Genomic DNA, 54,580 nt, shown 5'->3' with positions numbered 1-54,580 from the left:
GCACGGTCGCCCGGCGCGCCGAGCGCGCGGTGGTGGCCCTGGGCGCGCAGACCGAGATCAACGCCGCGCTGCGCCACTACCTGAACCGCCTGAGCGACCTGCTGTTCGTGCTGGCGCGCGTGCTCAACCGTGTCGATGGCGGCGACGACGTCTACTGGAAGAGCGAGCGCATGGCCCGGGCCGCAGGCGAGGGCGGTCCCGCCGCCTGAAACGACAACAAGGAGATTCGACGAATGCCCCCGATCCGGACACGAACCACCCGCCTTGGCGCCGCCTGCGCCGTTCTGGGAGCGGCCGCCTTTTTGCTGCCCTTGGCCGCGCACGGCGCGCAGAGCCCCCCGGCGAAGCAGCAACCGGTCAGGGCGCCCGCCCACGACAGCAAGGTGCTGGGCGGCATCGAACGCGGCGCCGACGCCACAGGTCGCGGGATCGCGCGCGGTGCCGATGCGACCCGGCGCGGCGTGGACCACACGGCCGAGCGCGCCAGCGCGCCGGTGCGTCGCTGGGGCGAGGCCCTGGGCCGCAAGATCACGCCGCACGGCGGCAGCAGGCCGGCCGCCCCGGCGGTCGGCCCGCAAGGCAACTCGCCCTGACCGGCGCCGGGCCGGCTTTACCTTGCTTCACATCGCCTCAACATGGGCGGGGGGTGCGCGACACACGCGCCTTCCACACTGGACTCCTCATCAACGCAGAAGGAGTTCCGACAATGATCAAGTCAAAGCGCATGGCCGTTGCCGCCGCAGCGCTCGCAATGGGCATGGTGGGAAGCGCCTTCGCGCAGGACACCCGTTTCGATCGCGGATCCGACCGCAATGACCGCTTCGGGCCGCAGCAACAGCAGCAGCGCCATGACGGCCCGGGCTACGACCGTGGTCGCCCCGATGACCGCTCCGACGACCGCTCCGGCGACGGCGCGGGTCGCCGGTTCGACCACCGGGGCCATCCCCACCCGTATGCCGAATGGCGCCGCGGCGGCCGCGTGCCGAGCGAATACCGGGGCCGCCAGTACGTCGTGGACGACTGGCGCGGGCGCCGCCTGCAGCAGCCGCCGCGCGGCTACCAGTGGGTCGGCGTGGGAGGGGACTTCGTGCTGGCCGCGGCGGCCACCGGCCTGATCGCGCAGATCATCATCGGCCGATAGACAGGCTCAGGCGGCGGAGGGTGCGAGCTGCGCGCAGACGTTGCGGCCGGTGATCGTGAGCCGCAGCCCGCCACCGTGCCATTCGAGCCAGTTCAGTCTCACGTAGGCCTCGATGTCGCTGTCGTCGATCCGGCCGGCCTGGTGCTGCTGGAGGTGGTCGACCGTGGCGGGCAGTGCCTGCCGCAGCCGTTCGCGGGCCGCAGCTTCGCTGGCCTCCCTGGCTGAAATGCGCGTCTGAGAATTCGATGCCATGGCTGATTCGATCCAATCGCTGAGGAAACCGTACCAATGTACGCTTCCTGTCGATCGAGTCACGGACCTTTTTCTCGTTATCGCGCAGGACAAACACCGATCCCGCCCGGCGGCGTCTTTGTCCTACTTGCGCGGCTGCAGCAGCTTGCTGACCTCGTCCACGTTGTCCCGGATCCGCTGGCGCACCACGTCGAAGGCATCGGCCTGCGACTTCGCCGCCATCTCCGACAGTTCGCGGATATCGTCCAGCGCCTGCTTGAAGGCGGCCTTGCCCATGGCATCGAGCTTGGCGAGGCCTTCGCGCGGATCGGTGCCGGGCAGACCCTTGACGGTACCCTGCCACTCCTCGATCGACGTCTTGAGCATCTCGGTCTGGCGCTGCACCACGGCCTGCAGCCCCTGGTAGGACTTCTCGTTGGCCTTCACCAGCGCCTGCAGGTCCTTGCGTCCGCTCTCGACGATCGCGCCTGCGGCGCCCGCCAGCGGCAGGTTCTGCAGCCGCTCGGCCATGCCCTTGAGCGGCTTGACGAAAGCCTCCTGGACGTCGGCCGGCGTGGGGATGCCCCCCGAGCGCGTCTTCTTGGCGGCGGTGGTGCTCGACTTGCTGGTGGCCATGTGCGGTATCTCCAGATTTGAGGTTGGGGTTGCCACGATACGCCCAGTGGGGCGTTTCATGAAAGCCCTTCGCTTACTTGACGAGTGTGAGCGTGCCCTTCATGAGCGACGAATGCCCGGGGAAGGAGCAGAAGTAGGTGTAGCTGCCGCCGGCGGCGAGCTTCGCCGGCGAGAAGGTCACGCTGCCGCTTTCGCCGCCGCCGATGATCTTCGTGTGGGCCACGACGCGCGCATCGCCGGCCTTGACGTAGTCCTGCGGCAGGCCGGCGGCGATGCCGTCGGTGGCGACGGCCTGCACGTCGGCGGTCTTGGTCAGCACCCAGTTGTGCCCCATGGCCTGCTTGGGCATCTTGCCGCTGTGCTTGAGCTTGACCGTGAACTCCTTGCAGCTCTGGCTCACCTCGATCGCGGGCTTGTTGAATTGCATGGCGTCGTTGCCTTCGATCTCGACCGTGCATTCGGCGGCAAGCACGGGGGCGGAAGCGAAGGCCAGAACGGCGATGGCGGCGAGACGGTGACGAAGCATGGAAAGAACCTCAAGGAAAGAAACACACACACGCCGCGCACCTTGCGCAGCGCCGGCCTCATTGTCGAGCGTGGTCGGCAGCGTTTGTTGACCAGGGTCAATCTCGCCGCGATGGGCCTGCACTTCGGCGCCGCGCCGCGGCGCGCGTGTTGCCCTGGGTCAAGGACACGGGGAGCGAGGCCCGCCCACACTGCCTCCAGTGCCGACGCCCATGCGTCGGCCATCACAGGAGAAGCAGAAAAAACATGGTTAGCAGCAGAAATCTCACGCGCACACTGATCGGTGCCATCCTCGGCACCTTGTGCGTCTTGCCCGTGGCGGCGCAGGAGGCGCAGGGCAACTGGCTCGTGCGAGCCCGCGCGGTGCGCATCGACACGGCCAACAAGTCCGATCCGATTCCTTCGCTGGCCGTGCCGGCCGATGCGATCACGGTGAGCGACAAGACCATTCCCGAAGTCGACATCACCTACTTCTTCACGCCGAACATCGCCGCCGAGCTGGTGCTGACGGTGCCGCAAAAGCACACCGTGACCGTGCAGCAGAGCGCGCTGGGCGGGCCGGTCGACATCGGCACCTTCAAGCAACTGCCGCCGACGTTGATGGTCCAGTACCACTTCAGGCCGAACGCGACGATTCGCCCCTATGTCGGCGCCGGCCTGAACTACACGCGCATCAGCTCGGTGCGGCTGGCCGTGCCCACCGTGGGCCGCCTGGACCTCGAGAACGACAGCTTCGGCCTCGCCGTGGGCGCCGGCTTCGACATCGCGCTGGCGGAGAACGTGTTCCTGAACTTCGACGTCAAGAAGCTGCAGATCCGCTCCGACGTGAGCCATCTGGGCCAGACGCTGTCGACGGTGCAGGTCGATCCGTGGTTGTTCGGCGTGGGCGTGGGGTACCGTTTCTGACCCCCAGGCTGTCTCACTTCGTGTAGCCGCCCAGCCCCTTGAAAGGGGGCGTTGCCAGCGGACCGGCGCAGCCGGATCCGCGGCAACCCACGAAGAGACCGGGCCTCCTCTTGATCTGGGTCAACTCTTGCCCGGCTGCGCTCGCTAGGCTCGGGGCATGGAAGCTGCGCTCTCTTTCGCTCCCGGCTTGCCCGCCGCGCCGCAGTCGGCCTGGTCGCTGCTGGACGATCCGGTCGAATGGCCGGCCTTCGGGCGGCGCTTGGGCGAGGGCGACGCGGCGCGCTGGGAGTCCCAGGTCGTGGTCGAGGGCATGCATTGCGCGGCCTGCGCGTTCACGGTGGAGGCGGCGCTGATGCAGGTGCCGGGCGTCGTCTCGGCCGAGGTCAATGCGGCCAGCCGCCGCGCGCGCGTGGTCTGGTCGTCGGCGGCCGTGAAACCGTCGCGCTGGTTCGAGGCCTCCGAAGCCGCGGGCTACCGTCTGGTGCCGGCCGGCGACATGCTGGCGAGCGCGCGGCGCAAGCGCGAGTCGCGCCTGGCGCTCTGGCGCTGGCTGGTGGCGGGCTTCTGCATGATGCAGGTCATGATGTACGCCTACCCGGCGTACATTGCACAGCCCGGCGACATGACGCCCGATGCCGCGCAGTTGCTGCGCTGGGCCTCGTGGGTGCTGACGCTGCCGGTGATGCTGTTTTCCTGCGGCCCCTTCTTTCGCAGCGCCTGGCGCGACCTGCGGCAGCGCCGCATCGGCATGGACCTGCCGGTCGCGCTCGGCATGGCGATCACCTTCGTGGTCAGCAGCGCGGCCACCTTCGATCCGGAGGGGCCGCTCGGCCACGAGCTGTACTTCGACTCCCTCACCATGTTCGTGTTCTTCCTGCTGACCGGCCGCTGGCTGGAGGCACGGCTGCGCGACCGCACCGCCGGCGCCCTCGATGCCCTGATGAACCGCCTGCCCGACAGCGTGCTGCGGCGCAACGCCGGCGGCTCGTTCGAGCGCGTCGCGGTCCGGCGGCTGGCGGTCGGCGACCTGCTCCGCGTGCTGCCCGGCGAGGCCTTTCTGGCCGATGGCACGGTGGCGGCGGGCGACACCTCGGCCGACGAGGCGCTGATCACGGGCGAGTCCCGGCCGGTGCCGCGCCCGTGCGGCGCGCGGGTGCTGGCGGGCAGCCACAACGTCGGCGCGGTGGTGGAGGTGCGGGTCGAGGCGCTGGGGCCGGACACGCGCTTCGCCCAGATCGTGGCGCTGATGGAAAGCGCCTCGCTGCAGAAGCCCCGGCTCGCGCAGCTGGCCGATCGCGCGGCCCGGCCGTTCCTGCTCGCGGTGCTGGTCGCGGCGGCCGCGGCGGCGGCCTACTGGTGGCCGGTGGATTCGGGCAAGGCGCTGATGGTCGCGGTGGCGGTGCTGATCGTGACCTGTCCCTGCGCGCTGTCGCTGGCGACGCCGGCCGCGATGCTCGCGAGCGCCGGCACGCTGGCGCGCGGCGGGGTGCTGGTGCGCAACCTGCAGGCCCTGGAGGCGCTGGCCGCGGTCGACACCGTGGTGTTCGACAAGACCGGCACGCTGACGCGCGACACGCCGCGGCTCGACCGGGTCTACAGCCGAAAGGGCGTGCGGCCGGGCGATGCGGTGGAGCTGGCGGCCGCGCTCGCCGCACAGTCGCTGCATCCGGCGTCGCGGGCGCTCGTGAAGGCCTGGCGCGAGCAGCACCGCGTGGCGCCGGACTGGCGGGTGTCGAGCCTGGCCGAACGCGCGGGGCAGGGGCTCGAAGGCCGGGTCGGTCGCGGCGCTGGTGCACCCGAGCGTGGCCTGCGCCTGGGCTCGGCCGCGTTCTGCGGCGTCCAGCCCCTGCCGGTCGAGGCGGCCCAGGTGCATCTCAGCGACGACCAGGGGTGGATCGCGAGTTTCGTGCTGGCGGAGGATCTGCGCGAGGATGCCGCCGCCGCCGTCTCCGCGCTGGGTGCGCAGGGCGTGGCGGTGTGGCTGCTGTCGGGCGACAGTGCCGGCGCCGCGCGCGAGGTCGCGGCACGCGCCGGCATTGCCATGGCCTTGGGCGACTGCACGCCCGAAGACAAGCTGCGGCGGCTGAAGGATCTGCAGGCCCAGGGCCAGGCGGTCGCGATGGTGGGCGACGGCCTCAACGACGGGCCCGTGCTCGCCTATGCCCATGCCTCCTTCGCCTTCGGCCGCGCGGTGCCGCTGGCGCAGGCCCGGGCCGACTTCGTGGTGCTCGGCGATGCGCTCGGCGTCGTGCCGCGCGCCATCGCGCAGGCCCGGCGCACGCTGCGGGTGGTGCGGCAGAACCTCTGGTGGGCGGCCGGCTACAACGCGGTCTGTGTTCCGCTCGCGATCGCCGGCTGGCTGCCGCCGTGGCTCGCGGGGCTGGGCATGGCGGCGAGCTCGCTGGCGGTGGTGCTCAATGCCGCGCGGCTGGCCCGCCAGCCACTGCACCTCGAGGCGGCCTGATGGACATCCTCTTCCTGCTGATCCCGTTCTCGGTGGTGCTGGTCCTGTTCATCCTCGCCGGCCTCTGGTGGGCCGTCGACCGTGGGCAATTCGACGACATCGACAACGAGGGCGAGCGCATTCTTAAGAACGATTGATCTGAATCAACCTCGATCGCACGCCGCGCCGGGACACTGGGCCAGTTTCATAAATGAAGGCTCTGCGATGCATGCTCCGAATTCTCCTGCGCCGGTCTACAGCGACACGGTGGTGCGGCAATTCGCTCTCATGTCGGTGGTCTGGGGCGTGGTCGGCATGTTGGTGGGGGTCATCATCGCCTCGCAGCTGGCCTGGCCCGAGCTCAACCTCGGCATCCCGTGGCTCAGCTACGGACGGTTGCGGCCGCTGCACACCAATGCGGTGATCTTCGCCTTCGGCGGCTGTGCGCTGATGGCGACCAGCTTCCACGTGGTGCAGCGCACCTGCCAGGTCCGGCTGTTCGCGCCGGCGCTGGCTTCGTTCGTGTTCTGGGGCTGGCAGGCCGTGATCGTGGCCGCCGCCATCAGCCTGCCGATGGGCTACACCAGCGGCAAGGAATACGCCGAACTCGAATGGCCGATCGACATCCTGATCGCGCTGGTCTGGGTGGCCTACGCGATCGTGTTCTTCGGCACCATCGGCATGCGCAAGGTTCGCCACATCTACGTCGCCAACTGGTTCTACGGCGCCTTCATCATCGCGGTGGCGCTGCTGCACATCGTCAACAGCGCGGCCATCCCCGCGGGCTGGATGAAGAGCTATTCGGCCTACGCCGGCGTGCAGGACGCGATGGTGCAGTGGTGGTACGGCCACAACGCGGTCGGCTTCTTCCTCACGGCCGGCTTCCTCGGGATGATGTACTACTACGTGCCCAAGCAGGCGGGCCGGCCGGTGTACTCGTACCGGCTGTCGATCGTGCACTTCTGGGCCCTGATCTTCACCTACATGTGGGCCGGCCCGCACCACCTGCACTACACGGCGCTGCCCGACTGGACCCAGTCGATCGGCATGGTGTTCTCGCTGATCCTGCTGGCGCCCAGCTGGGGCGGCATGATCAACGGCGTGATGACGCTGTCGGGCGCCTGGCACAAGCTGCGCACCGACCCGATCCTGCGCTTCCTGATCGTCTCGCTGTCCTTCTACGGCATGTCGACCTTCGAGGGTCCGATGATGTCGATCAAGACCGTCAACGCGCTGTCGCACTACACCGACTGGACCGTCGGCCACGTGCACGCGGGCGCGCTCGGCTGGGTCGGGCTGATCTCGATGGGCTCGCTCTACTACCTGATCCCGCGCGTGTACGGGCGCACCGAGATGTTCAGCGTGAAGGCGATCGAGCTGCACTTCTGGATGTCGACCATCGGCATCGTGCTGTACATCGCCGCGATGTGGATCGCCGGCGTGATGCAGGGTCTCATGTGGCGCGCGGTCAATCCCGACGGCACGCTGACCTACACCTTCGTCGAGAGCGTGAAGGCCACCTATCCCTACTACGTGGTGCGCATGATCGGCGGCCTGCTGTACCTGGGCGGCATGCTGGTGATGGCCTGGAACGTCTGGATGACGGTGATCTCGGGCTTCAGCAAGCCGTCGCCGATCCCGCAGACCGCCATTGCCCACGCCTGAGGAAACGCCATGAGTTCGAATACCCCCGAATCCGGCTTCTCGCACCAGAAGATCGAGACCAACAACTTCCTGATGATCGTGCTGATCCTGCTGGTGATCGCGGTCGGCGGCCTGGTCGAGATCGTGCCGCTGTTCTTCCAGAAGTCGACCACCGAGGCGGTCAAGGGCGTGGAGCCGCTGACGCCGCTGCAGCTCGCGGGCCGCGACATCTACGTGCGCGAGGGCTGCTACAACTGCCACTCGCAGATGATCCGCCCGTTCCGCGCCGAGACGCTGCGCTACGGCCACTACTCGGTGGCCGGCGAATTCGTCTACGACCATCCATTCCAGTGGGGCAGCAAGCGCACCGGGCCCGACCTGCACCGCGTGGGCGGCAAGTACAGCGACGAGTGGCATCGCATCCACCTGAACAATCCGCGCGACGTGGTGCCCGAGTCGAACATGCCGGCCTACGGCTGGCTCGAGAAGGCGCCGCTCGATGGCGCGGAGGCATCCGCCCACATGACGGCCCTGCGCCGAGTGGGCGTGCCCTACACCGACGCCCAGATCGCGGCCGCACCGGCCGAGGTCAAGGGCAAGACCGAGATGGACGCGATGGTCGCGTACCTGCAGTCGCTCGGCCTGGCACTCAAGTAAGGAGCGCAGCGATGGACACCGTCACCACCCTGCGGATCGCCGCCACGCTGGCATCGTTCGCCACTTTCATCGGCATCCTGGTTTGGGCCTTTTCGCGCCGCAACGCGACGGCCTTCGAAGAGGCCGCAAGACTCCCCTTCGAAGAGGACCCCTCATGAGCGACTTCACCACCAACTTCTGGTCGCACTTCGTGACCGCCATCGCGCTGGGCGGCATCCTGGCCTGCGCGCTGCTGCTGTGGTGGACCGCGCGCTTCCGCGGTCCGGCCGGCGACGACAACACCACCGGCCACGTCTGGGACGAGGACCTGCGCGAGATGAACAACCCGCTGCCGCGCTGGTGGATGGGCCTGTTCGTGCTGACCATCGTGTTCGGGATCGGCTACCTGGTCGTCTTCCCGGGCCTGGGCAGCTACCGCGGCACGCTGGCCTGGACCACCGAGGGCGAGTACGCGAAGGAGGTCGACAAGGCCAACGCCGAACTGGCCCCGGTCTATGCCGCCTATTCGGCCCAGCCGGTCGAGCGGCTGGCGGGCGACGCGGGCGCCATGGCGATCGGCGAGCGCCTGTTCCTCAACAACTGCGCGCAGTGCCACGGCTCGGACGCGCGCGGCAGCAAGGGATTCCCGAACCTGGTCGACGGCGACTGGCTGCATGGCGGCACGCCCGACAAGATCCACGAGACCATCGCGCTCGGCCGCATCGGCACGATGCCGCCGATGGCCGAGGCGGTCGGCTCGGCCGAGGACGTCAAGAATCTCGCCAACTATGTGCTGAGCCTGTCGGGCAGCCCGCACGACTCGGTCCGCGCCGGCCTCGGCAAGAGCAAGTTCACGACCTGCGCGGCCTGCCACGGCATCGGCGGCGTGGGCAATACCGCGGTCGGCGCGCCGAACCTGTCCGACAGGATCTGGCTGCACGGCTACGGGCAGGAATCGATCATCGCGATGATCAACGGCGGCAAGGTCAACCAGATGCCGGCGCAGCAGGGCCGCCTGACCGAGGCCCAGATCCACGTGCTCACGGCCTACGTCTGGGGACTGTCGAACAAGCCCGCCACAGGGGCCCAGTGAGCCCGACGCCATGACCGATCGCATGCCCGCGCCGAAGCCGGCCCCTCGCACGGTGATTCCGATCGTGGCGGCCGAGAAGAGCGTCGGCCTCTACGCGGCACACGAGAAGATCTATGCGCGCAGCGTCAGCGGCTACTTCGCGCGCTGGCGCTGGGCGCTGGTGTTCGCGACGCAGCTCGTGTTCTACGGACTGCCCTGGCTCGAGTGGGGCCAGCGCCAGGCGGTGCTGTTCGACCTCGGCGCGCGGCGCTTCTTCATCTTCGGCCTGGTGCTCTATCCGCAGGACCTGATCTACCTCACGGGCCTGCTGGTGATCTCGGCCCTGTCGCTGTTCCTGTTCACCGCGGTGGCGGGCCGGCTGTGGTGCGGCTATGCCTGCCCGCAGACGGTCTACACCGAGATCTTCATGTGGGTCGAAGAGAAGATCGAAGGCAGCCGCATCGCGCGCATGCGCCTGGATCGCGGCGGCATGTCGGCCGAGAAGCTGGTCAAGAAGTGGTTCAAGCACGTGGTCTGGATCTCCATCGGCCTGTGGACCGGCTTTACCTTCGTGGGCTACTTCACGCCGATCCGCGAGCTGGGGATGTCGTTCCTGCACACGACGATGGGTTCCTGGGAAATCTTCTGGGTGCTGTTCTACGGCTTCGCGACCTACGGCAACGCCGGCTTCATGCGCGAGCAGGTGTGCAAGTACATGTGCCCCTATGCGCGCTTCCAGAGCGCGATGTTCGATCGCGACACGCTGATCGTGAGCTATGACGCCGCGCGCGGCGAGCCTCGCGGCGTGCCGGCGAAAGGGCGCGCATCGACCGCGGCGCCGCTGGGCCACTGCATCGACTGCCATCTGTGCGTGCAGGTCTGTCCGACCGGCATCGACATCCGCGAAGGCCTCCAGTACGAGTGCATCGGTTGCGGCCTCTGCGTGGATGCCTGCAACATCGTGATGGACAAGATGGACACGCCGCGCGGCCTGATCCGCTACGCCACGCAGAACGGCATGGCCGGCCGCTGGACGCCGCGGCAGGTGCTGCGGCGCGTGCTGCGGCCGCGGGTGCTGATCTACACCGGGGTGCTGGCGGCGCTGTGCATCGGCCTGCTCGCCAGCCTGGTGACGCGCACGCCGCTGAAGGTCGACGTGGTGCGCGACCGCGCGTCGCTGGCCCGCATCGTCGAAGGCGGCCAGCTCGAGAACGTCTACCGCCTGCAGATCATGAATGCCACCGAACAGGTGCAGCGCTACCGGATCGCTGCGGGCGGCCTCGAGGGGCTGAAGGTGTCCTCGGAGCCCGTGGTCGAGGTCGCGCCGGCGGAGTCGCGCTGGGTCGCGGTCCGGTTGCAGCTACCCTATGGGGCGGCAGCGGCGGGTTCGCACAAGGTGCATTTCGACGTCCGCGCCGAAAGCGGCAATGCCAGTGTCTCGGAGCCCGCGGTGTTCCTGGTACCGCGCTGATCAACCCAAGGACCAAGAGATGACGCACGACAACGACGCGATGAAACCCTGCCCTCCGTGGTACCGCTTCCCACTGGTGTGGATGGTGATCGGCGGGCCGGGCGTGGTGGTGGTCGCGAGCTTCGTCACCCTGTGGCTGGCGATCGCCACGCCCGACCCGGTGGTGGACCAGGACTACTACCGCAAGGGCGTGGAGATCAACCGCACCCTGGCCGACAAGAAGCTGATGCCGGCCGTGGCCGGGCGCAACCACGCGGCGACACCGGGCAGCGCCGTGCCGCTGCCGAAGGAGTGAGTGCATGCAGACGCGCCGCTGGATGTGGATTCTCTGGCCGGCCTTCCTGCTGGCCTGCGCGCTCGAGGTGCTGGTGTTCGCCCTGGTCGACCCGGGCGACCTGAACTGGCGCGGCGAGGCGCTCGGTGCTTCGCGCCAGGCCGTCTACACGGTCGGCTTTTTCGTCTTCTGGCTGCTGGCCATGGGGGCGGGCGCGCTGACCCTGCTGCTGACCCTGTCGGCGCGCGAGATCAACAGCCCGGCGGATTGACGATGCGGCGCAGCGCCTCGGGATCGACGATGCGCACGTTGCGCTGCTCGACCTCGACCATGCCCTCGGCCGCGAACTTCGACAGGGTCCGGCTCACGGTCTCGAGCTTGAGCCCGAGGTAGCTGCCGATTTCCTCGCGGGTCATGCGAAGCACCAGCTCGGAACGCGAGAAGCCGCGCGCGTGCAGGCGCTGGACCAGGTTCAGCAGGAAGGCGGCGAGCCGCTCTTCGGCCCGCATGCTGCCCAGCAGCAGCATCACGCCGTGTTCGCGCACGATCTCGCGGCTCATGATCTGGTGCACGTGGCGCTGCAGCGCGGTGATCTCGCGCGACAGCTCCTCGATGCGTTCGAAGGGCATCACGCAGACCTCGGAGTCCTCCAGCGCCACGGCGTCGCAGGTGTGCTGGTCGTTGACGATGCCGTCGAGCCCGATGATCTCTCCCGCCATCTGGAAGCCCGTGACCTGGTCGCGGCCGTCCTCGCTGGTGACGCGGGTCTTGAACACCCCGGTGCGGATCGCATAGAGCGAGGTGAAGGCCTCGCCGTTGCGAAACAGCGTCTCGCGCCGCTTGATCTTGCGCCGCGTCGCGACGATGTCGTCGATGCGCTGCAGCTCGCCCGGATTCAGGCCCACCGGCATGCAGAGCTCGCGCAGATTGCAGTTGGAACAGGCGACCTTGATATTTTCGGGTTTCATTGATGCAGTCGAGGTCATGGAGGGATTGTCCGACGGGGAGCGGGGTGGATGCTTGATGCAGGTCAATGATTGCAGATCGTGACGGCGGCATAGTGACACACCACAGCCCTTGCCGCCGCCCGCGATGCTCCCCCCCTCCGCTCCCGCCCTCACGCCGGCCCTGGCGCCGCCGTCCACCGTGCTGCGCCGCTTCGACTGCGCCGGCCCGCGCTACACGTCCTATCCCACGGCCGATCGCTTCGTCGACGCCTTCACGGCGGACGACTACGCGCAGGCCCTCGAGCAGCGCGGCGGGGCCGGCGCGAGCGCGCGGGCGCTGTCGCTGTACGTGCACATTCCGTTCTGCGAATCGCTCTGCTACTACTGCGCCTGCAACAAGATCGTGACCCGGCACAAGAGCAAGGGGCGCGAGTACCTGGACTACCTGTCTCGCGAGATTTCGCTGCAGGTGGAGAAGCTCGGCCGCGGCGCGGTCGTCCGCCAGCTGCACCTGGGCGGCGGCACGCCGACCTTCCTCGACGATGCCGGCCTGCGGGAACTCATGGCCATGCTTCGCGGCGCCTTCACGCTGTCGCCGGACGGGGAGCATTCGATCGAGATCGACCCTCGCACCGTCGACCGCGAGCGCCTCGTGACGCTGGCCGAGCTGGGCTTCAACCGGCTGAGCTTCGGCGTCCAGGACTTCGACCCGGAAGTGCAGAAGGCGGTGCACCGGATCCAGCCCGCCCGGCAGGTGTTCGACCTGATGGCGGTGGCCCGCGGGCTGGGCTTCGATTCGGTCAACGTCGACCTGATCTACGGACTGCCGCGCCAGAGCCCCGCGTCCTTCGACCGCACGCTGGAGCAGGTCTGCGCGCTCCGGCCGGACCGGATCGCGCTCTATGCCTACGCCCACCTGCCCGAGCGCTTCAAGGCCCAGCGCCGCATCGCGACCGAAGCCCTGCCCGATGCCGGCGCCAAGGTCGAGATGCTGTCGCGCTCGATCGCCGCGCTCACCGCCGCGGGCTATGTCTACATCGGGATGGACCATTTCGCGCTGCCCGGCGATGCACTGGCGGTCGCCCGGCGGCAGGGCCGGCTGCATCGCAACTTCCAGGGCTACAGCACGCAGCCGGACTGCGACCTGGTGGCCCTGGGCGTGTCGGCGATCGGCCGCATCGGCGCCACCTACAGCCAGAACGCGAAGACGCTCGAGGAATACTACGACCTCCTCGACCAGGGCCGCCTGCCGGTGGTGCGCGGCCTGGCGCTGACGCGCGACGACGTGCTGCGGCGCGCCGTGATCATGGCGATCATGTGCCAGGGACGGGTGGATTTCGAGGCCGTCGGCGCGGCCCACCTGATCGACTTCGAGCACCTCTTCGCAGCCGAACTGACCGCGCTCGAACCGCTCGCGGCGCAGGGCCTGGTGACCCTGGGCGATCGCTCCATCGAGGTCACGCCCCTGGGCTGGTTCTTCGTGCGCGCGATCGCCATGGTGTTCGACCGCTACCTGCAGGCCGACCGCAATCGCACGCGCTTCTCGCGCATCGTCTGAAGTGAAGCCCACCCCCGATAGCGCCTGCGGCGCCCCCCTCGAGGGGGCGATACCAGCGGCCCGGCAAAGCCGGTTCCGCGGTATCCCTGGCATTGGGCTGCGCCGGTTTCATGCGCTGTGGGTGGCGCGCAGCGCCATGGACAACTGAGCCATGCAGGCGGCGCTGCTGGCCTCCGCGCTGGTGATGGGGCTGGTGGGCGGGCCGCACTGCGTCGCGATGTGCGGCGCCGCGTGTGCGGGGGTGATCCGCATCGTGCGCGCGCCCGCCGGCGGCGTCGCCGCGCTGGCGCCGGCGGGCCGCTCGCTGCCGGCCGGCGCGCTGTTCCACGCCGGGCGCGTGGCGGGCTACGCGGCGGCCGGGGCCGTGGCGGCCGCCACGGTGCAAGGCCTGGCGCTGGCGAGCGAACAGGTGGCCGCACTGCGCCCCGCATGGATCCTGCTGCACGTGGTCGTGCTCGCCTGGGGCGTGCTGCTCGCGGCCTCGGGCCGGCAGCCGCTGTGGGCCCACCGCATAGGACGCTGGGCTTCGGCACGACTGCAGCCCATGACCCGCAGCGCCTTCGGGGTGCTGGCCACCGGGGCGCTCTGGGTCGCGATGCCCTGCGGCCTGCTGTATTCGGCGTTGATGCTGGCGGCCTTGAGCAACGGCGTGCTCGAGGGCGCGGCCGTCATGGCGCTGTTCGCCTCGGGCAGCGCGCTGTCGCTGCTGCTGGCGCCGTGGCTGTGGCGCCGCCTGCGCTCGGGTGCGGGCGTGGTGTCGCAGCAATGGGGCACGCGCCTGGCCGGCGCGCTGCTGGCCGCGGTCGCGTTGCAGGCGCTTTGGATGGATCTTGCGCACCAGATCGAGATCTGGTGTGCATGAATGTGGCCCCCACGCTCCCCACTTCGTGTGGTCGCTGCCCCCCGAGGGGGCCGCAGGCCGCCTTGGGGCGGCCCGGCGCCGGCCTGGATGGCCCCCACGCTCCCCCACTGCGTGTGGGTCGCTGCCCCCCGAGGGGGAAGTCGCAGGCCGCCCGTCTGCGCGAAGCGCGGACTTCGCCGCGCCAGCGGCCCGGCGCCGGCCTGGGCCCGCACGCCGGACATCCGACGCAAGCTTGATCCCAGTCAATCCGCGCCGCGCGGGTCTGGCCGAGACTGGAGGCCTTCCCATCTGGAGACCTCATCATGTTCAAGCGAATCCTGGTCGCGACCGACGGCTCGCCCCTTTCGGAGAAGGCGGTCGAGACCGCCATCGGCCTGGCCCGGCAGCATGGCGCCGAGCTGGTCGCCTTCACCGTGGCCCGCAGGCAACCCAAGAGCTACATGGACGGCACGATGCTCCATGAGGGGGCCGAGAGCGAAAGCATCGAGAAGAAGCGCTTCGAACATGCCCAGGCCATGGTCGACGCGATCGGCGAGCGCGCGGGCGCGAGCGGCGTGCGCTGCGAAGCGCTCGTGGCCCATTCCAGCCAGGTTGCCGAATCGATCATCGCGGCCGCGCAGAAGCATGCGAGCGACCTGATCGTCATGGCCTCGCATGGCCGCCGGGGCATCGGACGCCTGCTGCTGGGCAGCGAGACCCAGCATGTGCTCACGCATTCCGCCTTGCCGGTGCTGGTGCTCCGATAGCGCCGCATGAGGGAAGAAGTCAACCAGGCGGATGCGGCCGCCATGGCCGATGCGCTGCGGGCGCTTGCCGCCGGATCGGGCCTGAGAAGCTGGCAACTGGCCGGCCGTGAGCTGTTGCCGGTGGTGCAGGGCGGGATGGGGGTCGGCGTCTCGGCCGGCGGCCTGGCCGGCACGGTCGCCGGCCTCGGCGGCATCGGCACCGTGTCGTCGGTCGACCTGCGGCGCCTGCACCCGGACTTGTGGGCGCAGACCTCGCACCTCGAGGCCGAGCCCGACGCCGGCCAGCGTATCGACGCCGCCAACCTCGAGGCGCTGGGCCGCGAGATCGCGCGGGCGCGCCGGCTCGCCGGCGGACGCGGCCTGATCGCCGTGAACGTCATGAAAGCCCTGACGGCCTATGAGTCGCAGGTGCGGCACGCGCTGGCTTGCGGGGCCGATGCGCTGGTGGTCGGCGCCGGCCTCCCGCTGGACCTGCCGGACCTGGCGCGAGAGCACCCGCAGGTCGCGCTGATCCCGATCCTGTCGGACGCGCGCGGCGTGCAGCTGATCGTGCGCAAGTGGGAGAAGAAGGGGCGCCTGCCCGATGCCATCGTGATCGAGCATCCGCGCCTTGCGGGCGGCCATCTCGGCGCCGCCAAGGTGGGCGACCTGAACGACCCGCGCTTCGAATTCGATGTCGTGCTGCCGCAGGTGCAGGCCTTCTTCAAGACCGCGGGCATCGAAGGCCGCATCCCTCTCATCGCCGCCGGCGGCGTCGAGAGCCTCGACGACATCCGCCGGCTGCAGTCGCTGGGCGCCTCGGCGGTCCAGCTCGGCACCGCCTTCGCGGTCACCGCCGAATGCGATGCCGACCTGGCCTTCAAGCGCGTGCTCGCCGATGCCAGGCCCGAGGACCTGGTCGAATTCACCAGCGTGGCGGGCCTGCCTGCGCGCGCCGTGCGCACGCCCTGGCTGGCCAAGTACCTGCGGCTCGAGCCGCGGCTGATGGCCAAGGCGCACCGCGAGACCGAGTGCACCATGCGCTTCGACTGTCTGGCCCATTGCGGCCTGCGCGACGCCACGCCGGGCTGGGGCAAGTTCTGCATCGACAAGATGCTGGGCCATGCGCTCGCGGGACACACCGAGCAGGGGCTGTTCTTCCGCGGTGCGGGCCGGTTGCCCTTCGGCAACCAGATCCGGCCGGTGCGGGACTTGATGCGATGGCTTCTGGGCGGGCTGCTGCCCGCCGCCGAGCCCGGCACGCCTTGCGCCGCCTGATTCCGGTCTGGCGCGGGGCCCTCAACGGCCTGCGCCTCGGCCTCAACACGCTGATGGGCGTCGCCCTCATGGTGCCGCTCGCCGCCGTCAAGCTGGCCGTGCCGGCAGCCCCGGTGCGCACGGCGTGCGACCGGGCGCTGAACGCGCTGGCCACGGGCTGGGTCGCGCTCAACAACCGCTGGATCGCGACGGCCTGCCCGGCACCGTGGACCTTGCACGGCCTCGACGGGCTGAAGCCGCGTGGCTGGTACCTGGTGTCCTGCAACCACCAGAGCTGGGTCGATATCCTGGTGCTGCAGCGGGTCTTCCACGGCCGCATTCCCTTCCTCAAGTTCTTCCTGAAGCGCGAGCTCATCTGGGTGCCGGTGATCGGCCTGGCCTGGTGGGCGCTCGATTTCCCGTTCATGAAGCGCGGCCGAGGCCGGGGCGCGCGGCGTGGCGACCTTGCGGCCACCCGCAAGGCCTGCGAGAAATTCAGGCGCATTCCCACGGCGGTCATCAATTTCATCGAGGGCACGCGCTTCACGGCGGCCAAGCATGCCGGCCAGAACAGCCGCTACCTGCATCTGCTCGAACCGAAGATCGGCGGCCTCGGCGTGGCGCTGGAGACCATGGGCGAGCAGTTCGAATCGATGCTCGACGTCACCATCGTCTACCCCCAGGGGCCGCCCGATTTCTGGACGCTGCTGTCCGGCCGGCTGGAGGCGGTGACCGTCGACGTGCGGCGGCGCGAGATTCCGCCGGCGCTGCTCGAAGCCGATGCCCTGGGCGACAAGGCGCATCGTCAGCGCCTGCGCGAATGGACCGAAGGGCAGTGGGCGGAGAAGGATCGGCTCATCGCCGCATTGTTGAAAAAGGAGCAGATGCATGTCGCTGGACCCTGAAGTCCTGATCGTCGGCGCGGGCCCGACCGGCCTGGCCATGGCCATCGCGCTGGCCGATGCCGGCTTCGCTGCGACCGTGCTCGACCAGCAGTCGCGCGACGCGCTGGCCGCACCCGCGGAGGACGGCCGCGAGATCGCGCTGACGCATTCCAGCGTCGAGACCTTGCGCGCGCTGGGCCTCTGGCAGCGGCTGCGGCCCGAGGAGATCGGGCGCATCCGCGAGGCCCGGGTGACCGATGGCGGCGGGCATGACGCCGCCCTGCATTTCAAGGCCCGCGACCCGCTCGGCTGGATCGTCCCCAACCATGCGCTGCGACGCGTCAGCTTCGAGGCCGCGACCGAACGGCCCGGGCTGAATCTGCGCACCCGGTCGCGGCTGCTGCGCGTCACCACCTCGGCCGCGCAGGTCGAGCTGGAGGTCGAGCACGGCGAGGAGGCGCTGCCGGAGTCATTGCACGGGCGCCTCCTCATCGCTGCCGACAGCCGCTTCTCGTGGGCCCGCCGCCAGCTCGGCATCGCTGCCGACATGCAGGACCTCGGCCGCACCATGATCGTCTGCCGGATGCGCCACACGCTGCCGCACCGCGACGTGGCCCATGAGTGCTTCGGCTACGAGCGCACGCTGGCCATCCTGCCGCTGGCCGGCGACATCTGCTCCGCCGTGCTGACCACCGACACCGCGGCCGCGGCGTGGCTGATGGACTTGCCCGGCGGCGAATTCGCGGCGCTGGTCGAGGCGCAGTTCGGTGGCCGGCTGGGCTCCATGAGCCTGCTCGGCGATCGCTATCCCTATCCGCTGGTCACGGCCTTCGCGCGCCGATTCAGTGCCACGCGCAGCGCGCTGATCGGCGACGCCGCGGTCGGCATGCATCCGGTCACGGCGCATGGCTACAACCTCGGGTTGCAGAGCGTCGCAACGCTGGCCCACGCGCTGTGCGATGCGCGTGCGGCCGGGCTGGACATCGGCGACGCCGGCGTGCTGGCCGGCTACGGCCGCAAGCACCGTCGCGATGCCGCCGTGATGTACCACGGCACCAACGCCGTGGCGAAGCTCTATGCGAACGACGGCGCGCCGCAGCGGCTGGCGCGCCAGCTGATCCTGCGTGGCGCACAGCACCTGCCGCCGCTGAAGGCCGCGATCACGGCACGGCTCACCGGACGCGGCGGGCTCCGGCTGCCGACACTCAGCGGCGCAGCAGTTCGTCGCTGATGATGATCTTGCGGACCTCCGTGGTGCCGGCGCCGATTTCGAGCAGCTTGATGGCGCGATAGAGCCGGTTGACTTCGGATTCCCAGATGTAGCCCGTGCCGCCGTGGATCTGCATCGCCTCGTTGAGCACCTTGTTCATGGTCTCCGAGGCGAACATCACCGAGGCGGCGGTGATCATGTGGATGTCGCCGCGCCCGCCGCCGCCGATCTCGAGATCGTTGGCCGCGCGCAGTGCCTGGTAGGTGAAGACGCGCATCGATTCGATCCACACGTACATGTCGGCCAGCTTGGCCCGGATCATCTGGAAGTTCGAGATCGGCTGGCCGAACTGCTGCCGGGTGCGCGCATAGTCCAGCGCCAGTTCGAGCGCGCGCTCGCAGATGCCCAGGCAGATCGGCGCGATCATGGCGCGCTCCAGGTCGAGCCCGCTCATCACCACCTGCACGCCGCGGTCCTCCTCGCCGACCCGGTTGCGCGCCGGCACGCGGCAATTCTCGAACACCAGCTCGGCCGTCTGGCTGCCGCGAAATCCCATCTTGGTGAGCTTCTGGGCGACCTTGAAGCCCGGGCTGCCGGTCTCGACGATGAAGGCCGAGATGCCCTTGGCGCCGCGCTCCCTGTTGGTCTTGGCGTAGACCAGCACCACATCGGCCACCGTGCCGTTGGTGATGAAGATCTTGCTGCCGTTGAGCAGGTAGTCGTCGCCGTCGCGCGTGGCCGTGGTGCGCATCGAGCCCAGCGCATCGGAGCCCGCGCCGGGCTCGGTCAGGCCCAGTGCGCCGATGCTCTTGCCGCTGCACAGGCCCGGCAGGTAGGCCTTGCGCTGCGCCTCGTCGGCGTTGCGGTAGATGTTGTAGAGGCACAGGTTCTCGTGCGCCACCCAGCTGAGCGCAAGCGCGTGGTTCCAGCGCGAGAACGCCTGCACCACCAGCCCGCTGGCGAAGAGATCGAGGCCGGCGCCGCCATAGGCCTCGGGCACCGGAATGCCGAAGTAGCCCGTGGCGCCGATCTGCGCGAAGGCCTCGGGCGGCCACCACTCCTCGTTGTCCATGCGGCTGGACAGGGGGTAGAGCTCGTTGCGCGCGAAGCGATCGGCCTGGTCGAGGACCTGCTGCTCGTCGTCGGACAGGCCCGAGAAGCGCTGGGCGGCGCCTGGAGCGGAAGCGGTGGTGTTCATGGGTCTCCGGGGGATGGAAGAAAAAAGGAGGGGAGGCGGTTCAGGCGGCATGGCCGCCACGCTCGGCGAATGCGGCGACACGCGCGGCGAAATCGGCGCTGGCGGCGCAGCGCAGGAAGGCGGCCTTCTCGCACGCCAGCTGCGCCTGCAGGCCTTCACGCGACTGGACGGCGGTCAGTTCCGTCAGCTCGCGCACCGATTGGGCAGGCAGGGCCGCGAGCTCGCGCGCGTAGCGCTGCGCCTGGGCGTCGGCACGCTCGGCGTCGACGATGCGGCTGATCAGCCCGAGCGCCAGCGCTTCTTCCGCATCCATCGTGCTGCGCAGCGTGAGCAGATCGAAGGCGCGCGCGGCGCCCAGGCGCTGCGTCAGGCGGAAGCTCAGGCCGCCATCGGCGGGCGCGCCGAGCTGCGCGTAGGCCGTGACGAAGCGAGTGCCGCGCGCCGCCAGCACCATGTCGCAGGCCAGCGCCAGCGAGATGCCGCCGCCGGCCACCGCGCCATGGACGCTGGCGATCACCGGGACCGCGATGCGATTCAATGCCATCACGCTGGCGTGGAAGCTGTCGATCATGCGGGCGATGAACGCAGGCAGCTCGGACCGGTGCGCATGCATCGCGGCCACGTCGCCGCCACCGCAGAACGACCGGCCTTCGCCACGCAGCACCAGCGCCCGCACGCCCGGCGCGGCAGCCACCGTCTCGATCGCGCGATGCAGCGCCTCGGCGGCTGGAAAGTCCAGCGCATTGAGCGCATCGGCGCGGTTCAGCGCGATCGTCGCGACTTCGCCATGGAAGTCGATGCAGACGGGATCTTGCGTGTCCATGTGTCTCCGGAGGTGTTCCGCATCAAGTTGACCTTGACTCAATAATGTCCGTTGATGCGGTGCCAATGAGACACCGGTTGGCTTCGTTTGAGAAGGGAGGAAATGCTAGGTTTAACCCTAAGACAGTGAAGAGAGGCGGAAGATGTTCCGGCGGAGGAATTCGAAGAACAAAAATTGAGTCAGGGTCAGAAAACTGTTGACAGGTGGAAATCGACGCCGCAATATCCGCCCCACAACCAGACGCCACGACCGGCACGGAGACAAGTCTTGGAATCTCACCAACCCTCGTTCGGCCGGGGCCGTTGCCCATGTTGAGCATCACCAACCTGCAGGTGTTCTACGACCGTGCGGTCGAGGCCGTGCGCGACGTCTCGCTCGAACTCGACCAGGGCCGCATCGTCGCCTTGCTGGGCAGCAACGGTGCGGGCAAGTCGACCGTGCTCAAGGCGATCAGCGGCGTGCTCTATCCGGAAGACGGCGAGATCACGGGCGGTGCGATCCGCTACGACAACGCCTCGCTCGAACGCTGCGCGCCGCACGAGATCGTTCGGCGCGGGCTCGTCCAGGTGCCCGAAGGCCGCAGGCTCTTCGACACGCTCACGGTCGAGGAGAACCTGCGCATGGGCGGCTACCTGCGGCCCGGCACCGACGAATCCCAGGCGCTGGCCAGCATCTACGCCTTGTTCCCCGCGATCGAAGCCCATCGGCATCGCGTGGCCGGCTACCTGTCCGGCGGACAGCAGCAGATGGTGGCGATCGGCCGCGCGCTCATGGGCGAGCCGAAGCTGCTGCTGCTCGACGAGCCCTCGCTCGGACTCGCGCCGCAGATCATCGCGGAGATCTTCGACATCATTCGCCGGCTGCGCGACGAGCGCGGCCTGACGGTGCTGCTGGTGGAGCAGAACGCACAGCTGGCGCTCTCGCTCGCCGACTACGGCTACATCATGGAGCGCGGCCGGATCGTGCTCGACGACACGCCGGCCAAGCTGCTCGCGAACGACGACGTGAAGGAGTTCTACCTCGGCGTGCAGGCCGGCGGCCAGCGCCGCAGCATGCGCGAGATCAAGCACTACAAGCGGCGCAAGAGGTGGCTCTCGTGAGCGCGGCGTTGCTCGAGCTGCAGGGCGTGGGCAAGCGCTTCGGCGGCCTCGAGGCCTTGTCGGGCATCGACCTGCAGGTGCAGCGCGGCCACATCTTCAGCGTCATCGGGCCCAACGGCGCCGGCAAGACCACGCTGTTCAACCTGATCTCGTGCCTGCTCGCGCCCAGCGCGGGGCGGATCGTCTTCGACGGCGAGGACATCGCGGGCGCGGCGGCCCACAGCCTCTCGAAGCGCGGCATCGCACGCACCTTCCAGAACCTCGCGGTCTTCAAGCATGAGACCGTGATCGACAACATCCTGACCGGGCTGCACGCGCGGCTCACCACGGGCGTGCTGGGCGCCGCCGTGTTCTGGGGCTCCGCACGCCGCGCCGAGATCGCGGCCCGCGAGACCGCGGAGGAGATCGTCGAGTTCCTCGAGATCGAGACCATCCGCGACCTGCCGGTCGGCACGCTGTCCTACGGCCTGCAGAAGCGGGTCGAGCTGGGGCGCGCGCTGGCGATGCAGCCGCGCCTGCTGCTGCTCGACGAAATGGTGTCGGGCATGAACCAGGAGGAGACCGAGGACATCGCCCGCTTCATCCTCGACATCCGCGAGGAGCGCAACGTCACGGTGATGATGATCGAGCACGAGATGGGCATCGTGATGGACATCTCCGACCACGTCTGCGTGCTGAACTTCGGCCGCAAGATCGCCGATGGCACGCCCGCCGAGGTGGCGGCCGACCCGGCCGTCATCGCGGCCTACCTGGGCGTTGCCGCGCCCGTCGCAGCATGAAGCCGGCGCAGACCTCCGACCACCGCGTGCTCGCCGATGCCGCACTGCCGCCCGGCGTGGCCGAGGGCCGGGCGACGATGCCGGGCCTGCTGCGCCATCGCGCGCGCCAGACGCCCGAGCGCATCGCCTTTCGCGAGAAGACGCGCGGCATCTGGCAGGGTACGACCTGGTCCGGCTACTTCGAGCGGGTGCGCGCCTTCGCGCTGTTCCTGCAGCAGGCCGGCTTCGGTGCCGGCGACAAACTGGTCATTGCCTCCGACGGCACGCCCGAGTGGTTCATCGCCGATCTGGCGGCGCAGTCGCTGGGCGGCGTGACGGTCGGCATCTATCCGACCAACCCCTGGCCCGAGCTGCAGTACATCGTCCGCCACTGTGGTGCCAAGGTGGCGGTCTGCGGCGACCAGGAGCAGACCGACAAGGTGCTCGAGGCGATGCGCCGCGACGGCGGCCTGCCGGACCTCGAGCGCGTGCTCACGGTCGACTGGAAGGGCCTGCGCCACTACGACGAGCCGATGCTGATGCCGTTCGCGCAGGCGCTCGCCGAAGGCCGCGCGCTGGCGCAGCAGGAGGGCCGCAGCGCCGCCTGGGAGGCCGTGCTCGATGCGCTCGATGCCGGCCAGGATGCGCTGATCGTCTACACCTCGGGCACCACCGGCATGCCCAAGGGCGCGCGCCTCTCGCACGCCGGCATCCTGTCCGACGCCGCGGCGCTGGGTGCGGTGCAGGGCTTCGCCGGCAAGCCGCTCACGGTGGTCTGCTACCTGCCGCTGTGCCATGTCGCCGAGCGCCTGATGTCGCCGGTGATGCAGCTGGTCTACGGCTCGATCGTCAACTTCGCCGAGTCGATCGACGCCGTCACCCACAACCTGCGCGAGATCGGCCCGAGCTTCTTCTTCGGCGTGCCGCGCATCTGGGAAAAGCTGCAGTACGAGATCCTCATCAAGTCGCGCGATGCGCGGCCGATCGCGCGGCGCGCCTTCACGAAGGCGATGGCCATCGCCACGCCGATCGCCGAACGCAGCATCGCCAACGGCGGCCGCGCGGTCAGCCGGCGCGACGCCTTCGTCGCCTGGCTGCTGCGGGTGACGGTGTTCAGCAACCTGCTGGCCGGCGTCGGGCTCGACCGCACCTGGGTCGCGATGACCGGCGGCGCGTCGATCTCGCCCTCGGTGATCCTCTTCTTCCGCGCGCTGGGCGTGCCGATCTACCAGATCTACGGCATGACCGAGACCAGCGGCGCCAGCCATTCGCAATCCGTCGCGCTGTCGCGCCTGGGCTGGTGCGGCCCGCTGCTGCCGGGGGTGGTCGAGCAGCGCGTCGCCGCCGACGGCGAGCTGCAGCTGCGCGGCGCGATCGTCTTCAACGGCTACCTGCACGACGAGGCGGCCACCTGCGCCGCCTTCGACGACGGCTGGCTGCGCACCGGCGACATCGTCGAGCTCGACGAGGCCACCGGGCAGGTGCAGATCGTGGACCGCAAGAAGGCCATCCTGATCACCAGCGGCGGAAAGAACATCACGCCCTCGCTGATCGAGAACGCCTTGAAGGAAAGCCTCTACATCAGCGAGGCCGTGCTGCTCGGCGACGGCAGGCACTTCGTCTCGGCCCTGATCCAGATCGACCTCGACACGGTCGGCAAGTGGGCGCAGGAGCGCGGCATGGCCTACACCACCTACGAGACGCTGGCGCAGCTCGACGCGGTGCGCGAGCTCATCGCCGACGACGTCAAGCGCGTCAACGAACGCTTCTCGCGGGTCGAGAGCATCCGCAAGTTCGCGCTGCTGAAAAAGCAGCTCGACCACGACGACGGCGAGCTCACCGCCACGATGAAGGTGCGCCGGCGGGTCATCGAGCAGAAGTTCGCGGCCGAGGTCGCGCACATCTACGGCGCCGAGAAAGCGACGGCCTGATGAACTACTTCCTGAACCTCGTCACCTCGGGCCTGGTGATCGGCGCGCTCTACGGCCTGGTCGCGATGGGCTTCGCCATCGTCTACCGCGCGACCGGCATGGTGAACTTCGCGCAAGGCGAGGTGATGATGCTGATCGCCTACATCAGCTTCAGCCTGGCCACCATCCCGGGCATCGGCTTCGGCCCGCTGCTGGTGGCGGTGCTCGCGGTGTCGGTGCTGCTGGGCCTGGCGATCGAGCGCATCTTCATCCGACCGATGCTCGGCGAGCCGATGTTCTCGCGCGTGATGGTGACCATCGGCCTCGCGGTGGTGATCCGCTCCACCGTGATCCTGATCTGGGGCGTCGAGCCCACGGCCTTCCCGCGCCCCTTCGGCAACGCCGTGATCCGGTTCGCGGGCCTCGCGCTCTATCCGGGCCAGATCTTCGCGCTGGTGTCGCTGGCCGTGCTGTGCGCCCTGATGTGGCTCTTCTTCTCGCGCTCGCGCATCGGCATCGCGATGCGGGCGACCTCGAACAACGAGACCACCGCGCTCCTGATGGGCATCAACGTGAAACGCATCAGCGCCGTCGCCTGGGCGCTGTCGGCGGTGTTCGCGGCCTTCGCCGGCCTGGCGTTCTGCCTGATGTTCAGCCTCGAGCCCGAGATCTCGCAGATGGGCCTGCGCGGCTTCCCGGCGACCATCCTCGGCGGCCTCGACTCGGTGGTCGGCGGCGCCTTCGGCGGGCTGGTGATCGGCGTGTTCGAGAACCTCGCCGGCGGCTACCTGGGGCGCGGCCTCAAGGAGATCGCCGGCTTCGTGCTGATCATCGTGGTGCTGATGGTCAAGCCCTACGGCCTGTTCGGCCAACGTGAAATCGAAAGAGTCTGATGCGCAGCAGAACCTACCAGACCTCCTATGCCGGCCTGGTCGCCCTGGCTCCCCAGCGCGTCACCTGGTGCTGGGCGCTGGCCGGGCTCGGCCTGCTGCTGATCGCGCCGGCCTGGTTCGGCGCCCACGGGCTCAACATGCTGACCAGCATCTTCGTGGTCTCGGTCGGCGTGCTCGGGCTCAACCTGCTGTCGGGCGTGGCCGGCCAGATCTCGCTCGGCCATGCCGGCTTCCTGCTGATCGGCGCCTACGCGCAGGCGATCCTGACGACCGACTACGGCGTGCCGTCGCTGCTGGCGATTCCGCTGGCGGGGCTGGTCGCGGCCCTCGCCAGCCTGATCGTCGGCGTGCCCTCGCTGCGGCTCAAGGGCCTGTATCTGGCGATCACCACGCTGGCCTTCACCTTCATCGTGCGCCACGTGGTGCTGTTTGCCGAGGGCATCACGCGCGGTTCGTCGGGCATGCCGGTCGAGCCGCTCAGCGTGCTGGGCGTGTCGTTCAAGGGCGACCAGCGCTTCTACTACGCGGCGCTGTTCTTCCTGGTGCTGGCGGTGTTCGCGACGCTGAACCTGATGCGCTCGCGGATCGGCCGTGCCTGGCTGGCCCTGCGCGACCACGACATCGCGGCGCGCGCGATGGGCATCGACCTGATGCGCTACAAGCTGCTGGCCTTCATGGTGAGCGCCTTCTACACCGGCGTCGCGGGCGCGCTGGTGGCCTTGCAGACGCGCTTCGTCAATGTCGACACCTTCAGCGTCCTGATCAGCATCGAGGCGCTGGCGATGGTGATCGTCGGCGGCATGGGCCGCATCCATGGCGCGATCCTCGGCGCGGCGCTGATCCTGCTCTTGCCCGAATTGCTGAGCTTCGGCTTCGAAGCGGCGGGCGACGGCGTGCGCATGCTCATGGCCGACCGCATCTACGAGGTCAAGGGCCTGATGTACGGCGTGGTGATCCTGCTGTTCCTGCGGCTCGAGCCCGAGGGACTGGCCGGAATCTGGCGCAAGGCCAAGCGCTTCTGGGTGCAGTGGCCGCTGTCCCAATGACAACCGAATCACAACAGGAGACGACGATGGGCAAGCAAGAAGGCAAGGCGATGGTGGTGCGTGCGTTGGCGGTGTTGGGCATGCTCGCGGCCACGGCCGGCGCGCAGGCGCAGGACGTCGGCGTCACGGCCAGCGAGATCCTGATCGGCGAGGTGCAGCCGATGTCGGGCCCGGCCTCGCTGATCGGCAAGGCCGGCGCGGCGGGCTCCAAGCTCGCCATCGCCGAGATCAACGCCGCCGGCGGCATCAACGGCCGCAAGCTGCGCGCCATCTACGAGGACGACGGCTACGTGCCGGCGCGCTCGGTGTCGGCGGTCAAGAAGCTGATCGACACCGACAAGGTGTTCGGCATCACCGGCACCACCGGCAGCTCGCACATGGTGGCGATGCTGCCGGCGATCGAGGAGGCGAAGATCCCGACCATCGTCCACATGGCGCCGAATCCGGCCGTGGTGTCGCCGCGGCGGCCCAGCGTCTTCATGATCGGGCCCGACTACGACTATGCGGGCTACGTGCCGGTGCGCTACATGGTCGAGAAGATGAACAAGAAGGGCGCCAAGTTCGGCATCCTCTACCAGGACGACGACTTCGGCAAAGCCCTGCTGTCGGGCTACCAGAAGGCGGTCAAGGAATTCGGCCTCTCGAGCGTGGCCGAGATCTCGTTCAAGCGCGGCGCCAAGGACTTCTCAGCCGAGGTCCTGACGCTCAAGGACAAGGGCGTCAATGCGCTCTACCTCGGCACGCTGACCACCGAGTCGGCCTCGATCATGTCGGAGCTGCGCCGCCTCGACATGGACATGACGCTCGGGACGCTGTGGGCCGGCCAGATGCCGGCCGCGGTCAAGCTGGCGGCACCGTCGGGCTACCAGTACCTGATCCCCGACTACTACGCCTCCAACTACGACCCGGCGGGCGCGGCGCTCATGGGCTCGGCCAAGAAGTACCTGAGCGCCGACGACTACGCCAACTTCAACCGCTACACCGTGAGCGGCTACGTCGGCACGATGGTCTTCGCCGAGGGCGTGCGCCGCTGCGGCGCCAACGTGACGCGGGCCTGCGTGATCGCGCAGCTCGACAAGCTGCACGACTACAAGGTCGGCGGCTTGAGCGGCCCGGTGTCCTTCGACAACCCGAAGGGCCAGGCCGTGATGCCGATCAAGCTGTTCCAGACCGAACCGCAGAGCGGCACCGTGAAGTCGCTGACCGACTTCGTCGCCTACTGAGCCCTCAGTCGATGCCGACCGCCGCCTCTTCTTCCGCCAGCACCGAGCGCTACCGTTCGGCCTTTCGTCCCGGCCTGTTCGACGGCCGCACGGTGGTCGTCACCGGTGGCGGCAGCGGGCTCGGCCGCTGCACCGCGCACGAGCTCGCGAGCCTCGGCGCGCACCTCGCGCTGGTCGGGCGGCAGTCGGGCAAGCTCGAGGCGGTGGCGGCCGAGATCGCCGCCATCTACCCCGAGCGCGCAGGCGACGTCACGACCCATGTCTGCGACATCCGCGACGAGGCGGCGGTCCAGGCGACGGTGGCTGAGGTCATTGCGACGCACGGCCGGCTCGACGGGCTCTTCAATTGCGCCGGCGGGCAGTTTCCGGCCCGGCTGCGCGACATCTCGCTCAAGGGCTGGGATGCGGTGGTGCGCAACAACCTGCACGGCACTTTCCTGTTCTCGCGCGAATGCTTCGTGCAGTGGATGGAGGCGAACGGCGGCAGCATCGTCAACATGCTGGCCGACATCTGGGGCGGCCTGCCGGGCATGGGCCATTCGGGCGCGGCGCGCGGCGGCGTGCTCACGCTGACCGAGACCGCGGCCTGCGAGTGGGGGCATGCCGGCGTGCGGGTCAACGCGGTCGCGCCGGGCTGGATCGCCTCGGCCGGCATCGACACCTACGACGAGGACTATCGCAATGTGCTGCGCGGGCTGCGCGACAAGGTGCCGCTGCAGCGCTTCGGCACCGAGGCCGAACTGTCCTCGGCCGTCGTCTATCTGCTGTCGGAGGCCGCGGGCTTCATCAGCGGCGCCGTGATCCGCGTCGATGGCGGCGTGCCGACGGCACGGCCGACCTGGAAGCTGGAACCGGCGGCGCGCAGCTTCGCCTACGACGGCTTCCCGCAGTACCAGCCGCCGGCCACCTTTGGCGACCTGCCGGGCGGGGACGAGGAAACCACATGAGCATGAACACGAATCCGATACAGCCACAGGTCAAGGTCGAACGGCAAGGCGCCGCCTGCCGCATCACCATCGACCGTGCCGAGGCGCACAACACGATGACCGACACGGTGATGGTCGCGCTGACCGAGGCGCTGCGCCAGGCCGAGGCGATGGAAGGCGTGCGCGCCATCGTGCTCACCGGCGCCGGCGACAAGACCTTCTGTGCCGGCGGCCAGCTCAAGCCGACCGCCGACGGCTCGCCGTTCGCGCTGGAGCCCGGCCGCTTCGACAATCCGGTGACCGAGCTGTTCCGTGCGCTCGATCGCTGCAACCTGCCGATCATCGCGCGCGTCAATGGCGGCGCCTTCGGTGGCGGGCTGGGCCTGGTCTGCGCCTGCGACTTCGCGATCGCCGCCGAGGGCGCGATGTTCGGCACCACCGAGGCCCGCGTCGGCGTGTTCCCGATGATGATCCTGCCGCTGCTGATGCGCGTGATCCCGCGCCGGCGGCTGCTCGAGATGTGCTTCCTCGCGCATCGCTTCCCGGCCGGCGATGCCGAGCGCTTCGACATCGTGAACCGCGTGGTTCCGGCCGCAGCGCTCGATGCCGCGGTCGACGAACTGGTGGCCAAGCTGGCGGCCAACTCGCCGGTCGCGCTGCGCATCGGCCGCCGCGCCATCGGCGCGATCACCGACCTGTCGTTCAACGATGCCTTGAATCTCGCGCAGGCCATCCTGCCCGTGCTGTCGCAGAGCGAGGACACGCGCGAGGGCATGAAGGCCTTTGCCGAACGCCGCGCGCCGGAGTGGCCCGGACGATGAACACCTTGCCTGAACGCCGAACCCGCCCGCTGCGCATCGGCTGCGCCAGCGGCTTCTGGGGCGACTCCGAGAGCGGTGCCTCGCAGCTCGTGCGGCTTGGCGAGATCGACTACCTGGTCTTCGACTTCCTGGCCGAGATCACGATGTCGCTGCTGGCCCGTGCCAAGGCCAAGTCGGCCGACGCCGGCTATGCGCCGGATTTCGTGCGGGTGGTGGCGGCGCTTGCGCCCGAGCTGAAGGCGCGCGGCATCCGCGTGGTGTCGAACGCCGGCGGCGTGAATCCGGCCGCCTGCCGGCTGGCGCTGCAGAAGGAACTCGAAGCCCAGGGTATCGCGCTGCGGATCGCGGTGGTGGAGGGCGACGACCTCTCCGGCCAGGCCGATGCACTGCGCGCGGCCGGCACGCGCGAGATGTTCAGCGGCGCACCGATGCCGGCCGAGCTGCTCAGCATCAATGCCTACCTCGGCGCGCAGCCGATCGTCGCCGCGCTGGCGGCCGGGGCCGACATCGTGATCACCGGCCGCGTGGTCGACAGCGCGGTCACGCTGGCGCCGCTGGTGCATGAATTCGGCTGGGGCTGGCAGGACTGGGACCGGCTCGCGACCGGCAGCCTGGCCGGCCACCTGATCGAATGCGGCGCCCAGGCCACCGGCGGCCTCTTCACCGACTGGGAGCGGGTGCCCGGCTGGGACGACATGGGCTTCCCGATCGTCGAATGCCCGCCCGACGGCCGGAGCTTCGTGCTGACCAAGCCGCCCGGCACGGGCGGGCTGGTGATCCCCGCCACCGCGGCCGAGCAGATCGTCTACGAGATCGGCGACCCGCGCGCCTACCTGCTGCCCGACGTGTGCTGCGACTTCTCCGAGGTGCGGCTCGAACAGGACGGGCCCGATCGCGTGCGCGTCAGCGGCGCGCACGGCCGGCCGGCGCCGCTCAGCTACAAGGCCAGCGCCACCCATGCCGACGGCTGGCGTCTGCTGGGCACGCTGATGATCGGCGGGCCGGAAGCGGCACGCAAGGCGCAGCGCGTGGGCGAGGCGATCCTGGCGCGCTGCCGGCGGCTGCTGGCCGAGCGCGGACTGGCCGATTTCAGCGAAGCCCACATCGAGGTGCTGGGTGCGGAGAGCACCTACGGCCCGCATGCGCGCACGCGGCACAGCCGCGAGGTGGTGCTGAAGCTGGCCGCGCGGCATGCATCGCGCGCCGCGCTCGAACTGCTGGCGCGCGAGATCGCGCCGTCGGCGACGTCCATGGCACAAGGCATCACGGGCTTCGCCGCGGGCCGGCCGTCGCCTTCGCCGGTGGTGCGGCTGTTCTCGCTGCAGGTGGACCGCGCGGCGGTGCCGGCACGGGTCTCGCTCGACGGGCAGGCGCTGCCGTTCGACGAGCTGCAGGTCGGCCAGCCGGTCGCCGCGCTCGATGGCGCCGAGGAGCAGCCGGCCGCCACGCCGGTGGCGGGCACCGTGCGCGTCCCGTTGATCCGCATCGCCCATGCGCGCAGCGGCGACAAGGGCGACATGGCCAACATCGGCGTCATCGCACGCTCGCCCGAAGCCTACGCATGGCTGCTGCGCGCGCTCGACGCCGACACCGTCGCGGCCTATTTCGCGCACGTGGCCAAGGGCCGCGTCAGGCGCTACCCGCTGCCCGGCTTTCACGCGCTGAACTTCACGCTCGAGAACGCGCTCGGCGGCGGCGGCATCGCCTCGCTGCGCTACGACCCGCAGGGCAAGGCGCTGGCGCAGATGCTGCTCGACCTGGAGCTCGACGTGCCGGCCGACTTGGTACAAAGCCTTCCATGAAAACCACTGTCACAAAGTCCAAAGCACCTGCCAGAAAAGGCACTTCGATCGCGGCCGGTTCGCCCCGCGCGATCCCGGGCGAATCCCCGGCTCCCATCGCGGCCGGCAAGCAGACGCCACGCCGGCTGCGCCGCGCGGCCGAGATCCTGGCCGCGGCGCGCGAAGTGTTCCTCGAGAAGAGCTTCGAGCGTTCCTCGGTGGCCGAGATCGCGGCCCGCGTCGGCGTCGTCGAAGGGCTGGTCTACACCTATTTCCCGACCAAGCGCGACCTGCTCAACGAGGTGCTGCGCGGCATGTACGAGCCGCTGATCCAGGACATCGCCGATGGCTTCGCGCGCATCCACGGCTTCCGCAGCCGGCTGCGTTTCCTGGTCTGGCGGCACCTGCGCGTGTACGTCGAGGAGCCCGGGCTCTCGCGCATCGTGCTGCATGAGGTGCGCACCAGCCCGGACTACTTCCAGTCGGTGCTGCACGACCTGCAAGTGCGCTACACCGCCTTCCTGGTGCGCACCGTGCGCGAGGCGGTGGAGGAGGGCGAACTGCCCGCCGACACCGACGTCGAGCTGATCCGCAGCATGCTCTACGGCGGCATCGAGCACCGCATGTGGTCGCAGCTGTACGGCCGCGGCAGCATCGACATCGAAGCCACCGCCGACCGCTGCACGGCCATGCTGCTGGGCGGCATGCTGATGACGCGCGAAGCCGCGCTCGACCTCGCGCCCGGCACCACCGCTTCGGCCCAGCGCGCGAGCGGCGACATCGAGGCCCGTCTCGCGCGGCTCGAACGGATCGTGGCCGGCGGCGTGCTGCCGCCGGCTCCCGCAGCCCCTGCAGCGAAGCGACGCAAAGACCCCCCATGACCCCGATCCGAAAGCTCTTCATCGCCAACCGCGCCGAGATCGCGCTGCGCATCGTGCGCACGGCCAGCCGTCTCGGCATCGAGACCGTGGTGCCCTGGCACCGGCAGGACCGGGCCGGCCCCGCGCTGCTCGCCGCCACCGGGTCGGTCGAAGTCTTCGGCGAGCCGCCGGTCGCGGCCTGGCTCGATGCCCAGGCCATGATCCGTGCCGCGCGCCAGAGCGGCTGCGACGCCATCCATCCGGGCTACGGCTTCCTGTCGGAGAACGCGGCCTTCGCGCAGGCCGTGGCGGATGCCGGCCTGGTCTTCGTCGGTCCGCCCGCGGGCGTGATCGAGCTGATGGGCGACAAGATCAGCGCGCGCCGCTTCGCGGTGCAGCACGACGTGCCGGTCACGCCCTCGGCCGACGAGGCCGACGACCCTGCGAGCTTTGCCGAGCGCGCGCGCAGCATCGGCTTTCCGCTCCTGATCAAGGGCGCCGCGGGCGGTGGCGGCAAGGGCATGCAGATCGTGCGGCGCGAGCAGGAGCTGGCCGCCGCCATCGACATCGCGCGCGCCGAGAGCCAGCGCTATTTCGGCGACGGCCGCCTGTTCGCCGAGCGCTTCGTCGAGCGGCCGCGCCACATCGAGGTGCAGGTCTTCGGCGACAGCCACGGCCACGTGATCCACCTGGGCGAGCGCGAGTGCTCGATCCAGCGCCGCTTCCAGAAGCTGATCGAGGAGTCGCCGGCACCCGGGCTGCCGCCGGCGCTGCGCGAGCGCATCTGCGCCGCGGCCGTGCGCCTGGCGTCGGCGGCAGGCTACGTCAACGCGGGCACGGTCGAATGCATCGTCTCGCCCGAGGGCGAGTTCTTCTTCCTCGAGATGAACACGCGGCTGCAGGTGGAGCATCCGGTGACCGAGATGGTCACCGGCCTGGATCTCGTCGAACTGCAGCTGCGCGTGGCGCAGGGCGAAGCGCTGGGCATCGCGCAGGCGCAGGTGACCAGCGCGGGCCACGCCATCGAATGCCGCATCCTGGCGGAAGATGCGGACGCCGGCTTCGTGCCGGACACCGGCCGCGTGCTGCTGTTGCACGCGCCGCAGGGGCCGGGCGTGCGCTTCGACGCCGGTGTCACCGAAGGCGCGCCCGTGACCGCCGATTTCGACTCGATGCTCGCCAAGCTCGTGGTGCACGGCGCCGACCGCCGCCTCGCGATCTCCCGCATGCGCACGGCGCTGGCCGAGACCACGATGCTGGGCGTCACGATCAACAACGACTTCCTGGCGCGGGTGCTGCAGCATCCGGCCTTCGCACAGGGCGAGACCGACACCGGCTTCCTCGAACGGCATCGCGATGCGCTGGCACCGGCCGCGCTGACCGATGGCGAGCGCCACGCGCTGCTGGCGGTCGCCGCATCGGCGGCGCCCGACCGCGCCGCCCGCACGGTCCCCGAGCCCTACGCCTCGATGGGTGCCTGGCGCAACTGATCTTCACTAGGCCTCATTCATGACCACCTTCCTGTTCAGCCATGCCCCCGCGGTGCGGCACCGCGTCCACGCCCACGCCGAAGCGGTGCAAGTCGACGATGTCCGGCTCGCGGTGCGCGCCGCCGGCGGCGGCAGCTTCGTCACCACGGTCGACGGCCGCAGCGAGCGCCTGAATGCCGTGGCGCACGGCGACTCGGTCTACGTGCAGCTCAAGGGACGGGCCTGGCGCATGGACCGCGTCGACCCCGCCCGCTCGACCAACGGTGCCGCGGCCGGCGTTGCGGGCGCCTCGCTGGCGCCGATGCCGGGCGTCGTCGTCTCGCTGCAGGCCACGCTCGGACAGGCGGTGCGCCAAGGCGATGCGCTGCTGGTGATCGAGAGCATGAAGCTGCAGATGACCATCGGCGCCGCGGCGGACGGCGTGGTGGCCGAACTGCCCCTGGCGGTCGGCCAGACCTTCCAGCGCGGCGCGGTGCTGGTGCGCACGGAGGAACCATCGCAATGAGCCGCATCCAGAGCCAGATCGACACCGGCAGCGCGAGCTTCCGGCAGAACCACGCGGCCATGGCCGAACGCGTCGATGCGCTGCGCCGCAAGCTGCACAGCGCGCGCTACGAGCGCCCGGAACGCGACATCGAGCGCCTGCACCGGCAGAAGAAGCTGACCGTGCGCGAGCGGCTCGATCTGCTGCTCGACCCCGGCACGCCGTTCCTGGAGATCGGCGCACTGGCCGCCAACCGCTCGTACGAGGGCGAGGTGCATGGTGCGGGGCAGGTCTCGGGCATCGGCATCGTCCAGGGCCGCGAGGTGATGATCCATGCGGACGATCCGAGCATCAAGGGCGGCGCCTGGTATCCGCTGTCGATCAAGAAGATCGTCCGCACGCTCGACATCGCGATCGAGAACCGGCTGCCGGTGATCCACCTCTGCGACAGCGCGGGCGGCTTCCTGCCGCTGCAGTCGGAGCTGTTCCCCGACCGCCATGCGGCCGGCCGCATCTTCCGCAACCAGTGCACGCTGTCGAAGATGGGCGTGCCGCAGATCGCCGTGGTGCTCGGCCATTGCACCGCGGGCGGCGCCTACATCCCGGCGCTGTGCGACTACAGCGTGATCGTGCGCGGCAACGGCGGCGTGTTCCTCGGCGGCCCGCCGCTGGTCAAGGCGGCGACCGGCGAGGTGGTCACGGCCGAGGCGCTGGGCGGTGCGCAGATGCACACCACGGTCTCGGGCACCTGCGACTACGCGGCCGACGACGAGCCGCATGCGCTGTCGATCGCGCGCGACATCCTGGCCCAGACCACGCCCGGCCGCAAGCAGGCGATCGACCGCACCGAGGCCGAGCCGCCGCACTACGACCCGCAGGAGCTCTACGGGATCATCCCGACCGACTGGAAGACCGGCTTCGACATGCGCGAGGTGATCGCGCGCATCGTCGACGCCAGCCAGTTCCACGAGTACCAGCCGGACTACGGCACCACCATGGTCTGCGGCTATGCGCGCATCTGGGGCTGCAAGGTCGGCATCCTGGCCAACAACGGCGTGCTCTTCAACGACAGCTCGCTCAAGGCCGCGCACTTCATGCGGCTGTGCGACCGCGACCGCACGCCGCTGGTCTTCCTGCAGAACATCACGGGCTACATGGTCGGGCGCGAGTACGAGGAGCGCGGCATCACCAAGGACGGCGCCAAGATGATCATGACGCAGGTCGGCTGCACGGTGCCCAAGTTCACCGTGATCGTCGGCGGCTCCTTCGGCGCCGGCAACTACGGCATGTGCGGGCGCGCCTTCGACGGCCGCTTCCTCTGGATGTGGCCGCAGTCGCAGATCGCGGTGATGGGCGCCGAGCAGGCGGCCAACACGCTGGCCGACGTGAAGGTGCGCCAGCTGCAGCGCAACGGCCATGCGCTGTCGGACGAGGAGATCGCCGCGATCCGCGACCCGGTGCTCAAGAGCTTCGAGGCCGAGAGCGATGCGTACCACTCGACCTCCGAGCTGTGGGACGACGGCATCCTCGATCCGGTCGACACGCGCAATGCGCTCGGCATGGCGATCGCGGCCTCGCTGAACGCGCCGTTCAGCGACGACGTGGGCTACGGCGTGCTCAGGCTCTGAGCCGCGCGCGGCGAAGAAGGAGACGACGGAACATGATCGCGATCGACGACCACAGCACCATCGGCGACACCTTCTCCAGGGCCGCGGACACCTACGCGGACAAGACCTTCCTGGCCGTGCCCGCCAACCCCGCGCGCGCCTACGCGGCCGCAGGTGTCGAGATCAGTTACCGCGCCGCGGCGCAGGCCGTGCAGGCGTTGACGCGAACCTATGCCGCCGCGGGCTACGGCGTCGGCCACCGCATCGGCCTGCTGCTGGAGAACCGGCCCGAGCACCTGCTGCACAAGCTCGCGATGAACGCGCTGGGCGTGTGCTGCGTGCCGCTCAATCCCGACCATCGGGCGGGCGAGCTGGCCTTCGTGATCGACCATGCGAAGGTCGACCTGGTGGTCGTCGTTGCGGGACTCGACACGCTGCTGCAGGCCGCGCTGGCCGAGGCCGCGCAGCGGCCGGGCGTGGTGCGCCTCGATGCCTTCGAGCAAGGCCTGCCGCGTGCGGCGCGAGCCGCCGCATCCACCACGCCCGACGGCCAGACCCCGGCGAGCGTGCTCTACACCAGCGGCACCACGGGCCGGCCCAAGGGCTGCGTGCTGTCGCACCGCAGCGAGCTCGCGTTCGGCGCCTGGTACGCAACGCGCGGCGGCCTGGCCGGCTTCGGCGAGGGCTGCGAGCGGATCTACAACCCGCTGCCGCTGTTCCACGTGAACGCGTCGATCTTTTCCTTCTACTGCGCGATGCTCAAGGGCAACTGCCAGGTGCAGACCGACCGCTTCCATGTCTCGCGCTGGTGGACCGAAGTGCGCGAGTCGCGCGCGACGGTCGTGCACTACCTGGGCGTGGTGGTGCCGATGCTGCTGAGCCAGCCGGCGAGCCCGCTGGACCGCGAGCACGCCGTGCGTTTCGCCATCGGCGCCGGCGTCGAGCCGCAGCGGCATGCGAGTTTCGAGCAGCGCTTCGGCTTCCCGCTGATCGAGATCTGGGGCATGACCGAGATGGCGCGCGCGCTGGTCGACAACCAGGCGCCGCGCCGCGTCGGCACGCGGGCCTTCGGCCGCGCGCAGCCCGGGCTCGAGGTCCGCGTGGTCGACGATGCCGACATCGACGTGGCCGACGGCACCGACGGCGAGATGCTGATCCGCCATTCGGCCACGACGCCGCGGAAGGACTTCTTCAGCGGCTACCTCGACGATCCCGGCGCCACCGAGCAGGCGTGGCGCGGCGGCTGGTTCCACACCGGCGACATCGTCCGGCGTACGCCCGACGGCATGCTGCACTTCGTCGACCGGCGCAAGAACATCATCCGGCGCTCGGGCGAGAACATCGCCGCGGCCGAGGTCGAGGCGCTGTTGCAGACGCATCCGTGGGTCGACCAGGTGGCGGTGCTGGCATTGCCGGACGAAGTCCGCGAGGAGGAGGTGCTCGCCTGCGTCGTGCTGCGCCCGGAGGCCGGCGCGGATGTCGATGCCGCGGTGCGCGCCCTGTTCGATCTCTGCCACGCGAAGCTGGCCTACTACAAGGCGCCGGGCTGGGTCTGGGTGACCGACCGCATCCCGACCACCGCCACGCAGAAGATCCAGAAGCACCAGATCTTCCCGCCGGGCGTCGATCCGCGCGGCCTGGCCGGCATGCGCGACCTGCGGGCCCTGAAGAAGCGCGGTGCCACCCCCGGCCCGAGTCCGGCGCTGGCCGGGACACCGACATGAGCGCGCCGGCACCGATCGACTTCTGGTTCGACTTCGTGTCGCCCTATGGCTATCTGATGTCGGAAAGGATCGGTGCGGTCGCTGCGCGGCACGGGCGCAGCGTTCGCTGGCGGCCGGTGCTGCTGTTCGCGGTGTTGCGGGCGCTCGACCTGCCGGCGCCGCTGGCCAGCGAGACCAAGCGCGCCTACATGTGGCGCGACTTCGAACGCTCGGCCAGCTTGCTCGGTGTGCCCTTCCGCTTGCCCGATGGCTTTCCGGCGATCGCGCCGCATGCCGCGCGCGCATTCCATCTCCTCGACCGCAGCGAACCCGCCGCCGCCGTTCGCTTCGCCCAGGCGGCCATGCGCGGCTACTTCCGTGACGGGGCGGCACTCGACGACGCCGGCCAGGTGGCGCGCTGGGCCTGCGAGGCAGCGCCCGCCCTCGGCGATGCGAAGGGTTTCGAGCATCGGCTCGGAGGCGCCGAAGCGAGGGAGCTGCTTCGCCAGGAGGTCGAAGAGGCCGTGCGCCAGCGTGTCTTCGGCTCGCCCTTCATCGTGATCGATGGCGAAGCCTTCTTCGGCGTCGATCGCCTGCCGCAGATCGAAGCCTGGCTGGACGGCCGCCTGTCGCCGGCGCCGCACGCACGAGGCGCCTGATCGCATGTCCGATCCCGTACTGATCCATGTCGACGGCGCCGTCGGCGTCATGCGCTTCAACCGCGGCCAGTGGCTCAACACGCTGGACCTGCCGATGCTGCTCGCCATGGAGGCGGCATTGACCGCGCTGGAGGCCGACGATGCGGTGCGCGCCATCGTCGTCACCGGGGCCGACGACCGGGCCTTCGTCGCCGGCGGCGACATCAAGGACCTGAACAGCCGGCGTGGGCTGGCGCACTACCAGGAGTTCGGCGCCGTGGTGCAACGCGTGTTCCGCCGCTTCGAGTGCTGCCCGAAGCCGACGCTCGCGGCCGTCAACGGATGGGCGCTCGGCGGGGGCATGGAGCTGATGCTGTGCATCGACATCCGCCTGATCGGCGAGGGCGTGCGCATCGGCTTGCCGGAGATCAAGCTCGGCCTGTTCCCGGGCGGCGGCGGCTCGCAGCGCCTGATGCGCCAGCTGCCCCTGTGCCAGGCCAAGCTGCTGATGTTCGCGGGCGATCCGATCGAGGCGCGCGAGGCGCTGGCGCTGGGACTGGTCAACGCGGTGGTGGCGCCCGAGCGGCTGCAGGCCGAGACGATGGCGCTGGCCCGGCGCATTGCCGAGCAATCCCCGGTGGCCTTGCGCCTGCTCAAGAAGTCGATGCTGCACGGGGCCGACATGCCGATCGACGCGGCGCTCGAATACGAGCGCGCCATGATCAGCCTGGTGTTCGACAGCGACGATGCGCACGAGGGCTGCGAAGCCTTCATCGGCAAGCGCAAGCCGGTCTTCAACGGGTCCTAGGCGCCCTCAGGCGCGCGCCGCCGCCAGGCTGCCCGGCCCCCGATCCCCGTTCGCGGGGTCGAAGCGCACGCCGCGCAGGTGGAGCGCCAGCGCGGCGTCCATGGTCTGCACGTGCTTGCTGTGCCAGTCGCGCAGCTGCCACACCATCTGCCGGACCTGGAGCAGGCGGCCCTCGTCGGCCTGGACGATGCCTTCGCGCATCACCTCCAGCACCACCCGGTGCTGGAGCATGTGGTCCTTGCGCGAGGAAAAACCGGTGGACTGCATCCAGAGATCCTCGCGGGCGAAGTTCTCGGCGGTGCAGGCAACCACCTCGCGCCAGGCCGCCGGCAGTTGCGCGTCGTCGGCGGCGTCGGCGATCGCCAGCCGCGCGACGAAGGCCTCGCGGGCCTGGTCCATGAAAGGCAAGTCGAGCGACAGTGCGCCGGACCGATCCGAGGCTGACATGTGTTCTCTCCTGGATGGAAAGACACAAGGCTAGCCCGCCCGCGCGAGGGACTCATTGACCTGCGACAAGCATCGCTGCAGATCGCGGATGAAGGCCTAGCTGCGCAAGGTGAAGACGATGGAGAGGTACGACACCGGCTGCGTGCCGAGGTCCTCGATGCCGTGCAGCGCGGTGGCATCGAAGAGCAGCGAATCACCGACGCGGAGTTTCACGCGCCTCGGGCCATAGCGATAGGTCACGGCGCCCGATAGAAGATATAGAAATTTCAGGCCCGGATGCTGAAAAGTCACTTGGGGTTTGGCGTCGGCTTCCAGGATGACCAGGTATGGCTCGACGAACAGGTTGCCCGAGAGCACATGGCCGAGCAGCTCGTAGCGGTAGTCCGCGACGGCGCCGAGGCGCTCCACCCGAAGGCCTTTGCCCGAGGGCACATGGCTGAAGTCGGTGCGGTAGCGCTGCTCGGCGAAGAACCGCGACAGCGGAACGTCCAGGGCCTTGGCCAGCCGGTCCAGGGTCTCGACGGAGGGCGATACCTGGCCGTTCTCGATGCGCGAGAGCATGGAGCGCGACACGCCCGAGCGCTTTGTGAGCTCCACGGCCGAGACTCCGGCAGCCACGCGCAGGCGGTGCACCTGGGTTCCGACAAGGGCAGCGGGTTGGCTGCGCGTGGGCTTGGCCTTGGGGGTCGGCAGGTAGAGCGACGGCCGCAGCCTGAGGGGGCGCGCGGTCGGGAAGGGGGAGGGGACTTGTCGGGTCTTCATGGCTCGGGCGTCCCTGTCCGAGCCTTGTCGTTGCAAGGCATTTGATCTCCTCCCCAAAAACCAAAGTTCTGCTGACGGTCGCGACGTCCAGATCGTTGCTGGTCGTCTGACCGCTAGACCGAATTTTAACTTGGATAGGCTAAATTTAGCCATCTCGGGTGAATGATAAAAATCAACTGCTTCTGACAATCGTCGGGTGGTAGCCCGAATCAAAGAATCTGAAGCCTTTACCGATCGCTTGCGTATCGCGATGGCGCAGCGCGGATACAAGAAATTCGGAGGGACGGCGCTCGCCGAAGCGCTCGCGCCAGTTTTTCGTTCCGGAGTCAGCGTTCAGACCGCTCACAAGTGGGCGACGGGTCGGTCCATACCCCGCGTGGACAGCATCGAGCGAATTGCGAAGTTCCTCGACGTGTCGCCGCACTGGCTGCACTACGGGCCGGATCCGCAGGGCAATCGCAAAGGATCAAGGGTGTCGGGCGAGGAGATCAGTGGGAAGGCGTTCGCTGAGCGATTTCACGCGCTGACGGCAGAACAGCGCCGGATCATGTTGGCGTTGTTGCATGAGTTTGAGCGTGGGCGGTCTAGATGAGCCACGGCGAGAGCGTGGAGTGCCGAGAGGTGATGGCATCGTTCGCCGATCGATTCGTTGCGTCGGACCTCTGCTGAGCAAGCGAGAGCGGACGTTGAGCCTATGTTCGCGTACTACCGTAGTCGGCCAGTTGCTGTCACTCGCAAGTGGCGGCAATGGACCACTGCACCCGCAGAAGCTCGGTCTTGAGCGGACGTTCGGCTTCCGCTGAGATCAGTCATTCTGCGCAGAACTGGCGATGCGACTACAAGGTCGGGGATGAATCGATTATGAGATCGAAGATCTTTCTTCACGTGGGAAGCGATACCCGCCACGATTCGACAATGCCCTATCATCATATTGCTTGGTTGCAGCTATCGTTGGAGCCTAGCCCGGTGTTCCCAGGGCATTCCACGAGTCTCACCCATGCCCGATTTCAACCACGAAGATTTCAGCCGCCAGCTTCGCACGCTCATTGGTCAGGGAGTCTCAGACGAGGAATTAAATTCATTCGGCGATCAGGTTCTGCTGAACTCCTCACAAGGTGAGAGTGCGGCCGCTTGCGCTGACGTCGCCGTTGCGCTTTTGACGGAAGCACATCGGCCTCTCGCGCTCGCCCATGCACTCGGCACGGCCATCAGTATTTGCTGCGCGTGTAGCAATACCGCTGATGTCAGGAGGCATCTCGAGCAGCTTGTAGACATCACCCGCGAACATAAGACCATCGCTGCGGCCGCGCGTGCCGCCGAAATTGTTAGGAATGAGCTTCCCGGGCGTGTCGGCGCCGACCGCGTGCCTGACGTACTTCACCAAGTCGTGCGCCTCCATCTGAGCGCCGATGCGGTTGATAGGGCGATTGAGACTTTGATCGTCGCTGCCGGGCTGTTTGCCGACTTCGGTGCGTTTCAGACCGCGTATCGCACGCTTGTAGATGCGGAGCGTCTTGCTCGTGAGCACCGGCTACCGAAAGAGCTCGCGGACGTGCTGACATCGCTTCATGCTGTAAGCATGACTGAGGGGGATTTAAAGTTCGCCGATAGGGTTTGGGAATCGTTGCGGGATGCGTTCACCGGACTCGGCCAGCCGATTCCTGCGCATCTGGATTTCAATCGGGCAACGAGCTTGTTTTGGGTGGATGAACTGGCAGCAGCCAAGCAGGCGTTCGAAGAGGTAATCGCGCGAACAGACATCTCAAAGGCCATGCGTGCCAGCGTCTTAGCGACGCTTTCAGCCTGCCTGCGAGACCTTGGTGATCTCCAATCAGCCGCTGTTCGGATGACGCAGGCGCGCGCGCTCATGCGGACAATGCCCGAAATCGATCCCGAGCAGCCGTTGGAACTTGAACTCATCGCAGCCAAGACCGCCGTTTCAGACAAGAATCTTTCGGAGGCAAGTGCGTGTCTACGGCGTTCGATTTCGTGGCTTGACGCGGCGGTTGGTTTGGTGGAGAAGCTCCACTATCGACGCGGCATTCGCGAGCGATACATTCCGCGAATTGAAGAACTTCTCGTCGCCCTTCCGCGTTCGGGCCAATCGGCTGATGTAGTCCCCATCATCGCGGGTACACGCGCAAACAGGCTCTCAGACTGGCTCCACTTCTTGGCCTGGACCCGGCAGTTGGCAAAAAAGCTATCGTCTGAAGAGTGCCGCGAATTGAACGATCTGGTCTTTAGCTTGGCGAACCATGGCGCTCCGCACCTCATGGGCTTTCGTGAGAAGTACGACGATCCAATGGGGGCTGGTATGTTGCCTGACCCTTGGCGTAACGTCGCCGAGTACGCCGATCGGATGTGTGCCATCCATGGAATCGATCGCCCCTTCGCCGCGGCAAGCGCTCCCGAGAGCGCGCTGCTCATCAAGCAACGTCTCGAAGAAGGTTATGCGCTGCTCGTGAACCTTCTGACGGCTGGCAAGAAGGCGCTCTTGCTGTTTGGCGAGCGCTACATACTCTGCGATCTTCCGGAGGCGGAAACAGTTGCCTTCGCCAATGCTCTTTATACGCAGAGACAGAACCCCGAAAAAAGCAAGGACTTAGCTATTTCAGTCAATGCCTATCAAGGCGCTCTTTTGAAATCCCTTGGTAAGGCTTTGGACGAAGTGACTTCATTAGCCTGCAAAGGCTTGCTATTCTTTCCGGATCGAATTGATCTGACGCCGATCAGTCTGCTCACGCTCGGCCACGAACCAATCCGCAAGAGGATGGCGACAGGCTCGTTCTCAGTGAGTACGTGCCTGGCACTTTATCCAGCGACAAACGAGCACTTACCTCCGAGCGTCGCGCTAGGAATTCTGGAAGGCGATTCTGGCCTTGCCTATGACCGCGCCGATCTTGAGGCATTTTTCGAGGGATCTGGTACCCGAGGAACGACTTTGAATAAGCCCAGCTGGGCGAAGTTCTCGGAGCAGATGGCGCACTCCGACGTGCTGGTCTTGGCACACCACGGCATCTCTGTCGGAATCTTTACCGATCCACATTTCGCGGACATGGGTGGCGCCATTCAGCACACCGCCATGAGTCTGGCAAACCTGCAAGAGGCTGCGTATACGTGGCCGCATCGACTTGCCGTGCTAGGGACGTGTCACAGCGGCAGCCTCGTCAATCGCAACTTTCAGAGCCAGTTCAAGTCACACGATTTGATAGGATTTCCGTCGGTTTTCCTGCTAAACGGTGTGGCCGAAGTCGTCGCAGCATCCTGGGCGATCGTTGATCGCTTCAATCTCATGTTCACGACACTCTTCGCGCCCGCGCTGCGCGAGATGCGCCCTGCGGCGGCCGCCTGCACTGCTCTCGCCAAGTTAATCGAAATGGCTGACGAGGATCTGCCAGCCCTCCTGAGTCGTGCGCTTCCAGTGGACGATGTGGCACTGCAAGCATCAGTCAATCAGCTCAATTTAATTCGTCGCCAGCCCTACTGCTATGGTGCTTATCAGACCTACACCCTTCTCTGATAAGGCAATCAACGCAACAGCAATGAGGCCGACGAGAAGAATCGTGTCGACGCAAACTTGCGCCTGCGTTATGTGCGTCTGCTGAAGCTCATTGACATTGGGTTTTCTGAATGACCCCTTTAGAAAAATCTTGTCCTCCACTTCGTCGATGACGAACCTCGCCTAGACCTCTGGATCAACGGTCTCACGCCATCTTCAAGATGATTGGATCGTCACCAGACTGACTTTTCGAAGGTCATCTTTTTGATGATCAATTCGACGCAGACGAAGTCCGCAAGGTCCCTTCTTGAAGGTCTGCGAAACGTAGCTGTCTAGGAGGGACACGTAGCGACTGAACTCGCCAAAATCCTCCGCATGGGCCTGAACCGCCGCCGAGTTGCCCTCGGCCTGCTGGTAGAAATGCGTTCTGATTCCGTGGACTAGGCTGATCCGTTGTTGGCGTTTGGATGCTGTTTGAGCGCTGCGATGATCTGCGCGCCGAGCTTGAGCGCCTCATCAGCCTGTTCGGAAGAGACGAGTTGACCGTGAATGGCTGCGTTGCAAACTCGGTTTACATACTCGAACGGACGCCGGAGATACTCCCACGCTTCCTCCATCTGGACGAGTGAATCGAACAACTGACGAGCACTGGCAAGTTTTATGTTGGTGTTCGGTACGGGGCCGATTCGCTTACCAACGATAGTGCGTAGCAGTCGCTCGATGTCGATGCGAACCTTGGCGAGAACATACGCAACGTCGTCTGACTCCTGAGACTTGACGGTCTCTTCGTACTTTGCGACCGTGGACTGTTCCGTGGAATCCAACTTGGTCGCTATCGCCGCCTGCTGCTCGCGAAGCTGGGCAGCGTTCGGCGCGCCATTGACGTAGACGTTGGTCCTTTGTGTCGAAACGACGTTCAACGTGTTACGAACCTCAATCTTGAAATCAGCCAACTCCTGCGTGGCGGCCGTCGCCTCCTTCTTCGCTTCCTTGATTTCTCGCTCAAGTTCAAGCCACGACCCGACCTTGATCTTGTTGAAGAAGGGCAGGAACAGAAAGAACAGAAACAGCCCAACGAAGAATGCGTCACCGATCAACAAATCGGTTTTCGGCGGGAGGCCAGCCTTAGCGATGAAGCCGACGCCGAAGTAGGCGGCGACGATCCAGGAGAACGGGTAAAGCAACTTGCTCATACGGTCTTGAAGCCGCTGCGCTCCAGGCGACGCAGAAGCAGCGAGGCGAAAGCGAGATGATCGAGGCAAACGTCCGGGTCATCGCTCAACTCGATCTCGTGCCCGCCAGGATTCCGAATGCCTTGAACCGCGCCTGAGAACATGAAGCGATACCCCTCCTGCTCGTCCTGCTCGGATTGCGTTAGAAGCGGATTCAGCTTGATCAGCGGCTTGGTCTTGTCGAACACCGCCAACATCAGCTTCTGACCGCTCTCCTGCTTTCCGGAGTGCTGTTGCACCACTTTCTCGACGAACTTGAACGCGTGGAAAGTGGCCTCAGCGCAGTGCGAGTCGTCGAAGAGATTCTTGACTTTTGGAGGGAAGGCCGGATGAACGTTTCGAAGTTCGAACGGATGCGGAGGCTTGTCGTTTGACGCTGCGCTGTCGCCATCCTTTGCATCCGATGCGAAGGACCGACGAACTATGAGCTCGAACAGGTCAAGCGCCGTTGCCATTCAAAAGATTCTCGCGAATGCTCTTGAAGATCGCGTCATACGTCGCCTGATCGCCGCCGGGAGGCAGATTGATCTCGACGCGGACGGTGAGGGCCATCCCCGTTGGTTGTTGACCGTTGCCTGCGCCTGCTCCGGGGCCGAGAGGTGTATTGACTGCTGGTGCTGCTGGCGCAGCGCTGGCGGCTGCTGTCTTCTTGGCTGCTGGCTTCGTTTTCGTGGCGGCCTTGGGCTTCGGTACGGCTGGCTCGGCGCTACTGCCTTTGCCGGAGAACTTCGCGAGTGCCCGAAACGTCGCCGCCTGCCGCGTGCCCACTACCTCGCTCGTGTCGTCGTGAGTGCGAAAGAACGCGATGAGCTTCGAGGTCGGTGTGTCCCAAGCATTCTCTCCATACGTCTCGAAGACTTGCGCATACGCGTCGCGGACCAACTTAGCGAGCCCCGGCTCAAACTCATCATCGTTCTTGTGGAAGAGCGGAGCCACCGAGGTGTTCTTCTTCCCCTCGGCGTCAATGACCTTGAGGAACTTCAAGATGTTCAGAACGTATGTCTCATTGTTCGGGGCAATTTCGAACTTCTTGAGCGTCTCCGCGTTGACGACGCTTGGAAAAGCTTTGCGAAGCTGAGCAAGCGTCGCCGCGATATGACCAGGGGCACTGGTGTATGGGTGTTTTTCTGCCAAGGACGCCTCCATTGAAGTCCGCGCGGATTCTCGTCGATCTACACACATTTCCTCACAAAACGCGGCGCAGTTTTCACCTTCCGTCTTGTGGAATGTGCATAAGCACACGCCAAGCCCATGTCGATCTGCCCGTGCGGGGTCGAGGTGCGCAATGACCGGCCCTGGCAAGGGCACTCGTCGCGAGCTTATGGCTTGCGGTTCAGTTGCTCAGCGAAAGCCAAAGAGAACGCGGCGCACCATTCAAAGGCGCGGCTCCTTCTGGCCGCCGCCGCTGCGCCGTTGGGCGCGCAGTTCCGCCAAAATCTCGCGAAGGATTGGCTTGGTGCCGATGATCGCGAACGGCACGATGATCCATGCGATCGTCAGAACGATGCTGAAGACGATCAGAGAGATGGCGAGCACAGGCCCAAGCATGGGAACGAGGTTCTGAAGATTCACGAGATGCCCCCTCTGGGTTGTTGTTGGTGCGCTGAAGTCTAGTGCCGCGCGGACTTGTTTCAAACGCCACGCCCATCCTCGCTCGCATACTGCTGTCGCACAGGCTTGCTCCAAAGTCGTGTTCGGCGCGGGACTTTCGGAGGGGAGTTCAGCGAGATACCTTGCAAAGCACATTGCCGCCTGAAGTCATAGGTTCGAGGGATTAACGTCAGGCGCAACGCCTTGCGGCAGAACGCGCGGCAACAAAGCGAGGGCAATCCGATGAAGCTTGCCGTCGCCCTTTGTACCGCCGTGCTAAGAGTCGGCGGGTGCACCCGATATCTTTTCTCCGGCTAGTCCTTGACCAGCTTGGCGACCTCGGCGCGTAGCTGTTCTCCGACCTGCTTGCCGCGCCGGTAGCGGCCCCGCGCGAGGGACTCATTGACCCGCGACAAGCATCGCGGCAGGTCGCGAACGAAGGCCTAGGCGATGCCGCCAGTCACGGCAAGGCTCGCAAGCCCATGAGTTCGGCGGGAAGGTCCGCGTGGCGGTCACGCACAAGCAGGGCTTGATGGTTGGGGCGCGCAGCTTCACGGGCAATCCGTATGACGGGCATACGCTGGCCGAGCATTCACCGGGGCCGGATCAAGACGACGACCGATCAACAAAGACGCTGGCTCAAACGAAGACAGGCGGTCGAGCCCGCCATCGGGCACCTCAAGCGACAACGGAATGGATCGGTGCTGGCTCAAGGGGCAAACGGGCCATGCGCTGTACGCGGTGCTGTGCGCCATGCCATCGCGCGGCAGTGGCCCGAGTGGCTGAACCTTGTGTTAGTAGGCACCCATATAGTCGCGCTTACCGATCTCAATACCGTTGTGGCGCAAGATGGCATAGACGGTGGTCACGTGGAAGAAAAACTGCGGCAGACCATAGTGCAAAAGATATGCGCTGGCGGTCAGCTTCTTTTCCTTGGGCGTGCCGGGGCGCAGTACGATCTCGCGGCTCTCGCTTGAATCAAATTGCTCGGACTTGAAGGATTCGATATGGGCTAGAGCCTTGGCAATCAACGCTTGCAGGTCGGCGAAGCTGACCTCGGTGTCGGGCCAGGATGGCACCTCGGCACCAGCCAGTCGGGAGGCAATGCCTTTGGAGAAGTCCGAGGCGATCTGTACCTGACGTATTAGCGGAAACATGTCGGGGAATAGTCGCGCCTGCAGCAGAGCATTCGGATCGATATTTTTTTGTGTCGCGTGGTCTTCGGCCTTCTTGAGTACATCGGACAGGGCGCGCAGCATCTGCTGCATGACGGGAACGGAGGCGTTGTAGAGCGGGCTGGTCATGGTGAATTCACTTTTAAATTGGGCACGATGGCCGGGGCTGGTATGGCAGAGGCCCTGCCGACCATGCAAGGCATTGCTCCGGGCAAGACGGCAGTTTCCTGCCATCCACGCGAGGCTGCCATGTGTGATCTCCTCAAGGAAAGACACAAGGCCAGCCCTCCCGCGCGAGGGACTCATTGACCCGCGACAAGCATCGCGGCAGGTCGCGAACGAATGCCTAGCTGCGGGCCGCCAGTGCGTCCGGCAGCTCGATCTTGACCTCGAGCACCTCGAGGTCGTCCTGCTTCTCGAGGTGCACCTTGATGTCCTCGGCTTTGATCGACACGTATTTCGAGATCACCGCGATCAGCTCGCGCTGCAGTTCCGGCAGGTAGTTGGGCCGCTTGGCGCCCAGGCTGCTGCGCTCGTGCGCGAGGATGATCTGCAGCCGTTCCTTGGCGACGCTCGCCGTCTTCTTCTTCTCGCCGAGCAGAAAGGAAAAAAGAGACATGGCTACCTTCCGAAGATTCGTTTGAAGAAGCCCGGCTTCTCGGCGTCGACGAAGCGCATCGCCTTGTCTTCGCCCAGGAAGCGCGCGACCACGTCGCTGTAGGCCTGCGCCACGTCGGTGTCGGTGTCGTGGATCGCGGGCACGCCCTGGTTGGAGGCCTGCAGCACGGTTTCGGACTCGGGAATCACGCCGATCAGCTTGATGCGCAGGATGTCCTGGATGTCTTCGAGCGACAGCATCTGGCCGCCGGCCACGCGGTTCGGGTTGTAGCGCGTGATCAGCAGGTGCTCCTTGATCGGCTCGCTGCCTTCCTTGGCGCGCTTGGTCTTGGAGCCCAGCATGCCCAGGATGCGGTCCGAGTCGCGCACCGAGGAGACCTCGGGGTTGGTCACGATCAGCGCCTCGTCGGCGAAGTGCATCGCCATCATCGCGCCGGTCTCGATGCCCGCGGGCGAGTCGCAGACGATGTAGTCGAAGCCCTGTTCGGCCAGTTCCTTGAGGATCTTCTCGACGCCATCCTGGGTCAGCGCCTCCTTGTCGCGGGTCTGCGAGGCGGCCAGCACGAACAGGTTGTCGCACTGCTTGTCCTTGATCAGCGCCTGGTGCAGGTTGGCCTCGCCCTGGATCACGTTGACCAGGTCGTACACCACGCGCCGCTCGCAGCCCATGATCAGGTCGAGGTTGCGCAGGCCGATGTCGAAGTCGATCACGGCCGTCTTCTTGCCTGCCAATGCCAGTCCCGATGCGAAGCTCGCGCTCGTGGTCGTCTTGCCGACGCCGCCCTTGCCCGAGGTCACCACCACAATTTTGGCCATGCCATTCCTTCTTCGTTTGTTCGTTTCAGTTGTTTGGTCGCCGTGCGCGAGCGCCTCTTCGCTCACCGGATCGGATCCATGACGATTTTCTTGCCGTCGAGCGAGATCCGTGCCGCCTGGCCGGCGATCTCGGCAGGCAGCGCCACTTCCGAGGTGCGGTAGATGCCCGCGATCGCCACCAGCTGCGCTTCCATGCAGGTCGTGAAGATGCGCGCCGTGGTGTCGCCGCGCGCTCCGGCGATGGCCTTGCCGCGCAACGGCGCGTAGACGTGGACGTTGCCGTCAGCGATCACTTCGGCGCCGAAGCTCACCACCGCGGTCACGATCACGTCGCCACCGCGCGCGTAGACCTGCTGGCCCGAGCGCAACGGCTTGTCGATCACCAGCGTGCCGTTGGCCGGCACCGGCACTTCGCGCACGATCTGTGGCGCTTCGGCGACAGCTTCGGCGGGCGGGGCGGCGGGGCGCGGGGCCGGCGCCACCGGCATCGCGGTGATCGACAGGCCGGCGGCGCGGGCCGCGGCGTGCTGCGCATCGCTGCCGCCGCGCACCGCCACCGGCTGGGTCTGGTGGCGCGCCAGCAGGCTGCGCAGCGCGGCGAAGTCGAGCGTATCCCCGGCGTCGGACTCTTCGTCCTGCAGTTGCGAGAGGTCGATGACCACCGGCTCCTGTTCGAAGAAGTCGGGCGAGTCCGCCAACTGGGCGTCGAGCGCTTCCGCCAGCACCCCGAGATCGGCCGTCTTGAGGATGACTGCGATCAGCGGCAGCGTGGCGCTCTTGAATTCGAATACCGCCCTGGTGCGCGCGGCGGATGCATCTGCCATGGAAAAGCTTGTGCGAAAAGCGTTGGAGTCTAACGGGCATGGGGCCGGACGTTGCAAAACGTCGCCGCAATAGGCCGGCCGGACAACACTTCTTGCACCAGGTTGCACTTCGCGCGCGCCGCGGCGTGATTTCCCTCACGCTCGCGGGCCCGCGCCAGCGCTCGCTTAGTGCAATTGCACTATTCATCGCGCCTCGGCCCACGGAGAGACTCCTTTCACCGCTGTAACAGTTCGTTAGCGGTCCGAATTACCGAGGAGTTTGATTTTGTTGCGCATTCATCCAAAGAAGACGAGATTTGCCCTTTCGACGGCGCTTGTGCTGTCGCTCGCCGCCTGTGGCGGCGGCGGCGGTGGCAGCGGGGGCTTCCTGCCCACCGGCGGCACCAGCACCGGTGGCAGTAGCAGTGGCGGTGGCGCCGGCGGCGATACCGCCACGCCGGCGGCCGCCAAGCTGAGCGGCATCGCCGCCACCGGCGCCGCCTTCGCGGGCGCCAAGGTGACGGTGATCGACCAGCGCGGCGTCACGGTGTGCAGCACCGAGACCGACGCCAAGGGGGCCTACGAATGCGCCTTGCCCGCGGGCACCAAGGCGCCGCTCGTGATCACGGCCGCGCGCGACGACCTGACCCTCTACAGCACCACTTCGAGCGCAGCGGGCGGCAACGTCAACGTCACGCCGCTGACCACCATCATCGTTTCCCGCCTCGCGCCCAATGGCGATCCGGCGAACCTGGCCGGCGCCATCGCGACCCAGCCCGACGTGGTGACCGACGCCACGGTCAAGCAGCAGGTGGCCGAACTGATCGCCGCGCTGCAGCCGCTGCTGACCCTGATCGGCGACGCCGTCGACCCGATCAGCGGCAGCTTCACGGCCGACGGCTCCGGCCACGACCGCCTGCTCGACTCGATCGCCGTGAGCGTGCGGCCCGACGGCACGGCCGCCAACATCGAGATCACGGTCAAGAGCGTGCCCGCCACCGAAGGCGCTGCGCCGGTCTCGATCGTCTTTCGCAGCAGCGATGCGACGCCGCCGGCCCTGCCGCAGTCCGTCGCGACCGCGACGCTGGCACCGGCCGGCGCCTCGCTGGCCGTGGCTGCGCTGTTCGAGCGCCTCACGCAGTGCTACGCGCTGCCGCTGTCGAAGCGGGTCAACGCACCCAACGACACGGCACCGGTGAGCGGCGGCGCGGCCGACGTCATCGCGCCGGAATGCAAGACCCTGTTCGCGAACGACGATCCGGCCAGCTTCCTCAACAACGGCAGCAAGGTCGGCAACCCCGGCGCGTTCTCGTCGCTCTTCAGGCCCGGCGCCACCGGCCTCAAGTTCGACCGCGGCGTGCAGCAGTTCTTCCGTCCGAACGGCGACATGGTGCTGAGCTACCGCAGCGTCGACAGCACGGGCGCGGAGCAGAACCAGAATCTCGTCGCCAAGAGCGTCGACGGCGTGCTCAAGCTGATCGGCAACCAGTACAACTACAACGTCAACGTCCTGCCGACCGTGCAGGACCGCGATTTCCTGAATGCGCCGGCGTCCAGCTATCTGAACGTGGCGTACAACGTGACGATTCCCAAGGGCCAGATCAAAGGCGCCGGCAATCCGCTGGTCCAGGCGGTCGTGACGATCCCCAACGGCGCCTCCTACACCTACAAGCCGGGCGCGGGCAACGCCAACCTGGTGGTGGACAAGCCGAATGGTCTGACCGGGAACACCTCGCTGCTGCGCATCGCCGGGGGCTACCGGGATGCTGCCCGCCCGGGCCATCCGTCGGCGGCGGAACCCAACGCCTTCTTCCTGCCGCAGCTCAGCGACGAGGAGCTGCGCCAGCTGCCGGAGCAGGGCGTGTTCACGGTGGTGCTGACCTTCCAGGACAGCAGCACCGTGACCCAGACGCACCGCCTGACCGCGCGTGTGCCGACCATCGCCGAGGCCAGGCAGCGGAAGTTCGCCGAGATGACGCCGGCGCTGCGGGCCGAGGTGGTGTCGGGGACCGCGTCGACCGGCGCCATCGTCTTCGATCCGCCGAATGCCAACGAGCCGAGCCTGATCGACTTCAGCGCCGAGGGCGACGTGGACGGCTGGACGGTCCCGGCCGGTGCGGTCTCGCCGACCGCGCTGACCGCCTACGGCAAGTCGTTCAGCGGGGTGGACTTCGAAGACCGGGTCGATGTCTCCGCCAGCGCACGCAAGGCCAAGATCTATTGCAGCGCGGAATCCAGTGGCGACGACCATTGCGGGACCATCAACGGCAACTCGGTCTACGCCGGCGGCACCAAGGTCACGCTGTTCCAGCTGTCCGGCACGGACGCCCAGCAGGTGCTGTTCCTCAAGGGCTTCGCGACCTACATGCCCGCCAACTGAAGCAAGTCGCGGCGGAATCCTTGCGATTGCGCCGCGTTGAGGCCCCGCTCGCGCGGGGCTTTTTTTTGCCTGGCCGCGCCTCAGTCCCGCGAACGCGCGAGCAGCGCGTAGAGCAGGATCGCGCCGAAGGTCGCGGTGCCGATGCCGCCGAGCGCGAACTGGCCGAACTTGAGCGTGAAATCGCCGGTGCCGAGGATCAGCGTGATCGCGGCCACGATCAGGTTCTTGTTCTGCGAGAAATCGACCTTGTTGTCGACCCAGATCTTGGCGCCCGCGACCGCGATCAGGCCGAACACCACGATGCTCACGCCGCCCATCACGGCGAGCGGGATCGCCTGCACCAGCGCGCCGAACTTGGGGCTGAAGCCGAGCACCAGCGCGATCAGCGCGGCGACCACGAACATCGCGGTCGAATAGATCTTGGTCGCGGCCATCACGCCGATGTTCTCGGCGTAGGTCGTCACGCCGGTACCGCCCACGGCGCCGCTCACCATCGTGGCGACACCGTCGCCGATGAAGGCGCGGCCCAGCCAGGGATTGAGGTCGCGGCCGGTCATCGCGCCCACGGCCTTCAGGTGGCCGAGGTTCTCGGCCACCAGGATGATGGCCACCGGCGCGATCAGCAGCATGGCGTTGACCTCGAACACCGGCCTGGAGAAGGTCGGAAGGCCGAACCAGGGCGCGGTCGCCAGCGGCGCGAGGTCGATCGGCTTGCCCAGGCCCATGCCGTTGGTCAGCACCGCATAGATCAGGCTGGCGGCGATCAGGCCCATGAGAATCAGCAGCCGCTGCACCATGCCGCGCGAATAGACCGCGATCAGGCCGACGCACAGGAAGGTCAGGACCTGGATCCAGGTGTCGAAGCCGGTCGGCGCCATGTTCTTGATCGGCACGCTCGCCAGGTTGAGCCCGATCACGGCGACCACCGCGCCGGTCACCACCGGCGGCATCAGCCGCTCGATCCAGTGCACGGCCACGTCCTGCTCGACCTCCTCCACCTCGATGCCCTCCAGCCCCTTGACCGGCGCCGACTTGGTGTGGCGCTCGTTGGTGAGCGCCACCAGCACGCCGATCAGCGCGTAGATCAGCCCGCAGGCGATGATGCCGCCGAGCGCAACGCCCAGGTTGGCGTTGGGCCCGCTGCCCGAATAGCCGCTGGCCGCGATCACCACGCCGATGAAGGCGAAGCTCGAGCCCAGGTAGCTCGGCACGCGCCCGCCGGTGATGAAGAAGAACAGCAGGGTGCCGATGCCGCTCATCAGGATCGCGATGTTGGGGTTGAAGCCCATCAGGATCGGCGCCAGCACGGTGGCGCCGAACATCGCGATCACGTGTTGCACGCCCATCGCGGCCGTCTGCGGCCACGACAGGCGCTCGTCGGGTGCGACGACGGAGCCCGCGGTGGTGGCGACCTTGCGCCAGCGGGGCAGGTAGGAATTGCTCATGGTCTTCTTCTCCTCGGTTGTTGTTCTTTGCCGGCGCGCACGCGGTGGCGCTCAGCCGGCTTTCGGGGCGAGCACCGCCATGGTGATGCGCGAGACGCAACTCAGGTCGCCGGCGTCGTTGGTCATGTCGATCTGCCAGACCTGCGTCGTGCGGCCCAGGTGCACCGGCCGCGCGGTGGCCGTGACCCAGCCCGAGGTGGCCGCGCGGATGTGATTGGCATTGATGTCCAGCCCCACCGCGCCCTGGCCTTCGGGCGCCGAGTAGTAGGCGCCGCAGGAGCCCAGCGTCTCCGCCAGCACCACCGACACCCCGCCGTGCAGGAGGCCGAAGGGCTGCACCGTGCGCCGGTCGACCGGCACGCGGGCCCGGATGAAGTCGTCGCCTACTTCGAGGAATTCGATGCCCAGCAGCGACACCGTGGTGTCCACGTGGCTCAGGGTCAGTGCCTCGATCGAGATCTCTTTTTTCCAGATGCGCATTGGGGCTCCATGTCAGGGTGGTCAAAACTATAGCGACTGGCGGCGCAAGCCGGCACGGCAAAAACGCGGCCGGTGGCTGACAGCGCGCGCCGTTCCCGCGATGATGACGCGCCCGGGACGATGATTCCCAGTCAGCTCAGCCGGAGACAGATGCCATGCACATCAGCGATTCGGTCTTCACGGAAGCGAGCTTCTGGCTGATGGTGGCGGTCTCGGTGGTGCTGCCGTTCTGCATCTACGGCGTGATGATCGTCAAGCAGGCGATCTCGCGCCGGACCGTGCTGGTGCTCGGGTTCTCGCTGGTCGCGATCGCGGCCGTGAACGTCTACTTCCTGCAGCGGCTGGCCACCACCGCCGCGACCACGCCCTCGCTGGCGGACGATGTGCTCTTCGTCTCGGAGTTGCGGGTGGCGCTCTACCTGCTGCCGGCGCTGTTCGCGGGACTCGGCATCAACGTGATCTCGCACGTCCTCACCACGCACCTGGCCGAGGCCGAGAAGCGCTTCGGCGAGCAGCATCCCGACGACGGCGACGACTCGCAGAATGTCTAGCGACGGGGCGCCGCTGAATCGACGCCGTGGAACCGGCGCCGTCGGGGACCCGGGGCGTGCCTAGGCCTGCAGCTTGAAGGCGCCGACCACCTGCGACAGATTGCCGGCCTGCTCCTGCAGCGACTGCGCGGCCGCCGAGGCCTCCTCCACCAGCGCCGCGTTCTGCTGCGTCACCTGGTCCATCTGCGTGATCGCCTGGTTGATCTGCTCGATCCCCGAGGTCTGCTCCTGGCTCGCCGCCGTGATCTCGCCCATGATGTCCGTCACGCGCTTGACGCTGTCCACGATCTC

58 protein-coding genes and 1 pseudogene (1 of these 59 cut by a window edge) are annotated in these 54,580 nt (G+C 67.6%); 40 read left to right on the top strand and 19 right to left on the bottom strand.

Translation table 11 applies throughout. From position 1 onward, the window contains the following. The 3 genes from AC1DYK_RS18195 to AC1DYK_RS18185 form a co-directional block, all read left to right on the top strand. Window positions 1-209: the 3' end of a cob(I)yrinic acid a,c-diamide adenosyltransferase gene (locus tag AC1DYK_RS18195; RefSeq protein WP_478089583.1), read on the top strand. 373 nt of this gene lie to the left of the window's left edge; 209 of the gene's 582 nt are visible here — the last part of the coding sequence; its start codon lies off the left edge, out of view; the stop codon is at window positions 207-209. Window positions 210-233: 24 nt separating this feature from the next. Beyond that, window positions 234-593, top strand: coding sequence for a hypothetical protein (locus AC1DYK_RS18190; protein WP_478167586.1), 360 nt, complete (start codon window positions 234-236; stop codon window positions 591-593). A 113-nt stretch (window positions 594-706) separates the two neighbouring features. Beyond that, window positions 707-1,141, top strand: a complete 435-nt coding sequence (locus AC1DYK_RS18185; protein ID WP_478167585.1) for an RcnB family protein — start codon at window positions 707-709, stop codon at window positions 1,139-1,141. A gap of 6 nt (window positions 1,142-1,147) precedes the next feature. Here AC1DYK_RS18185 and AC1DYK_RS18180 read toward each other — a convergent pair whose 3' ends face one another. The 3 genes from AC1DYK_RS18180 to azu form a co-directional block, all read right to left on the bottom strand. Further along, a complete protein-coding gene (locus AC1DYK_RS18180; RefSeq protein WP_478089580.1) occupies window positions 1,148-1,393 on the bottom strand; it encodes a hypothetical protein in 246 nt (81 codons plus the stop codon). A gap of 123 nt (window positions 1,394-1,516) precedes the next feature. Then, a complete protein-coding gene (gene phaP / locus AC1DYK_RS18175; protein WP_478157692.1) occupies window positions 1,517-2,008 on the bottom strand; it encodes a TIGR01841 family phasin in 492 nt (163 codons plus the stop codon). A gap of 73 nt (window positions 2,009-2,081) precedes the next feature. After that, window positions 2,082-2,534 (bottom strand): azurin, encoded by a 453-nt coding sequence (azu, locus tag AC1DYK_RS18170; protein ID WP_478167584.1) that lies wholly within the window; start codon window positions 2,532-2,534, stop codon window positions 2,082-2,084. 245 nt (window positions 2,535-2,779) lie between these two features. Between azu and AC1DYK_RS18165 the strand changes: the two genes are divergently transcribed. The 10 genes from AC1DYK_RS18165 to AC1DYK_RS18120 all read left to right on the top strand — a co-directional run bounded on the left by AC1DYK_RS18165 (window position 2,780) and on the right by AC1DYK_RS18120 (window position 11,250). Next, window positions 2,780-3,439, top strand: coding sequence for an OmpW/AlkL family protein (locus tag AC1DYK_RS18165; protein WP_478167583.1), 660 nt, complete (start codon window positions 2,780-2,782; stop codon window positions 3,437-3,439). Window positions 3,440-3,596: 157 nt separating this feature from the next. Then, entirely contained in the window at window positions 3,597-5,903 is a 2,307-nt protein-coding gene (locus AC1DYK_RS18160; protein ID WP_478167582.1) for a heavy metal translocating P-type ATPase, read from the top strand. Further along, window positions 5,903-6,040 carry a cbb3-type cytochrome oxidase assembly protein CcoS gene (gene ccoS, locus AC1DYK_RS18155; RefSeq protein WP_478089575.1) on the top strand — a complete coding sequence of 46 codons (138 nt, stop codon included), beginning with the start codon at window positions 5,903-5,905 and terminating at the stop codon, window positions 6,038-6,040. The genes AC1DYK_RS18160 and ccoS overlap by 1 nt, the downstream gene beginning before the upstream one ends. Window positions 6,041-6,107: 67 nt before the next feature. Next, on the top strand, window positions 6,108-7,547 hold the full coding sequence (ccoN, locus tag AC1DYK_RS18150) for a cytochrome-c oxidase, cbb3-type subunit I (protein WP_478167581.1): 1,440 nt from the start codon (window positions 6,108-6,110) through the stop codon (window positions 7,545-7,547). A gap of 9 nt (window positions 7,548-7,556) precedes the next feature. After that, on the top strand, window positions 7,557-8,183 hold the full coding sequence (ccoO, locus tag AC1DYK_RS18145; RefSeq protein WP_478167580.1) for a cytochrome-c oxidase, cbb3-type subunit II: 627 nt from the start codon (window positions 7,557-7,559) through the stop codon (window positions 8,181-8,183). An 11-nt stretch (window positions 8,184-8,194) separates the two neighbouring features. Then, window positions 8,195-8,341, top strand: a complete 147-nt coding sequence (locus AC1DYK_RS18140; protein WP_478167579.1) for a cbb3-type cytochrome oxidase subunit 3 — start codon at window positions 8,195-8,197, stop codon at window positions 8,339-8,341. After that, window positions 8,338-9,255 carry a cytochrome-c oxidase, cbb3-type subunit III gene (gene ccoP, locus AC1DYK_RS18135; protein ID WP_478167578.1) on the top strand — a complete coding sequence of 306 codons (918 nt, stop codon included), beginning with the start codon at window positions 8,338-8,340 and terminating at the stop codon, window positions 9,253-9,255. The genes AC1DYK_RS18140 and ccoP overlap by 4 nt, the downstream gene beginning before the upstream one ends. A gap of 10 nt (window positions 9,256-9,265) precedes the next feature. Then, on the top strand, window positions 9,266-10,705 hold the full coding sequence (ccoG, locus tag AC1DYK_RS18130; protein ID WP_478167577.1) for a cytochrome c oxidase accessory protein CcoG: 1,440 nt from the start codon (window positions 9,266-9,268) through the stop codon (window positions 10,703-10,705). Between the two features lie 19 nt (window positions 10,706-10,724). After that, window positions 10,725-11,000 carry a FixH family protein gene (locus AC1DYK_RS18125; RefSeq protein WP_478167576.1) on the top strand — a complete coding sequence of 92 codons (276 nt, stop codon included), beginning with the start codon at window positions 10,725-10,727 and terminating at the stop codon, window positions 10,998-11,000. Between the two features lie 4 nt (window positions 11,001-11,004). Beyond that, window positions 11,005-11,250: a hypothetical protein gene (locus AC1DYK_RS18120; protein ID WP_478167575.1), complete on the top strand. Its 246-nt coding sequence runs from the start codon at window positions 11,005-11,007 to the stop codon at window positions 11,248-11,250. Here the strand turns inward: AC1DYK_RS18120 and fnr are convergent. After that, window positions 11,231-11,947: a fumarate/nitrate reduction transcriptional regulator Fnr gene (gene fnr, locus AC1DYK_RS18115; protein ID WP_478167574.1), complete on the bottom strand. Its 717-nt coding sequence runs from the start codon at window positions 11,945-11,947 to the stop codon at window positions 11,231-11,233. The genes AC1DYK_RS18120 and fnr overlap by 20 nt on opposite strands. A 124-nt stretch (window positions 11,948-12,071) precedes the next feature. Between fnr and hemN the strand changes: the two genes are divergently transcribed. The 6 genes from hemN (at window position 12,072) to ubiM (ending at window position 18,443) form a co-directional block, all read left to right on the top strand. Beyond that, window positions 12,072-13,484 (top strand): oxygen-independent coproporphyrinogen III oxidase, encoded by a 1,413-nt coding sequence (gene hemN, locus AC1DYK_RS18110; RefSeq protein WP_478167573.1) that lies wholly within the window; start codon window positions 12,072-12,074, stop codon window positions 13,482-13,484. A gap of 151 nt (window positions 13,485-13,635) precedes the next feature. Then, complete coding sequence (locus AC1DYK_RS18105) at window positions 13,636-14,346, top strand: sulfite exporter TauE/SafE family protein (protein WP_478167572.1); 711 nt, start codon at window positions 13,636-13,638, stop codon at window positions 14,344-14,346. A 302-nt stretch (window positions 14,347-14,648) separates the two neighbouring features. Beyond that, window positions 14,649-15,092, top strand: a complete 444-nt coding sequence (locus tag AC1DYK_RS18100; RefSeq protein WP_478167571.1) for a universal stress protein — start codon at window positions 14,649-14,651, stop codon at window positions 15,090-15,092. Between the two features lie 42 nt (window positions 15,093-15,134). Next, entirely contained in the window at window positions 15,135-16,349 is a 1,215-nt protein-coding gene (locus tag AC1DYK_RS18095; protein WP_478167623.1) for an NAD(P)H-dependent flavin oxidoreductase, read from the top strand. Next, window positions 16,337-17,233, top strand: a complete 897-nt coding sequence (locus tag AC1DYK_RS18090) for an acyltransferase (protein WP_478167570.1) — start codon at window positions 16,337-16,339, stop codon at window positions 17,231-17,233. Before AC1DYK_RS18095 ends, AC1DYK_RS18090 begins: the two co-directional genes overlap by 13 nt. Then, complete coding sequence (ubiM, locus tag AC1DYK_RS18085; protein WP_478167569.1) at window positions 17,217-18,443, top strand: 5-demethoxyubiquinol-8 5-hydroxylase UbiM; 1,227 nt, start codon at window positions 17,217-17,219, stop codon at window positions 18,441-18,443. The genes AC1DYK_RS18090 and ubiM overlap by 17 nt, the downstream gene beginning before the upstream one ends. Here ubiM and AC1DYK_RS18080 read toward each other — a convergent pair. Both AC1DYK_RS18080 and AC1DYK_RS18075 read right to left on the bottom strand, forming a co-directional pair. Continuing rightward, window positions 18,418-19,620, bottom strand: a complete 1,203-nt coding sequence (locus AC1DYK_RS18080) for an acyl-CoA dehydrogenase family protein (RefSeq protein ID WP_478167568.1) — start codon at window positions 19,618-19,620, stop codon at window positions 18,418-18,420. The two genes, ubiM and AC1DYK_RS18080, sit on opposite strands and share 26 nt — an antisense overlap. 40 nt (window positions 19,621-19,660) lie before the next feature. Beyond that, the gene (locus AC1DYK_RS18075) at window positions 19,661-20,443 is read right to left on the bottom strand and encodes an enoyl-CoA hydratase/isomerase family protein (protein WP_478167567.1); all 783 of its coding nucleotides are present in this window, start codon (window positions 20,441-20,443) and stop codon (window positions 19,661-19,663) included. A 308-nt stretch (window positions 20,444-20,751) separates the two neighbouring features. Between AC1DYK_RS18075 and AC1DYK_RS18070 the strand changes: the two genes are divergently transcribed. Genes AC1DYK_RS18070 through AC1DYK_RS17995 form a run of 16 tightly spaced genes read left to right on the top strand, consistent with a single transcriptional unit; the run spans window position 20,752 to window position 38,491 of the window. After that, window positions 20,752-21,543: an ABC transporter ATP-binding protein gene (locus AC1DYK_RS18070; RefSeq protein WP_478167566.1), complete on the top strand. Its 792-nt coding sequence runs from the start codon at window positions 20,752-20,754 to the stop codon at window positions 21,541-21,543. Continuing rightward, complete coding sequence (locus AC1DYK_RS18065; protein ID WP_478167565.1) at window positions 21,540-22,322, top strand: ABC transporter ATP-binding protein; 783 nt, start codon at window positions 21,540-21,542, stop codon at window positions 22,320-22,322. The genes AC1DYK_RS18070 and AC1DYK_RS18065 overlap by 4 nt, the downstream gene beginning before the upstream one ends. Next, window positions 22,319-24,232 (top strand): AMP-dependent synthetase/ligase, encoded by a 1,914-nt coding sequence (locus AC1DYK_RS18060; protein WP_478167564.1) that lies wholly within the window; start codon window positions 22,319-22,321, stop codon window positions 24,230-24,232. The genes AC1DYK_RS18065 and AC1DYK_RS18060 overlap by 4 nt, the downstream gene beginning before the upstream one ends. After that, window positions 24,232-25,104 carry a branched-chain amino acid ABC transporter permease gene (locus tag AC1DYK_RS18055; RefSeq protein WP_478167563.1) on the top strand — a complete coding sequence of 291 codons (873 nt, stop codon included), beginning with the start codon at window positions 24,232-24,234 and terminating at the stop codon, window positions 25,102-25,104. Before AC1DYK_RS18060 ends, AC1DYK_RS18055 begins: the two co-directional genes overlap by 1 nt. After that, a complete protein-coding gene (locus AC1DYK_RS18050; protein WP_478167562.1) occupies window positions 25,104-26,150 on the top strand; it encodes a branched-chain amino acid ABC transporter permease in 1,047 nt (348 codons plus the stop codon). The genes AC1DYK_RS18055 and AC1DYK_RS18050 overlap by 1 nt, the downstream gene beginning before the upstream one ends. A 26-nt stretch (window positions 26,151-26,176) precedes the next feature. Next, window positions 26,177-27,373, top strand: a complete 1,197-nt coding sequence (locus AC1DYK_RS18045; RefSeq protein WP_478167561.1) for an ABC transporter substrate-binding protein — start codon at window positions 26,177-26,179, stop codon at window positions 27,371-27,373. Window positions 27,374-27,384: 11 nt separating this feature from the next. Next, the gene (locus AC1DYK_RS18040; protein WP_478167560.1) at window positions 27,385-28,320 is read left to right on the top strand and encodes an SDR family oxidoreductase; all 936 of its coding nucleotides are present in this window, start codon (window positions 27,385-27,387) and stop codon (window positions 28,318-28,320) included. Beyond that, on the top strand, window positions 28,317-29,120 hold the full coding sequence (locus tag AC1DYK_RS18035; protein WP_478167559.1) for an enoyl-CoA hydratase-related protein: 804 nt from the start codon (window positions 28,317-28,319) through the stop codon (window positions 29,118-29,120). The genes AC1DYK_RS18040 and AC1DYK_RS18035 overlap by 4 nt, the downstream gene beginning before the upstream one ends. Continuing rightward, complete coding sequence (locus AC1DYK_RS18030) at window positions 29,117-30,922, top strand: acyclic terpene utilization AtuA family protein (protein WP_478167558.1); 1,806 nt, start codon at window positions 29,117-29,119, stop codon at window positions 30,920-30,922. Before AC1DYK_RS18035 ends, AC1DYK_RS18030 begins: the two co-directional genes overlap by 4 nt. Then, entirely contained in the window at window positions 30,919-31,782 is an 864-nt protein-coding gene (locus AC1DYK_RS18025) for a TetR/AcrR family transcriptional regulator (protein WP_478167557.1), read from the top strand. Before AC1DYK_RS18030 ends, AC1DYK_RS18025 begins: the two co-directional genes overlap by 4 nt. Then, window positions 31,779-33,251, top strand: a complete 1,473-nt coding sequence (locus tag AC1DYK_RS18020; RefSeq protein WP_478167556.1) for an acetyl-CoA carboxylase biotin carboxylase subunit — start codon at window positions 31,779-31,781, stop codon at window positions 33,249-33,251. The genes AC1DYK_RS18025 and AC1DYK_RS18020 overlap by 4 nt, the downstream gene beginning before the upstream one ends. A gap of 19 nt (window positions 33,252-33,270) precedes the next feature. Beyond that, window positions 33,271-33,756, top strand: coding sequence for an acyl-CoA carboxylase biotin carboxyl carrier protein subunit (locus tag AC1DYK_RS18015; protein ID WP_478167555.1), 486 nt, complete (start codon window positions 33,271-33,273; stop codon window positions 33,754-33,756). Next, window positions 33,753-35,363, top strand: coding sequence for an acyl-CoA carboxylase subunit beta (locus AC1DYK_RS18010; protein WP_478167554.1), 1,611 nt, complete (start codon window positions 33,753-33,755; stop codon window positions 35,361-35,363). The genes AC1DYK_RS18015 and AC1DYK_RS18010 overlap by 4 nt, the downstream gene beginning before the upstream one ends. A gap of 32 nt (window positions 35,364-35,395) precedes the next feature. Continuing rightward, window positions 35,396-37,066 carry an AMP-binding protein gene (locus tag AC1DYK_RS18005; protein WP_478167553.1) on the top strand — a complete coding sequence of 557 codons (1,671 nt, stop codon included), beginning with the start codon at window positions 35,396-35,398 and terminating at the stop codon, window positions 37,064-37,066. Beyond that, window positions 37,063-37,704: a DsbA family protein gene (locus tag AC1DYK_RS18000; protein ID WP_478167552.1), complete on the top strand. Its 642-nt coding sequence runs from the start codon at window positions 37,063-37,065 to the stop codon at window positions 37,702-37,704. Before AC1DYK_RS18005 ends, AC1DYK_RS18000 begins: the two co-directional genes overlap by 4 nt. A gap of 4 nt (window positions 37,705-37,708) precedes the next feature. After that, window positions 37,709-38,491, top strand: a complete 783-nt coding sequence (locus AC1DYK_RS17995; RefSeq protein ID WP_478167551.1) for an enoyl-CoA hydratase/isomerase family protein — start codon at window positions 37,709-37,711, stop codon at window positions 38,489-38,491. Between the two features lie 6 nt (window positions 38,492-38,497). On the opposite strand, the gene AC1DYK_RS17990 is transcribed toward AC1DYK_RS17995, so the two are convergent. Next, window positions 38,498-38,938, bottom strand: coding sequence for a bacteriohemerythrin (locus tag AC1DYK_RS17990; protein WP_478167550.1), 441 nt, complete (start codon window positions 38,936-38,938; stop codon window positions 38,498-38,500). A 96-nt stretch (window positions 38,939-39,034) separates the two neighbouring features. Continuing rightward, window positions 39,035-39,571 carry a helix-turn-helix domain-containing protein gene (locus tag AC1DYK_RS17985; protein ID WP_478167622.1) on the bottom strand — a complete coding sequence of 179 codons (537 nt, stop codon included), beginning with the start codon at window positions 39,569-39,571 and terminating at the stop codon, window positions 39,035-39,037. Between the two features lie 325 nt (window positions 39,572-39,896). Here AC1DYK_RS17985 and AC1DYK_RS17980 point away from each other — a divergent pair, with 325 nt between their 5' ends. After that, a complete protein-coding gene (locus AC1DYK_RS17980; RefSeq protein WP_478167549.1) occupies window positions 39,897-40,292 on the top strand; it encodes a helix-turn-helix domain-containing protein in 396 nt (131 codons plus the stop codon). A 405-nt stretch (window positions 40,293-40,697) separates the two neighbouring features. Then, window positions 40,698-43,220 carry a CHAT domain-containing protein gene (locus tag AC1DYK_RS17975; RefSeq protein ID WP_478167548.1) on the top strand — a complete coding sequence of 841 codons (2,523 nt, stop codon included), beginning with the start codon at window positions 40,698-40,700 and terminating at the stop codon, window positions 43,218-43,220. A gap of 419 nt (window positions 43,221-43,639) precedes the next feature. Here the strand turns inward: AC1DYK_RS17975 and AC1DYK_RS17970 are convergent, their stop codons facing one another. The 4 genes from AC1DYK_RS17970 to AC1DYK_RS17955 form a co-directional block, all read right to left on the bottom strand. Further along, a complete protein-coding gene (locus AC1DYK_RS17970; RefSeq protein WP_478167547.1) occupies window positions 43,640-44,392 on the bottom strand; it encodes a hypothetical protein in 753 nt (250 codons plus the stop codon). After that, on the bottom strand, window positions 44,389-44,886 hold the full coding sequence (locus AC1DYK_RS17965; RefSeq protein WP_478167546.1) for a TIGR02391 family protein: 498 nt from the start codon (window positions 44,884-44,886) through the stop codon (window positions 44,389-44,391). Before AC1DYK_RS17965 ends, AC1DYK_RS17970 begins: the two co-directional genes overlap by 4 nt. Next, window positions 44,870-45,565 carry a DUF5343 domain-containing protein gene (locus AC1DYK_RS17960; protein ID WP_478167545.1) on the bottom strand — a complete coding sequence of 232 codons (696 nt, stop codon included), beginning with the start codon at window positions 45,563-45,565 and terminating at the stop codon, window positions 44,870-44,872. The genes AC1DYK_RS17965 and AC1DYK_RS17960 overlap by 17 nt, the downstream gene beginning before the upstream one ends. Before the next feature lie 240 nt (window positions 45,566-45,805). After that, a complete protein-coding gene (locus AC1DYK_RS17955; RefSeq protein ID WP_478167544.1) occupies window positions 45,806-46,003 on the bottom strand; it encodes a hypothetical protein in 198 nt (65 codons plus the stop codon). A 482-nt stretch (window positions 46,004-46,485) separates the two neighbouring features. Between AC1DYK_RS17955 and AC1DYK_RS17950 the strand changes: the two are divergent. Continuing rightward, window positions 46,486-46,774 (top strand): annotated as a pseudogene (locus tag AC1DYK_RS17950) (IS5/IS1182 family transposase); the annotation flags it as partial. Between the two features lie 41 nt (window positions 46,775-46,815). Here AC1DYK_RS17950 and AC1DYK_RS17945 read toward each other — a convergent pair. From AC1DYK_RS17945 to minC, 4 genes are all read right to left on the bottom strand, one after another. After that, the gene (locus AC1DYK_RS17945) at window positions 46,816-47,325 is read right to left on the bottom strand and encodes a DUF1993 domain-containing protein (protein WP_478167543.1); all 510 of its coding nucleotides are present in this window, start codon (window positions 47,323-47,325) and stop codon (window positions 46,816-46,818) included. A gap of 217 nt (window positions 47,326-47,542) precedes the next feature. Further along, window positions 47,543-47,815: a cell division topological specificity factor MinE gene (minE, locus tag AC1DYK_RS17940; protein WP_478167542.1), complete on the bottom strand. Its 273-nt coding sequence runs from the start codon at window positions 47,813-47,815 to the stop codon at window positions 47,543-47,545. A gap of 2 nt (window positions 47,816-47,817) precedes the next feature. Continuing rightward, window positions 47,818-48,630, bottom strand: coding sequence for a septum site-determining protein MinD (minD, locus tag AC1DYK_RS17935; RefSeq protein ID WP_478167541.1), 813 nt, complete (start codon window positions 48,628-48,630; stop codon window positions 47,818-47,820). 62 nt (window positions 48,631-48,692) lie between these two features. Further along, window positions 48,693-49,454 (bottom strand): septum site-determining protein MinC, encoded by a 762-nt coding sequence (minC, locus tag AC1DYK_RS17930; RefSeq protein ID WP_478167540.1) that lies wholly within the window; start codon window positions 49,452-49,454, stop codon window positions 48,693-48,695. A 316-nt stretch (window positions 49,455-49,770) separates the two neighbouring features. Between minC and AC1DYK_RS17925 the strand changes: the two genes are divergently transcribed. Then, window positions 49,771-51,813, top strand: a complete 2,043-nt coding sequence (locus AC1DYK_RS17925) for a carboxypeptidase regulatory-like domain-containing protein (protein WP_478167539.1) — start codon at window positions 49,771-49,773, stop codon at window positions 51,811-51,813. An 80-nt stretch (window positions 51,814-51,893) separates the two neighbouring features. Here AC1DYK_RS17925 and AC1DYK_RS17920 read toward each other — a convergent pair whose 3' ends face one another. Both AC1DYK_RS17920 and AC1DYK_RS17915 read right to left on the bottom strand, forming a co-directional pair. Continuing rightward, window positions 51,894-53,258 (bottom strand): solute carrier family 23 protein, encoded by a 1,365-nt coding sequence (locus AC1DYK_RS17920; protein WP_478167538.1) that lies wholly within the window; start codon window positions 53,256-53,258, stop codon window positions 51,894-51,896. 51 nt (window positions 53,259-53,309) lie between these two features. Next, window positions 53,310-53,738: a hotdog fold thioesterase gene (locus AC1DYK_RS17915; RefSeq protein WP_478088259.1), complete on the bottom strand. Its 429-nt coding sequence runs from the start codon at window positions 53,736-53,738 to the stop codon at window positions 53,310-53,312. Between the two features lie 155 nt (window positions 53,739-53,893). Here AC1DYK_RS17915 and AC1DYK_RS17910 point away from each other — a divergent pair, with 155 nt between their 5' ends. After that, a complete protein-coding gene (locus AC1DYK_RS17910) occupies window positions 53,894-54,289 on the top strand; it encodes a hypothetical protein (RefSeq protein ID WP_478167537.1) in 396 nt (131 codons plus the stop codon). A gap of 60 nt (window positions 54,290-54,349) precedes the next feature. Here the strand turns inward: AC1DYK_RS17910 and AC1DYK_RS17905 are convergent. After that, on the bottom strand, window positions 54,350-54,580 hold a 231-nt coding region (locus tag AC1DYK_RS17905; protein WP_478167536.1), incomplete at its 5' end, for a methyl-accepting chemotaxis protein.

Source organism: Variovorax sp. P2_H12, from assembly GCF_056403395.1.
Note: the sequence above shows the minus strand (reverse complement) of the source record. Positions and strands in the feature narration are given on the sequence as shown.

Coding starts and splice junctions, on each gene's coding strand:
- AC1DYK_RS18185 (WP_478167585.1), top strand. CDS start 707: ATGATCAAGTCAAAGCGCATGGCCGTTGCCGCCGCAGCGCTCGCAATG.
- AC1DYK_RS17945 (WP_478167543.1), bottom strand. CDS start 47,325: ATGACCAGCCCGCTCTACAACGCCTCCGTTCCCGTCATGCAGCAGATG.
- AC1DYK_RS18075 (WP_478167567.1), bottom strand. CDS start 20,443: ATGGACACGCAAGATCCCGTCTGCATCGACTTCCATGGCGAAGTCGCG.
- AC1DYK_RS18005 (WP_478167553.1), top strand. CDS start 35,396: ATGATCGCGATCGACGACCACAGCACCATCGGCGACACCTTCTCCAGG.
- minE (WP_478167542.1), bottom strand. CDS start 47,815: ATGTCTCTTTTTTCCTTTCTGCTCGGCGAGAAGAAGAAGACGGCGAGC.
- AC1DYK_RS18080 (WP_478167568.1), bottom strand. CDS start 19,620: ATGAACACCACCGCTTCCGCTCCAGGCGCCGCCCAGCGCTTCTCGGGC.
- AC1DYK_RS18125 (WP_478167576.1), top strand. CDS start 10,725: ATGACGCACGACAACGACGCGATGAAACCCTGCCCTCCGTGGTACCGC.
- minC (WP_478167540.1), bottom strand. CDS start 49,454: ATGGCAGATGCATCCGCCGCGCGCACCAGGGCGGTATTCGAATTCAAG.
- AC1DYK_RS17910 (WP_478167537.1), top strand. CDS start 53,894: ATGCACATCAGCGATTCGGTCTTCACGGAAGCGAGCTTCTGGCTGATG.
- AC1DYK_RS18190 (WP_478167586.1), top strand. CDS start 234: ATGCCCCCGATCCGGACACGAACCACCCGCCTTGGCGCCGCCTGCGCC.
- AC1DYK_RS17915 (WP_478088259.1), bottom strand. CDS start 53,738: ATGCGCATCTGGAAAAAAGAGATCTCGATCGAGGCACTGACCCTGAGC.
- AC1DYK_RS18035 (WP_478167559.1), top strand. CDS start 28,317: ATGAGCATGAACACGAATCCGATACAGCCACAGGTCAAGGTCGAACGG.
- fnr (WP_478167574.1), bottom strand. CDS start 11,947: ATGAAACCCGAAAATATCAAGGTCGCCTGTTCCAACTGCAATCTGCGC.
- AC1DYK_RS18040 (WP_478167560.1), top strand. CDS start 27,385: ATGCCGACCGCCGCCTCTTCTTCCGCCAGCACCGAGCGCTACCGTTCG.
- ccoG (WP_478167577.1), top strand. CDS start 9,266: ATGACCGATCGCATGCCCGCGCCGAAGCCGGCCCCTCGCACGGTGATT.
- AC1DYK_RS18025 (WP_478167557.1), top strand. CDS start 30,919: ATGAAAACCACTGTCACAAAGTCCAAAGCACCTGCCAGAAAAGGCACT.
- AC1DYK_RS18105 (WP_478167572.1), top strand. CDS start 13,636: ATGCAGGCGGCGCTGCTGGCCTCCGCGCTGGTGATGGGGCTGGTGGGC.
- azu (WP_478167584.1), bottom strand. CDS start 2,534: ATGCTTCGTCACCGTCTCGCCGCCATCGCCGTTCTGGCCTTCGCTTCC.
- AC1DYK_RS18070 (WP_478167566.1), top strand. CDS start 20,752: ATGTTGAGCATCACCAACCTGCAGGTGTTCTACGACCGTGCGGTCGAG.
- AC1DYK_RS18045 (WP_478167561.1), top strand. CDS start 26,177: ATGGGCAAGCAAGAAGGCAAGGCGATGGTGGTGCGTGCGTTGGCGGTG.
- AC1DYK_RS18010 (WP_478167554.1), top strand. CDS start 33,753: ATGAGCCGCATCCAGAGCCAGATCGACACCGGCAGCGCGAGCTTCCGG.
- phaP (WP_478157692.1), bottom strand. CDS start 2,008: ATGGCCACCAGCAAGTCGAGCACCACCGCCGCCAAGAAGACGCGCTCG.
- AC1DYK_RS18000 (WP_478167552.1), top strand. CDS start 37,063: ATGAGCGCGCCGGCACCGATCGACTTCTGGTTCGACTTCGTGTCGCCC.
- AC1DYK_RS17990 (WP_478167550.1), bottom strand. CDS start 38,938: ATGTCAGCCTCGGATCGGTCCGGCGCACTGTCGCTCGACTTGCCTTTC.
- AC1DYK_RS17975 (WP_478167548.1), top strand. CDS start 40,698: ATGCCCGATTTCAACCACGAAGATTTCAGCCGCCAGCTTCGCACGCTC.
- ubiM (WP_478167569.1), top strand. CDS start 17,217: ATGTCGCTGGACCCTGAAGTCCTGATCGTCGGCGCGGGCCCGACCGGC.
- AC1DYK_RS17920 (WP_478167538.1), bottom strand. CDS start 53,258: ATGAGCAATTCCTACCTGCCCCGCTGGCGCAAGGTCGCCACCACCGCG.
- AC1DYK_RS18030 (WP_478167558.1), top strand. CDS start 29,117: ATGAACACCTTGCCTGAACGCCGAACCCGCCCGCTGCGCATCGGCTGC.
- AC1DYK_RS18060 (WP_478167564.1), top strand. CDS start 22,319: ATGAAGCCGGCGCAGACCTCCGACCACCGCGTGCTCGCCGATGCCGCA.
- ccoP (WP_478167578.1), top strand. CDS start 8,338: ATGAGCGACTTCACCACCAACTTCTGGTCGCACTTCGTGACCGCCATC.
- hemN (WP_478167573.1), top strand. CDS start 12,072: ATGCTCCCCCCCTCCGCTCCCGCCCTCACGCCGGCCCTGGCGCCGCCG.
- AC1DYK_RS17965 (WP_478167546.1), bottom strand. CDS start 44,886: ATGGCAACGGCGCTTGACCTGTTCGAGCTCATAGTTCGTCGGTCCTTC.
- AC1DYK_RS18050 (WP_478167562.1), top strand. CDS start 25,104: ATGCGCAGCAGAACCTACCAGACCTCCTATGCCGGCCTGGTCGCCCTG.
- ccoS (WP_478089575.1), top strand. CDS start 5,903: ATGGACATCCTCTTCCTGCTGATCCCGTTCTCGGTGGTGCTGGTCCTG.
- AC1DYK_RS18160 (WP_478167582.1), top strand. CDS start 3,597: ATGGAAGCTGCGCTCTCTTTCGCTCCCGGCTTGCCCGCCGCGCCGCAG.
- AC1DYK_RS18095 (WP_478167623.1), top strand. CDS start 15,135: ATGGCCGATGCGCTGCGGGCGCTTGCCGCCGGATCGGGCCTGAGAAGC.
- minD (WP_478167541.1), bottom strand. CDS start 48,630: ATGGCCAAAATTGTGGTGGTGACCTCGGGCAAGGGCGGCGTCGGCAAG.
- AC1DYK_RS18165 (WP_478167583.1), top strand. CDS start 2,780: ATGGTTAGCAGCAGAAATCTCACGCGCACACTGATCGGTGCCATCCTC.
- ccoO (WP_478167580.1), top strand. CDS start 7,557: ATGAGTTCGAATACCCCCGAATCCGGCTTCTCGCACCAGAAGATCGAG.
- AC1DYK_RS18015 (WP_478167555.1), top strand. CDS start 33,271: ATGACCACCTTCCTGTTCAGCCATGCCCCCGCGGTGCGGCACCGCGTC.
- AC1DYK_RS17995 (WP_478167551.1), top strand. CDS start 37,709: ATGTCCGATCCCGTACTGATCCATGTCGACGGCGCCGTCGGCGTCATG.
- AC1DYK_RS18120 (WP_478167575.1), top strand. CDS start 11,005: ATGCAGACGCGCCGCTGGATGTGGATTCTCTGGCCGGCCTTCCTGCTG.
- AC1DYK_RS18180 (WP_478089580.1), bottom strand. CDS start 1,393: ATGGCATCGAATTCTCAGACGCGCATTTCAGCCAGGGAGGCCAGCGAA.
- AC1DYK_RS18100 (WP_478167571.1), top strand. CDS start 14,649: ATGTTCAAGCGAATCCTGGTCGCGACCGACGGCTCGCCCCTTTCGGAG.
- AC1DYK_RS18020 (WP_478167556.1), top strand. CDS start 31,779: ATGACCCCGATCCGAAAGCTCTTCATCGCCAACCGCGCCGAGATCGCG.
- AC1DYK_RS18140 (WP_478167579.1), top strand. CDS start 8,195: ATGGACACCGTCACCACCCTGCGGATCGCCGCCACGCTGGCATCGTTC.
- AC1DYK_RS18055 (WP_478167563.1), top strand. CDS start 24,232: ATGAACTACTTCCTGAACCTCGTCACCTCGGGCCTGGTGATCGGCGCG.
- ccoN (WP_478167581.1), top strand. CDS start 6,108: ATGCATGCTCCGAATTCTCCTGCGCCGGTCTACAGCGACACGGTGGTG.
- AC1DYK_RS17970 (WP_478167547.1), bottom strand. CDS start 44,392: ATGAGCAAGTTGCTTTACCCGTTCTCCTGGATCGTCGCCGCCTACTTC.